The sequence below is a fragment of the Arthrobacter sp. Dra40 genome (assembly GCF_059091905.1).
The window spans coordinates 1-55593 of sequence record NZ_JBNHHB010000020.1 but is presented as its reverse complement, the minus strand read 5'-3'; the positions used below and the strand labels follow the sequence as shown (position 1 = coordinate 55593).

The 55593-nt window shown below is 66.3% G+C and carries 56 protein-coding genes and 2 pseudogenes (1 of these 58 only partly in view); 33 read left to right on the top strand and 25 right to left on the bottom strand.

What is annotated here, in order from left to right; all coding sequences use genetic code 11:
- From uvrB to AC5RWT_RS11735, 3 genes are all read left to right on the top strand, one after another.
- A protein-coding gene (gene uvrB, locus AC5RWT_RS11745; RefSeq protein WP_494043891.1) for an excinuclease ABC subunit UvrB crosses the window boundary here: on the top strand, window positions 1-1187 show its 3' portion. Its footprint begins 910 nt before the window's first position; the window shows 1187 of its 2097 coding nt (coding positions 911-2097); its start codon lies off the left edge, out of view; it ends in the stop codon at window positions 1185-1187.
- Window positions 1188-1462: 275 nt separating this feature from the next.
- Entirely contained in the window at window positions 1463-2479 is a 1017-nt protein-coding gene (locus AC5RWT_RS11740) for a TerC family protein (RefSeq protein ID WP_494080382.1), read from the top strand.
- Between the two features lie 39 nt (window positions 2480-2518).
- Window positions 2519-3835, top strand: coding sequence for an MFS transporter (locus AC5RWT_RS11735; RefSeq protein WP_494043889.1), 1317 nt, complete (start codon window positions 2519-2521; stop codon window positions 3833-3835).
- On the opposite strand, the gene AC5RWT_RS11730 is transcribed toward AC5RWT_RS11735, so the two are convergent.
- Genes AC5RWT_RS11730 through AC5RWT_RS11720 form a run of 3 tightly spaced genes read right to left on the bottom strand, consistent with a single transcriptional unit; the run spans window position 3832 to window position 6086 of the window.
- Window positions 3832-5088 (bottom strand): alpha/beta fold hydrolase, encoded by a 1257-nt coding sequence (locus AC5RWT_RS11730; RefSeq protein ID WP_494080381.1) that lies wholly within the window; start codon window positions 5086-5088, stop codon window positions 3832-3834. The genes AC5RWT_RS11735 and AC5RWT_RS11730 overlap by 4 nt on opposite strands.
- A 44-nt stretch (window positions 5089-5132) precedes the next feature.
- Entirely contained in the window at window positions 5133-5624 is a 492-nt protein-coding gene (locus AC5RWT_RS11725) for a GNAT family N-acetyltransferase (protein WP_494080369.1), read from the bottom strand.
- Between the two features lie 9 nt (window positions 5625-5633).
- The gene (locus AC5RWT_RS11720; RefSeq protein WP_494080385.1) at window positions 5634-6086 is read right to left on the bottom strand and encodes a hypothetical protein; all 453 of its coding nucleotides are present in this window, start codon (window positions 6084-6086) and stop codon (window positions 5634-5636) included.
- Between AC5RWT_RS11720 and AC5RWT_RS11715 the strand changes: the two are divergent.
- Window positions 6060-6728: pseudogene (locus tag AC5RWT_RS11715) on the top strand (ATP-binding protein); the annotation flags it as partial. The gene AC5RWT_RS11720 and the pseudogene AC5RWT_RS11715 overlap by 27 nt on opposite strands.
- A 115-nt stretch (window positions 6729-6843) precedes the next feature.
- A complete protein-coding gene (locus AC5RWT_RS11710) occupies window positions 6844-7167 on the top strand; it encodes a hypothetical protein (protein ID WP_494080384.1) in 324 nt (107 codons plus the stop codon).
- 19 nt (window positions 7168-7186) lie between these two features.
- Here AC5RWT_RS11710 and AC5RWT_RS11705 read toward each other — a convergent pair whose 3' ends face one another.
- Both AC5RWT_RS11705 and AC5RWT_RS11700 read right to left on the bottom strand, forming a co-directional pair.
- Window positions 7187-8365 (bottom strand): zinc-dependent alcohol dehydrogenase, encoded by a 1179-nt coding sequence (locus tag AC5RWT_RS11705; RefSeq protein ID WP_494043886.1) that lies wholly within the window; start codon window positions 8363-8365, stop codon window positions 7187-7189.
- Between the two features lie 181 nt (window positions 8366-8546).
- Window positions 8547-11099, bottom strand: coding sequence for a DEAD/DEAH box helicase (locus AC5RWT_RS11700; protein WP_494080368.1), 2553 nt, complete (start codon window positions 11097-11099; stop codon window positions 8547-8549).
- Between the two features lie 78 nt (window positions 11100-11177).
- Between AC5RWT_RS11700 and AC5RWT_RS11695 the strand changes: the two genes are divergently transcribed.
- Window positions 11178-11954 (top strand): trans-aconitate 2-methyltransferase, encoded by a 777-nt coding sequence (locus AC5RWT_RS11695; protein ID WP_494080367.1) that lies wholly within the window; start codon window positions 11178-11180, stop codon window positions 11952-11954.
- Window positions 11955-12028: 74 nt separating this feature from the next.
- Here AC5RWT_RS11695 and AC5RWT_RS11690 read toward each other — a convergent pair whose 3' ends face one another.
- The gene (locus tag AC5RWT_RS11690) at window positions 12029-12925 is read right to left on the bottom strand and encodes a glucose 1-dehydrogenase (RefSeq protein WP_494080366.1); all 897 of its coding nucleotides are present in this window, start codon (window positions 12923-12925) and stop codon (window positions 12029-12031) included.
- Between the two features lie 388 nt (window positions 12926-13313).
- Window positions 13314-14129: a hypothetical protein gene (locus tag AC5RWT_RS11685; RefSeq protein ID WP_494080365.1), complete on the bottom strand. Its 816-nt coding sequence runs from the start codon at window positions 14127-14129 to the stop codon at window positions 13314-13316.
- 56 nt (window positions 14130-14185) lie between these two features.
- Between AC5RWT_RS11685 and AC5RWT_RS11680 the strand changes: the two genes are divergently transcribed.
- Window positions 14186-14635 carry a hypothetical protein gene (locus AC5RWT_RS11680; RefSeq protein ID WP_494080364.1) on the top strand — a complete coding sequence of 150 codons (450 nt, stop codon included), beginning with the start codon at window positions 14186-14188 and terminating at the stop codon, window positions 14633-14635.
- Between the two features lie 100 nt (window positions 14636-14735).
- Here the strand turns inward: AC5RWT_RS11680 and AC5RWT_RS11675 are convergent, their stop codons facing one another.
- Entirely contained in the window at window positions 14736-15167 is a 432-nt protein-coding gene (locus AC5RWT_RS11675; protein ID WP_494080363.1) for a hypothetical protein, read from the bottom strand.
- 64 nt (window positions 15168-15231) lie between these two features.
- Here AC5RWT_RS11675 and AC5RWT_RS11670 point away from each other — a divergent pair, with 64 nt between their 5' ends.
- The gene (locus tag AC5RWT_RS11670; RefSeq protein ID WP_494080362.1) at window positions 15232-15603 is read left to right on the top strand and encodes a hypothetical protein; all 372 of its coding nucleotides are present in this window, start codon (window positions 15232-15234) and stop codon (window positions 15601-15603) included.
- 610 nt (window positions 15604-16213) lie between these two features.
- Here the strand turns inward: AC5RWT_RS11670 and AC5RWT_RS11665 are convergent.
- The 8 genes from AC5RWT_RS11665 to AC5RWT_RS11630 all read right to left on the bottom strand — a co-directional run bounded on the left by AC5RWT_RS11665 (window position 16214) and on the right by AC5RWT_RS11630 (window position 19738).
- Window positions 16214-16981 carry a hypothetical protein gene (locus AC5RWT_RS11665; RefSeq protein ID WP_494080361.1) on the bottom strand — a complete coding sequence of 256 codons (768 nt, stop codon included), beginning with the start codon at window positions 16979-16981 and terminating at the stop codon, window positions 16214-16216.
- A 28-nt stretch (window positions 16982-17009) separates the two neighbouring features.
- A complete protein-coding gene (locus AC5RWT_RS11660) occupies window positions 17010-17228 on the bottom strand; it encodes a hypothetical protein (RefSeq protein WP_494080360.1) in 219 nt (72 codons plus the stop codon).
- Complete coding sequence (locus AC5RWT_RS11655) at window positions 17218-17439, bottom strand: hypothetical protein (RefSeq protein WP_494080359.1); 222 nt, start codon at window positions 17437-17439, stop codon at window positions 17218-17220. Before AC5RWT_RS11655 ends, AC5RWT_RS11660 begins: the two co-directional genes overlap by 11 nt.
- Window positions 17436-18029 (bottom strand): hypothetical protein, encoded by a 594-nt coding sequence (locus tag AC5RWT_RS11650; RefSeq protein ID WP_494080358.1) that lies wholly within the window; start codon window positions 18027-18029, stop codon window positions 17436-17438. Before AC5RWT_RS11650 ends, AC5RWT_RS11655 begins: the two co-directional genes overlap by 4 nt.
- Window positions 18026-18244 carry a hypothetical protein gene (locus AC5RWT_RS11645; RefSeq protein WP_494080357.1) on the bottom strand — a complete coding sequence of 73 codons (219 nt, stop codon included), beginning with the start codon at window positions 18242-18244 and terminating at the stop codon, window positions 18026-18028. The genes AC5RWT_RS11650 and AC5RWT_RS11645 overlap by 4 nt, the downstream gene beginning before the upstream one ends.
- Window positions 18241-18381, bottom strand: a complete 141-nt coding sequence (locus tag AC5RWT_RS11640) for a hypothetical protein (protein WP_494080356.1) — start codon at window positions 18379-18381, stop codon at window positions 18241-18243. Before AC5RWT_RS11640 ends, AC5RWT_RS11645 begins: the two co-directional genes overlap by 4 nt.
- Before the next feature lie 24 nt (window positions 18382-18405).
- On the bottom strand, window positions 18406-19440 hold the full coding sequence (locus tag AC5RWT_RS11635; RefSeq protein ID WP_494080355.1) for a hypothetical protein: 1035 nt from the start codon (window positions 19438-19440) through the stop codon (window positions 18406-18408).
- Window positions 19441-19504: 64 nt separating this feature from the next.
- Complete coding sequence (locus AC5RWT_RS11630) at window positions 19505-19738, bottom strand: FmdB family zinc ribbon protein (RefSeq protein ID WP_494080354.1); 234 nt, start codon at window positions 19736-19738, stop codon at window positions 19505-19507.
- Between the two features lie 816 nt (window positions 19739-20554).
- Here AC5RWT_RS11630 and AC5RWT_RS11625 point away from each other — a divergent pair.
- Window positions 20555-21004, top strand: a complete 450-nt coding sequence (locus AC5RWT_RS11625; RefSeq protein WP_494080353.1) for a hypothetical protein — start codon at window positions 20555-20557, stop codon at window positions 21002-21004.
- A gap of 200 nt (window positions 21005-21204) precedes the next feature.
- Here AC5RWT_RS11625 and AC5RWT_RS11620 read toward each other — a convergent pair whose 3' ends face one another.
- Together AC5RWT_RS11620 and AC5RWT_RS11615 are read right to left on the bottom strand one after the other, a co-directional pair.
- On the bottom strand, window positions 21205-21447 hold the full coding sequence (locus AC5RWT_RS11620; protein WP_494080352.1) for a hypothetical protein: 243 nt from the start codon (window positions 21445-21447) through the stop codon (window positions 21205-21207).
- A 400-nt stretch (window positions 21448-21847) separates the two neighbouring features.
- Window positions 21848-23329, bottom strand: a complete 1482-nt coding sequence (locus AC5RWT_RS11615; protein WP_494080351.1) for a recombinase family protein — start codon at window positions 23327-23329, stop codon at window positions 21848-21850.
- 34 nt (window positions 23330-23363) lie between these two features.
- Here AC5RWT_RS11615 and AC5RWT_RS11610 point away from each other — a divergent pair.
- The 7 genes and pseudogenes from AC5RWT_RS11610 to AC5RWT_RS11580 all read left to right on the top strand — a co-directional run.
- A pseudogene (locus tag AC5RWT_RS11610) lies at window positions 23364-23990 on the top strand (PIG-L deacetylase family protein); the annotation flags it as partial.
- 120 nt (window positions 23991-24110) lie between these two features.
- Window positions 24111-24329, top strand: coding sequence for a CsbD family protein (locus AC5RWT_RS11605; RefSeq protein WP_494080350.1), 219 nt, complete (start codon window positions 24111-24113; stop codon window positions 24327-24329).
- 226 nt (window positions 24330-24555) lie between these two features.
- On the top strand, window positions 24556-24969 hold the full coding sequence (locus tag AC5RWT_RS11600; RefSeq protein WP_494043880.1) for a CBS domain-containing protein: 414 nt from the start codon (window positions 24556-24558) through the stop codon (window positions 24967-24969).
- A 14-nt stretch (window positions 24970-24983) separates the two neighbouring features.
- Entirely contained in the window at window positions 24984-25190 is a 207-nt protein-coding gene (locus AC5RWT_RS11595; protein ID WP_494043879.1) for a hypothetical protein, read from the top strand.
- A 285-nt stretch (window positions 25191-25475) separates the two neighbouring features.
- Window positions 25476-25727, top strand: a complete 252-nt coding sequence (locus AC5RWT_RS11590; protein WP_494080349.1) for a hypothetical protein — start codon at window positions 25476-25478, stop codon at window positions 25725-25727.
- 395 nt (window positions 25728-26122) lie between these two features.
- Entirely contained in the window at window positions 26123-26566 is a 444-nt protein-coding gene (locus AC5RWT_RS11585; RefSeq protein WP_494080348.1) for a hypothetical protein, read from the top strand.
- A complete protein-coding gene (locus AC5RWT_RS11580) occupies window positions 26530-27540 on the top strand; it encodes a DNA topoisomerase IB (RefSeq protein ID WP_494080380.1) in 1011 nt (336 codons plus the stop codon). The genes AC5RWT_RS11585 and AC5RWT_RS11580 overlap by 37 nt, the downstream gene beginning before the upstream one ends.
- Window positions 27541-27620: 80 nt before the next feature.
- Here AC5RWT_RS11580 and AC5RWT_RS11575 read toward each other — a convergent pair whose 3' ends face one another.
- On the bottom strand, window positions 27621-28265 hold the full coding sequence (locus tag AC5RWT_RS11575; protein WP_494080347.1) for an MBL fold metallo-hydrolase: 645 nt from the start codon (window positions 28263-28265) through the stop codon (window positions 27621-27623).
- A gap of 106 nt (window positions 28266-28371) precedes the next feature.
- Between AC5RWT_RS11575 and AC5RWT_RS11570 the strand changes: the two genes are divergently transcribed.
- The 14 genes from AC5RWT_RS11570 (at window position 28372) to AC5RWT_RS11505 (ending at window position 43425) form a co-directional block, all read left to right on the top strand.
- Window positions 28372-28755 carry a GntR family transcriptional regulator gene (locus AC5RWT_RS11570; protein WP_494043874.1) on the top strand — a complete coding sequence of 128 codons (384 nt, stop codon included), beginning with the start codon at window positions 28372-28374 and terminating at the stop codon, window positions 28753-28755.
- A gap of 284 nt (window positions 28756-29039) precedes the next feature.
- Window positions 29040-31886 (top strand): excinuclease ABC subunit UvrA, encoded by a 2847-nt coding sequence (gene uvrA, locus AC5RWT_RS11565; protein WP_494080346.1) that lies wholly within the window; start codon window positions 29040-29042, stop codon window positions 31884-31886.
- A gap of 74 nt (window positions 31887-31960) precedes the next feature.
- Window positions 31961-32677, top strand: coding sequence for an HAD hydrolase-like protein (locus AC5RWT_RS11560; RefSeq protein WP_494080345.1), 717 nt, complete (start codon window positions 31961-31963; stop codon window positions 32675-32677).
- Window positions 32674-33339 (top strand): lysophospholipid acyltransferase family protein, encoded by a 666-nt coding sequence (locus tag AC5RWT_RS11555; protein WP_494080344.1) that lies wholly within the window; start codon window positions 32674-32676, stop codon window positions 33337-33339. The genes AC5RWT_RS11560 and AC5RWT_RS11555 overlap by 4 nt, the downstream gene beginning before the upstream one ends.
- A gap of 49 nt (window positions 33340-33388) precedes the next feature.
- Window positions 33389-35497, top strand: coding sequence for an excinuclease ABC subunit UvrC (gene uvrC, locus AC5RWT_RS11550; RefSeq protein WP_494080343.1), 2109 nt, complete (start codon window positions 33389-33391; stop codon window positions 35495-35497).
- 52 nt (window positions 35498-35549) lie between these two features.
- Window positions 35550-36449, top strand: coding sequence for an RNase adapter RapZ (rapZ, locus tag AC5RWT_RS11545; protein WP_494044193.1), 900 nt, complete (start codon window positions 35550-35552; stop codon window positions 36447-36449).
- Window positions 36449-37489: a gluconeogenesis factor YvcK family protein gene (locus tag AC5RWT_RS11540; RefSeq protein ID WP_494043869.1), complete on the top strand. Its 1041-nt coding sequence runs from the start codon at window positions 36449-36451 to the stop codon at window positions 37487-37489. Before rapZ ends, AC5RWT_RS11540 begins: the two co-directional genes overlap by 1 nt.
- 15 nt (window positions 37490-37504) lie before the next feature.
- On the top strand, window positions 37505-38485 hold the full coding sequence (gene whiA / locus AC5RWT_RS11535; protein WP_136785264.1) for a DNA-binding protein WhiA: 981 nt from the start codon (window positions 37505-37507) through the stop codon (window positions 38483-38485).
- Window positions 38486-38626: 141 nt separating this feature from the next.
- Window positions 38627-39256, top strand: coding sequence for a superoxide dismutase (locus AC5RWT_RS11530; protein ID WP_494080342.1), 630 nt, complete (start codon window positions 38627-38629; stop codon window positions 39254-39256).
- A gap of 85 nt (window positions 39257-39341) precedes the next feature.
- Window positions 39342-40352 carry a type I glyceraldehyde-3-phosphate dehydrogenase gene (gene gap / locus AC5RWT_RS11525; RefSeq protein ID WP_494080341.1) on the top strand — a complete coding sequence of 337 codons (1011 nt, stop codon included), beginning with the start codon at window positions 39342-39344 and terminating at the stop codon, window positions 40350-40352.
- A gap of 35 nt (window positions 40353-40387) precedes the next feature.
- Window positions 40388-41626 carry a phosphoglycerate kinase gene (locus AC5RWT_RS11520; RefSeq protein WP_494080340.1) on the top strand — a complete coding sequence of 413 codons (1239 nt, stop codon included), beginning with the start codon at window positions 40388-40390 and terminating at the stop codon, window positions 41624-41626.
- Between the two features lie 108 nt (window positions 41627-41734).
- Window positions 41735-42550, top strand: a complete 816-nt coding sequence (gene tpiA / locus AC5RWT_RS11515; RefSeq protein WP_494080339.1) for a triose-phosphate isomerase — start codon at window positions 41735-41737, stop codon at window positions 42548-42550.
- 46 nt (window positions 42551-42596) lie between these two features.
- Window positions 42597-42848, top strand: coding sequence for a preprotein translocase subunit SecG (secG, locus tag AC5RWT_RS11510; protein WP_127515609.1), 252 nt, complete (start codon window positions 42597-42599; stop codon window positions 42846-42848).
- 154 nt (window positions 42849-43002) lie between these two features.
- On the top strand, window positions 43003-43425 hold the full coding sequence (locus AC5RWT_RS11505; RefSeq protein WP_494080338.1) for an RNA polymerase-binding protein RbpA: 423 nt from the start codon (window positions 43003-43005) through the stop codon (window positions 43423-43425).
- Between the two features lie 91 nt (window positions 43426-43516).
- Here the strand turns inward: AC5RWT_RS11505 and pgl are convergent, their stop codons facing one another.
- Genes pgl through tkt form a run of 6 tightly spaced genes read right to left on the bottom strand, consistent with a single transcriptional unit; the run spans window position 43517 to window position 51645 of the window.
- Window positions 43517-44308, bottom strand: a complete 792-nt coding sequence (gene pgl / locus AC5RWT_RS11500; RefSeq protein ID WP_494080337.1) for a 6-phosphogluconolactonase — start codon at window positions 44306-44308, stop codon at window positions 43517-43519.
- On the bottom strand, window positions 44298-45239 hold the full coding sequence (locus AC5RWT_RS11495) for a glucose-6-phosphate dehydrogenase assembly protein OpcA (protein ID WP_494080336.1): 942 nt from the start codon (window positions 45237-45239) through the stop codon (window positions 44298-44300). The genes pgl and AC5RWT_RS11495 overlap by 11 nt, the downstream gene beginning before the upstream one ends.
- A complete protein-coding gene (gene zwf / locus AC5RWT_RS11490; protein ID WP_494080335.1) occupies window positions 45236-46795 on the bottom strand; it encodes a glucose-6-phosphate dehydrogenase in 1560 nt (519 codons plus the stop codon). The genes AC5RWT_RS11495 and zwf overlap by 4 nt, the downstream gene beginning before the upstream one ends.
- A 2-nt stretch (window positions 46796-46797) precedes the next feature.
- Window positions 46798-48408, bottom strand: a complete 1611-nt coding sequence (locus tag AC5RWT_RS11485; RefSeq protein WP_494080334.1) for a phosphoglucose isomerase-related protein — start codon at window positions 48406-48408, stop codon at window positions 46798-46800.
- A complete protein-coding gene (tal, locus tag AC5RWT_RS11480; RefSeq protein ID WP_494043859.1) occupies window positions 48405-49529 on the bottom strand; it encodes a transaldolase in 1125 nt (374 codons plus the stop codon). Before tal ends, AC5RWT_RS11485 begins: the two co-directional genes overlap by 4 nt.
- Window positions 49530-49539: 10 nt before the next feature.
- Window positions 49540-51645: a transketolase gene (gene tkt, locus AC5RWT_RS11475; protein ID WP_494044192.1), complete on the bottom strand. Its 2106-nt coding sequence runs from the start codon at window positions 51643-51645 to the stop codon at window positions 49540-49542.
- A gap of 390 nt (window positions 51646-52035) precedes the next feature.
- On the opposite strand from tkt, the gene AC5RWT_RS11470 reads away from it, so the two are divergent.
- The 3 genes from AC5RWT_RS11470 to AC5RWT_RS11460 all read left to right on the top strand — a co-directional run.
- Window positions 52036-52989 carry a heme o synthase gene (locus tag AC5RWT_RS11470; protein WP_494080379.1) on the top strand — a complete coding sequence of 318 codons (954 nt, stop codon included), beginning with the start codon at window positions 52036-52038 and terminating at the stop codon, window positions 52987-52989.
- A gap of 211 nt (window positions 52990-53200) precedes the next feature.
- Window positions 53201-54139, top strand: coding sequence for a dihydrodipicolinate synthase family protein (locus AC5RWT_RS11465; RefSeq protein ID WP_494080333.1), 939 nt, complete (start codon window positions 53201-53203; stop codon window positions 54137-54139).
- Window positions 54140-54515: 376 nt separating this feature from the next.
- The coding region (locus tag AC5RWT_RS11460; RefSeq protein ID WP_494080332.1) for a DUF222 domain-containing protein at window positions 54516-55593 on the top strand (1078 nt) is incomplete at its 3' end.

Sequence of the window (55593 nt, the reverse complement as noted above, 5' to 3'; positions counted from 1 at the left end):
TGATGCAGCAGATGGGGTTCTGCAACGGCATCGAGAACTACTCGCGGCATATCGACGGCCGCGGTCCGGGCACGGCGCCGCACTGCCTGCTGGATTACTTCCCGGACGATTTCCTGCTGGTGATCGACGAATCGCACGTCACCGTGCCGCAGATCGGCGCGATGTACGAAGGCGACATGTCCCGCAAACGCAACCTGGTGGACTACGGTTTTCGCCTGCCGTCCGCGATGGACAACCGGCCGCTGAAGTGGGACGAGTTCCTGGAACGGATCGGGCAGACGGTCTATCTTTCGGCAACGCCGGGCAAGTACGAGCTGTCCAAGTCCGACGGCTATGTCCAGCAGATCATCCGGCCCACGGGCCTGGTGGATCCCGAGGTGATCGTCAAGCCGACCAAGGGCCAGATCGACGACCTGCTGGGCGAGATCAACGCGCGGGTGGAGCGGAACGAACGGGTCCTGGTCACCACGCTGACCAAGCGGATGGCCGAGGACCTGACCGACTACCTCAACGAGCACGGCGTGAAGGTCCAGTACCTGCACTCCGACGTGGACACGCTGCGCCGCGTGGAACTGCTGCGTGAACTGCGGATGGGCACCTTCGACGTCCTGGTGGGCATCAACCTGCTGCGCGAGGGACTGGACCTGCCCGAGGTCTCGCTGGTGGCTATCCTGGATGCGGACAAGGAAGGCTTCCTGCGCAGCAGCACCTCGCTGATCCAGACCATCGGCCGTGCCGCCCGCAACGTCTCCGGCCAGGTGCACATGTACGCGGACAAGATCACGGATTCGATGGCCAACGCGATCGAGGAAACCAACCGACGCCGTGACATCCAGGTGGCCCACAACAAGAAGCACGGCGTGGACCCGCAGCCGCTGCGCAAGCGGATCGCGGACATCACCGACCAGCTGGCCCGCGAGGACGCCGACACACAGCAGTTGCTGAAGGACTTCGACTACGGCAAGGGCAAGCGAGGGATTTCCGCCGCCGTGTCGAAGGACAAGATCCGCCGTGACGGGCTGGCCGCGGCGCCGGCCGAGGACCTGGGCGAGCTGATCGCGCAGATGACCGAGCAGATGCACGCCGCCGCGGCGGAACTGCAGTTCGAGCTGGCCGCCCGGCTGCGTGACGAGGTCGCCGACCTGAAGAAGGACCTGCGGCAGATGCGCGCCGCCGGCCACGCCTGAGGCTGCATCGCCTGCCTGGGCAGACCGAGTGGTGAGGAGGACGACGGCGGTGCGCACCGCCGTCGTCATCCTGCCTTGCGCTACACTTGACCGAGCGTAGGGGAGTATCCCGAACACTGTGAACGTCAACACGCGGGGCATCGATGCCCCGCCGGGCGCAGTGGCCTGGCCGATCAGGGCAGGCGGAGAGACTTGCGGCGAACACTCGCACCCGCGCACCGCACGCGCGCGGCATCTTCTGTGAAAGGCAAGGTTCCGTGTCGGACCAATTATCCATGCCCTTTGAGATCATCTCGTTTGTGGTCCTGGGCATCATCCTGCTGTTTGACCTTCTCTACGTGGTCAAGCGGCCGCACGAACCGTCCATGAAGGAAGCCGGACTGTGGGTGGGCTTCTACGTCACCCTGGCCCTGATCTTCGCCGGCATGCTGTTCTGGCAAGCCGGTCCGGACTACGGCCAAGAGTTCGTCGCGGGCTGGATCACCGAGTACAGCCTCAGCGTGGACAACCTGTTCGTCTTCATCATCATCATGGCCAGGTTCTCCGTGCCGCGGAAGTACCAGCAGGAGGTGCTGATGTTCGGCATCATCATTGCGCTGATCCTTCGCGGTATCTTCATCCTGCTGGGTGCCACCGTGATTGCCCACTTCAGCTGGGTCTTCTACATCTTTGGCGCCTTCCTGCTCTGGACCGCTTGGAAGCAGGCCACCGACTCCGGTGAAGACGAGGAAGAAGGGTCCGAGTCCGGGCTGGTGGCCCGGATGACCAAGAAGCTGCCGGTCAGCGAGCACTACGACGGCAACAAGCTGCGGACCACGGTGGACGGCAAGCGCGTGTTCACCCCGATGGTCATGGTCTTCATCACCATCGGCATGACCGACCTATTGTTCGCGGTGGACTCCATCCCGGCGATCTTTGGTTTGACCCAGAGCGCCTTCATCGTGTTCACCGCAAACATCTTCGCGCTGATGGGCCTGCGCCAGCTCTACTTCCTGCTCGGCGGGCTGATGGACCGACTGGTCTACCTGAAGCACGGCCTGTCCGTGATCCTGGCCTTCATCGGCGTGAAGCTGATCTTCCACGCCCTGCACGAGAACGAGCTCCCGTTCATCAATGGCGGCCAGCACATCGAGTGGATCCCGGAGATCAGCACCGGCTTGTCGTTGGCCGTGATCATCGGCACCCTGGTGGTCGCCACGGTCGCCAGCCTGCTCAGCCCGGCCGGGCGCCAGGCCGCCATCGACGCGCGGCTGGCGAAGGACGCAGAACGGGCCAAGTCCGAAACCGAGTAACACCCGCCTTACCGGTTGACCGTCGACTAGGCTCGGCGTGTGAACGAACAAAGCAACGCGGCGCTGAACGCAGACCCTCGCACGAGGGCCGTCCAGCGCCGCGTTGTCGTTTCCCTGTCCCTGGCGCAGCTGTTCAGCGGCCTGGGCCATGGCGCGGGGCTGGCCATCGGCTCACTGCTCGCGGTGGAGCTCTCCGGAAGCGAGGCGCTGGCGGGAACGTCCACCATGGCGATTTCGCTGGCCGCCGCGCTGGCCGCCCTGCCGTTGGCCGGTGCCGCCGCCCGTTCAGGACGCCGACACGCGCTGGTCACGGGCCTGCTGCTGGCCCTGCTGGGGTCGGCGCTGATGGCATTGGCACCGGTCACCGGGTCCTTTACGGTGCTGCTGGCCGGCTCGGCCCTGCTGGGGGTCGGAAACGCAGCCAACCTTCAGGCACGCTTTGCCGCGGTGGACCTTGCCGTGCCCCAGCACCGGGGACGGGACCTGGCCTTCGTCGTCTGGTCCATCACCGTGGGGGCCGTCGCGGGGCCGAACCTGATTCGGCCGGGCGCCGAGCTGGGCGCTGCGCTCGGGCTGCCGGAATCGTCCGGCCCCTTCCTGTTCTCGATGGCCGGCATGGCCATCGGCGCCATCCTGCTGCTGGTAGGGCTGCGGCCCGACCCGCTGCGCTATGCACGCTCCCGCGGCACAGGCACCGACGAAACTCTGCCGGTCAATCGCCGCGGAACGCTGCGCACCGGCATGGCCGCGGTACGCCAGCATCCGATGGCAATGCTCGGGCTGGCCGCCGTGGTGGGCGCGCACCTGGTGATGGTGGCGGTCATGTCCATGACGCCGGTTCACCTGCAAGCGCTGGACCATGCGGGCGGACATCAACACAGCCAGACCGACACGTTCGCGATCATCGGCTTCACCATTTCACTGCACATGGCCGGAATGTATGCGCTCTCGCCGCTGATGGGCTGGCTGACCGACCGCCTCGGTCGAACCCGAACCATCATCGTCGGACAGCTGATGCTGCTCGCCGCCGCCGCACTAGCCGGCGTGGGGCAGCAGGACACCTGGCTGGTGGGGGCCGGACTGACGTTGCTGGGCCTGGGCTGGTCTGCCTCGGTGATCGCCGGATCCACCCTGTTGGCCGAGTCGGTCCCGGAGTCGGGACGCGTTCCCGCCCAAGGCTTGTCCGACACCCTGATGGGAGCGGCCGGGGCATTGGGCGCCGCGTTCTCCGGACCGGTGCTGGCCGCTCTGGGGTTCGCGGGCCTGAACGCGGCCGCTGCGGTCGTCGCCGTGGTCCTGCTGGCTGCCGCCGCCACTGCCCGGCCGCGGGGTGTCCGCGCGGGAGCCGCCGGCTAGTTCCGAACCATGCCGAGCAGCCGGGCGAAGATGGCTTCGCCGTCGTCGGCAATCCCGTCATGATGGAACTGGTCGGTTTCCCAGACCTGGAGCCCGTTGACCTGGGCGGCCGTCTCCAGCGACAGTCCGCGCTCCACGTAGATGTCGTCGCGGTACACGGCCGCTGCCACCGGGACGGTGTTCCCGGCCAGCCGGCCGCGGTCATAGAGGGCGGGCCAGTCGGACTTGGCGGCCAGCAGCTCGGCGACCTCGCGGAGCGGGACCAGGGCCGGATCCTGATCGAAGTACCAGGGGTAGATCATCTCGCCGGTCAGCAGCGGCTCGGCCGCCTTCGGGGCAAACTGCGGAAAGTCCTGGAGGACGCGCCACGCCGCCCAGTTGGTGGCTTCGCCCTGGGCATAGATCGACTCGTGCATCAGCGCATACAGCGGGTTGGCGGCCCGGCTGACCAGCGTGGCCACCTGTTCCACGAAGGAATCGGAGAGCCGTTGGCCGGATGGAGTCTGGACGAAGGCGTCTTCCAGCAGGTAGTGCAGCGCATCAACCCGGGTATTGCCGCCGAGGAACTGCCCGGCCATCTGGAAGCGGCCGGTGGTCAGCCGCTCGCCGGAGGGCAGGTACTCGGGCACTTCGTCCAGATGCCGTGCCACGGCGGTGACCCGCTCACGGTCCTGCGGGTAGCGGTCGAAGTACTCCCGGTTGCGTGCCTCCACCCGGGGAAAAGTGGCCCGGTAGACCCGGTCTGCACCTCCCGCCAGGGGAGCCAGGCCGCCGGTGATCAAGACTTCCTGCAGCCCCTCCGGGGCGAGCGACACGTAGGTCAGGGAGCAGAAACCGCCGTAGCTTTGGCCGAAGATGCTCCACGGCCCGCTCCCGAGCTGCCGCCGGATCAGTTCGGCGTCCCGCACAATGGAGTCCGCCCGGAAATGCGCGAGGAACTCCGCCTGCTCCGGGGCGCCACCGCGCAGCGGCAAGGTCTGCCGGTTTACCGGAGCGGACAGGCCGGTGCCCCGCTGGTCCAGCATCAGGATCCGGAAGGACTTGGCCGCTTCTTTCATCCAGCCGCCCAGCGAAGTCGCCCGGTTGCCGCGGCCGCCGGGCCCGCCCTGCAGGAACAGCAGCCAGGGCAGCCGGGAGGCGGAGTCGTCGTCGTGCTCCAAGGATGAATATTCGCGGGCGAAGACCTCCAGCGTTTCGCCCCCGGGATCGGCATGGTCCAGCGGAACCGTGAACAAATGCTCCGTTGTCCGCATCCCGCGGAAACGGTACGCGCCGGCCACCCGGTGCGGCTGCCCTGTCACAGGGACACCCGTTCCACCGCCCCGAAGGCGGACAGGGCATCGCCGGTCAGCCGGAACGTTGACCATTCCTCCTGCGGGCGGGCACCCAGGCTGCGGTAGAAATCGATGGACGGGCTGTTCCAGTTCAGCACCGACCACTCCACCCGGGCGTAGCCTGAGGCCACCGCGTGGCTGGCCAAGGTCTGGAGCAGGGCCTTGCCGTAGCCGCGGCCGCGGGCCTCCGGCCGCACGTAGAGGTCCTCCAGGTAGATGCCGTGGACGCCCTCCCAGGTGGAAAAATTACGGAACCAAAGCGCGAAACCCTGCACGCCGCCGTCGTCTTCGGCAACGTGCGCGAACACCGACGGCTGGGCCGAGAACAGCGCGTCACGCAGCTGGTCCGGTGTGGTCTTGACCGCGTCCGGTTCCTTTTCATAGACCGCGAGGTCGCGGATCAGTTCGAGTATGACGGGGACATCGGCTTCTTCGGCAGGGCGGATCATCGACATGTTCAGAGCCTATCGTCCGGAAGCAGGCCGCGTTGGTAGGGTCGGTCCATGGACGGGACGTTGGGGAAATTCGTTGACGACTTCGCTGCGCTGGTGGCACTTGCCCAACAGGCACAGCAATCGACGGCCCGCGGGGACAACCTCCTGGACCGACTGGGCACGTACCTGGAAACCGACGTCCGTGACCTGCCGACCGTCGTGGAGGAGATCCCGGCCCATCGATTGGCGGACGCCGACATCATCCTGGCGGCCTTCGCTGGCGACGACCCGGAGAGCGGGCTGATCGGAATCGGTGGCGGCGATCAACGCCACCACATGTCGCTGAGCGACATCCTGCAGCACGCTTCGCAGTACGGAGGCTTCCCGGTAGGACAGCCGGACTACACCAACCTGGCCGTCGGACCCGCGCAGCAACGGCAGGCGCTGGCCCTCGGCATGCGCCTGTTCCGCCGCAACGGCCACCCGCTGGCGGTGCTGATTCGGGCGGCAAATCCTCGCTTCGGACAAGCCTCAGCAATGCTCGAAGTCCTGTCTCCCGAGCCGGACGCGGTGGCCGAGTTCCTGACCGCGTTCCGGGAGCGAATGCGCACCCAGAGCGTGCTGAAGGGACAGGTGGTTTCGTTCACCATGCTGGATTTCGGCGCCACCGGTGCCGGCGTGACCTTCCACGAGCGCCCGCAGGTGGAAGCAGGCGACGTGATCCTAGCCCCCGGTGTCTTGGCACGGATAGCCCGGCATGTAGTGGAGATGACCGAGGCGCGCGGAAACCTGCGCAGGCTGGGCCAGCACCTCAAGCGGGGCGTCTTGCTGTACGGCCCGCCGGGCACCGGTAAGACACATACCGTCCGCCACCTGCTCACCCGCAGCGAGGGCACGACGGCGATCCTGCTCTCCGGCGGCTCCCTCGCCTTCATCGCCGAGGCGGCAAGGATGGCCCGCGCGCTGCAGCCGTCCATCGTGGTGCTGGAAGACTGCGACCTGATTGCCGAAGACCGCAGCTTTGGCCACGGGCCGCAGCCACTGCTGTTCGAAGTCCTGGACGCGATGGACGGGCTCGACGACGACGCCGACGTTGCCTTCGTGCTGACCACCAACCGGGTGGAAGCGCTGGAGCACGCGCTCGCTCAGCGGCCCGGTCGGGTGGACCTGGCGGTGGAGATTCCGCGGCCGAACGCCGAGCAACGCGGCCCTGATCCGGCTCTACGCGCGAGGCCTTGCCTTGGGAGCCGAAGCCGTGGCGCAGGCCGCAGAACGAACCGCCGGCACCACCGCGTCGTTCGCCCGCGAGCTGGTGCGCCGGACGGTGGTGGCCGCGGCCGCGAGAGGCAGCGAACCCGGGGAAGCGGACTTGTTGGCAGCTGTCGACGAACTGATGGCCGACGGCGAAGCCCTCACCCGCAGCCTGCTGGGCAGCGATGGCGATGCCCGGGGACCGGGCGGGCCCCCGCCGCGGATGCATGCCCCAGGGCCGACAACAGCGGCCGGTTCCAGCGGCTACTTCGCCTACGCCAGCGAGCTGCAACTGGACCCGGACGAATCCTAGGCGCCAGCTGCCGGGGCCGTTACGGCTTGAGCACCACCTTGATACAGCCGTCGTCCTTCTTCTGGAACTTCTCGTACATCGCCGGGGCGTCGCTGAGCGCGGCGGTGTGCGTGACCAGGTCGCCGATTCCCAGCGGATCGGCCGAATCGGCGGCCAGCGGCACCAGGTCGTCGATCCACCGGCGGACGTTGCACTGTCCCATCCGCAGCGTGATCTGTTTGTCGAAGAGCGTGAGCATCGGCATGGGGTCGGCCTGGCCCGCGTAGACCCCGGAGAGCGAGATGGTGCCACCGCGGGCAACGGCGTCGATCGCCGTGTGCAGTACGGACAGCCGGTCCAAGCCTGCCGTCGACATCAACTTCTTGGCGACGGCGTCGGGCAGCAGGCCGACGGCGAACTGCGCCGTGGCCGCTGCCGGCGCCCCGTGCGCTTCCATTCCGACCGCGTCAACCACCGATTCGGGACCGCGGCCCTGGGTTGCGTCACGCAGTTCGGCGGCGACCGTCGAGCCCCAGGTCAGTGTCTCGATGCCGTGCCGGCGGGCCATTTCCAGCCGCTCGGGGATGAGGTCGATACCGATCACGCGGTGGCCCAGCTGCCGGCCGATGCGGGCGGCAAACTGGCCGACCGGGCCCAAGCCGAAGACGGCCAGCGTGCCTCCGTCCGGGATGTTGGCATAGTCCACTGCCTGCCACGCGGTGGGCAGGATGTCCGAGAGGAACAGGTACTGTTCATCCGGCGCCTGACTGTCCTCGATCTTGATGGGACCGTAGTCCGCATGCGGGACACGCAGGAACTCTGCCTGGCCGCCCGGAACAGAACCATAAAGCTCCGTATAGCCAAACAGCGCCGCGCCCGAACCCTTGTCCCTGACCTGCGTGGTTTCGCACTGCGACTGCAGGCCGCGGCTGCACATATGGCAGCGCCCGCAGGCGATATTGAAGGGGACCACCACCCGGTCGCCGGGCTTAAGGCCCGGCACCGCGCTTCCGGTCTCCTCGACAATGCCCATCGGTTCGTGGCCCAAAACGTCGCCCGGGGCGAGGAACGGGCCAAACAGCTCGTAGAGGTGCAGGTCGGAGCCGCAGATGGCGGTGGAAGTGACCCTGATGATGGCGTCGGTGGGTTCCTGCAGGACCGGGTCCGGTACCTCCTCCACGCTGAGCTTCCGCTTGCCTTGCCAGGTCAGTGCTTTCATCAGGGGGTGCTCCCGTCGTTTCCGGCAAGTGTGCTTATCACCCTAAGGAGGGCCGTGAGGGCCCGCAAGGGGCGGAGCGGCGCCGGGCCCCCGCGGCGGGCGGTGAATCCACGGGACGCCCGGAAGCGGTCAGGAAGCGGACCCGCTCCCGGCCCGCTCCCGGCCCGCGCCCCAGCACGGCTCAGGCGCCGCCGACGGGGCCGACGTCGAGAATCCGGACCGCCGCGGAACCGGTTTCGTTGCTGGCGGCCAGGTCCACTTCTGCGCTGATGCCCCAGTCCCGGTTGCCGGCCGGGTCGTCGAAGATCTGCCGCAGTTTCCAGACTGCCTGCTGCTCCTCGATGATCAGCAGCGCCGGCCCGCGTGCGTCGGGCCCGATGCCGATGTCGTCGTATCCCTCGAAGTAGGCGTCCATCGCGTCGGCCCAACGGTCCGCGTCCCAGCCCGCCTCGGCATCCAGGGCGCCAAGCTCTTCTTCCTGCTCGTCGGCAAAAAGCTCTACCCGCCGGAACAGTTCGTTCCGCACCATCACGCGGAAGGCCCTGATATTGTCGGTCAGCTTCGGCGGCTCCTTGGTGAGCACCGATTCGGCCGCGTGTTCGGCGGCCAGATCGGCTGCACCCTTGCCGGCGGCCAGTTCTTCCCATTCGTCCAGCAGGCTGGAGTCCACCTGGCGCACCAGTTCGCCAAGCCACGCAATAATGTCCGCCAGGTCCTCGCGCAGCGCGTCGGCCGGCACCGTCTGGCGCAGGGCCTTGTACCCGTCGGTCAAGTAGCGGAGAACAATGCCTTCGCTCCGGGCCAGTCCGTAGAACTGGACAAATTCAGCAAAGTTCATCGCCCGTTCGTACATGTCCCGGATGACCGATTTCGGCGCGAGTTCGAAATCGCCCAGCCACGGGGCTCCGTGCCGGTAGGTCTCGAAGGCGGCCTCAAGCAACTCGGCCAGCGGCCGCGGATAGGTGACTTCGTCCAGCAACGCCATCCGCTGGTCGTACTCGATTCCGTCCGCCTTCATGGCGGCCACCGCTTCGCCGCGGGCCTTCTTTTCCTGGGCCGAGAGGATTTGCCGCGGTTTCTCCAGCGTGGCCTCGATGACCGACACCACGTCCAGGGCGTAGCTGCCACCCTCGGGGTCCAGCAGGTCCAGGCTGGCCACGGCGAACGGAGAAAGCGGCTGGTTCAAGGCGAAGTTCGGCTGCAGGTCTACCTTCAGCCGGACAAGGTGCCCGTTCTCATCCGGGGCGTCCAGCCGTTCCACCAGACCGGAAACCACCAGTTCCCGGTAGATGCCCAGTGCCTTCCGGATCAGCTTCAGCTGCGAGGCGCGCGTTTCGTGGTTGTGGGTCAGCAGCCGCTTGGCGGCGGCGAACGGGTCCCCGGGGCGCTCCAGAACGTTCAGCAGCATCGCATGGCTGATCGTGAAGCTGGAGGTCAGCGGCTCAGGGTCGCTCTCCACCAGCTTGTGGAAGGTCGGCTCGCCCCAACTCACAAAGCCGGTCGGCGGCTTCTTCTTCACCACCTGGCGCAGCTTTTTCTGGTCGTCGCCAAACTTCGCCACGGCCTTGGCCATCGCCTTGGTGTTCTCCACCACGTGTTCCGGCGCCTGCACGACGACGGTGCCTGCTGTGTCGTACCCGGCCCGCCCTGCGCGTCCGGCGATCTGGTGGAATTCGCGGGCATTGAGCAGGCGGGTGCGCACGCCGTCGTACTTGCTCAAGGCAGTGAGCAGCACGGTGCGGATGGGCACATTGATGCCCACGCCCAAGGTGTCCGTCCCGCAGATGACCTTCAGCAGTCCGGCCTGGGCCAGTTGTTCCACCAGCCGGCGGTACTTGGGCAGCATGCCCGCGTGGTGGACGCCGATGCCGTGCCGGACCAGTCGGTTCAGCGTCTTACCGAAGCCGGCCGCGAAGCGGAAGCCGGAAATCAGCTCGGCAATCCGGTCCTTCTCCTCGCGGGAACAGACGTTGATGCTCATCAGGTTCTGCGCGCGCTCGATCGCCTCAAGTTGGCTGAAGTGCACCACGTAGACCGGAACCTGCTTGGTGGACAGGAGTTCTTCCAGCGATTCCTGCACGCTGGTCTGCACGTAGTAGTAGTGCAGCGGAATCGGCCGCTCCGCGGAACTCACGGTGACCGTGGTCCTGTCGGTGAGCTCGGTGAGTTCCTTCTCGAACCGGGTGACGTCGCCCAGCGTGGCGGACATCAGCAGGAACTGCGCCTGGGGCAGTTCGAGCAGCGGCACCTGCCACGCCCAGCCGCGCTGCGGATCGGAGTAGTAGTGGAACTCGTCCATGATCACCGTGCCGAGGTCCGCCGCGGAGCCTTCGCGCAGCGCGATGTTGGCCAGGATTTCGGCGGTGCAGCAGATGATCGGAGCATCCTGGTTCACTGCCGAGTCGCCGGTGACCATGCCGACGTTCTCCGGTCCGAAAATGTCGCACAAGGCGAAGAACTTTTCCGACACCAGCGCCTTGATCGGGGCCGTGTAGTAGCTGACGGACCCGGTGGACATGGCGTGGAAGTGGGCGGCGATCGCCACCATCGACTTTCCGGACCCGGTGGGGGTGGCCAGGATGACGTTGTTGCCGGTGACCAGCTCCATGACGGCTTCGTCCTGGGCGGGGTAGAGCGACATGCCGCGGGATTCGACCCACTCGGTGAACCAGGTGTAGACGTCGTCGGGATCTGAGGCAGTGCCGGTGTCCGGCAGGAGTTGAAGAAGATTCATGTTCCCTCCAGCTTAGGCGCTGCGCCGCGGGACTACGCGGGCACCGGTTGGCATCACCCGTGGCGTAACCTACTGCCCATGCACTGGGACCCGCACAAGTACGTGGAGTACGCCGACTACCGGAACCGTCCGTTCTTCGACCTGACCGGCCGGATCGCCGCCACCAATCCCGCCGTGGTGGTTGACCTGGGCTGCGGCCCCGGCGGTCTGACCGCCGCGCTCGCCGAACGCTGGCCCGATGCCAAGGTCATAGGGGTGGATTCCTCGGCCGAGATGATCCGCCAAGCCAAGCAGCGGAACAACTCGGCCAACGCGGAGTTTGTGTCCGGGGATATCCGTGACTGGACACCGCCGGACGGGCTGGATGTGTTGGTCTCCAACGCCGCACTCCAGTGGGTGCCAGGACATCAGGACCTGATGCGCGCGTGGCTGCGGGCCATGAAGCCCGGCGCATGGCTGGCCGTCCAGGTGCCCGGGAACTTTGCGGCACCATCGCATGCGCTCATGCGGGCGCTGGCCGGCTCGCCTCACTGGCACCGTCGGCTGGACGGAGTGCTCCGGCATGAGGACGCCGTGTCCGAACCGCGGGACTACCTGGAGCTGCTGTTGGACGAAGGCTGTGAGGCCGACGTCTGGGAGAGCACCTACCAGCAATTGCTGCACGGCCCGGATCCGGTACTGGAATGGGTCCGGGGCACCGGGCTGCGTCCGGTCCTGGCGGCCTTGCCGGCCGCCGAGGCGGCCAAGTTCGAATCCGAGTACGCCACGCTGCTGCGCGATGCCTACCCGGAATCCGAACATGGCACCGTCTTCGGCTTCCGCAGGATTTTCGCCGTGGGGCGCAAGCTCGGCTGAGACTTACTGGCTCCAGGGTTCCTCCTGCACAGCCCCTTCCATGCCGCGGTTGGCGGCCGGGGGGCTGGCCCAGGTCAGGGTGTGGGGGTCCCGCCGTTGACGTTCAGAGTCTCGCCGGAAACGTAGCTGGATTCCGGTGAGGCCAGGTAGACGTAGGCCGGAGCCAGTTCAGTGGGTTGCCCTGCGCGGCCCAACGGCACGTTCTTGCCGAACTCGGGCAGCTTGTCCTTGGGCTGGCCTTCGCTGACCTGCAGCGGAGTCCAGAACGGCCCGGGGGCCACCGCATTGACCCTGATGCCCCGGCTGGCCAACTGCTGGGCCAGGCCCTTGGTGAAGTTGTTGATGGCGGCCTTGGTGGCGGCGTAGTCCAGCAGGAACGGCGACGGGTTGTAGGCCTGGACCGACGTGGTGTTGATGATCGTCGAACCGGGCTGCATGTGCGGCACCGCCGCCTTGGTAATCCAGAAGATGGCGAAGATGTTCGTGCGGAAGGTGTCCTCGAACTGCTCGTCGCTGATGTCTTCGATCTTTTCGACGGCGATCTGCCGCCCGGCATTGTTGACCAGGATGTCCAGGCCGCCCAGTTGTTCGACCGCCTTGGCTACCAGGTCCCGAGACGCCGCGGCGTCCGAAATGTCGCCCGGCAGCAGCACCGCTTTCCGTCCGTCTTTCTCGATCACGGACGCGATGTGCTGGGCGTCGGATTCCTCCGCCGGCAGATAGGAGAGGGCGACGTCCGCGCCTTCCCGGGCGAAGCCGATGGCAACGGCTGCACCGATGCCGGAGTCGGCTCCGGTGATGAGGGCCTTGCGGCCGGTCAGCCTGCCGGTGCCGCGGTATGACTCTTCGCCGCGGTCGGTCTTCGGTTCCAATTCCTTGTCCAGCCCCGGCTCCGGCTGGCTCTGCTTCGGCGGAGAGATGCTGGGGTAGCGGTCAACGGGATTCTGGAACGTGTACTGATCGGACGTCATGTGTGGCTCCTTCCGGCGGCCGGTTCCGGAGACACCCGGCAGCAATGGCTGCGCTGAAGCGGAACGGGTGAGGTCCGGACGGCCAATATGGTCAGTATGCTGATCGTGATGCCACCCTACGCCGTCGGGCATTGGCCGCATAGCCCGGCAAGCGCAGCCGGACCGCGCGCCGGCTGGACCGTAGCAACCAGGAAAGGGCGCCGCCATGGATTCGGATGACCTGAAACCCTTGCCGGGGGATTGGCTCCGGGCGCTGGTCCTGATGGCACATCCTGATGAGGCCGACTCAACTAAAAGACACGTGATGATGCGGCTGAACGCCGCCTCGCGTGGGCTAATCCTTACCGGGCTACTCCAGGTGGGCTAATCCGTACCGCCCCGGGGCTAATCAACGGGGCTGAACGGCAGGTACAGCAGTCTCCAACAGTTTGGCGTATCCGAGGTAGAAGTGGGACAGCCCTATCAATGCGCCGTGAAATTGGAACTCATGGAAAGCCCCTAACACCGGATCTTGAAACAAGGCGGCATGATCTGAGCGTCGATCTCCCCAGTGGATGTACTCGCCATAGTTGAACAGGGAGATTAGCTGGACAGGGGTATGTTGCCGCTTGACTTCGACCAACTCGGGAGGCGCCCCTCGGGTTTTGTACATTTTGGATTGTGCGAGGTCCGACAAATCGAATTGAAGGAGTTTCGCGCGGACGGCGCTCCATCGCTTGAATTGCTCCGTCCGTCTCCCGGCGTGCTCGTCGGCGGCGGACCGAGCGTTTTTGCCTAGAATGCTTCGGACCACGTTGAAGCTTCCCGGTTCATTTTGATCCGAGTGGATCTGGCGGAATAGCACGCTAAATCCGCGCAGTGCTTCCTTGGGCGGGTTGTCGACTTCCACGGTCGCCTCTTGGCCCTGCGTTTGGGAGACGGAAATTCCGCCTTTATGGCTCAGCAGGGTATACGTCGCCAATTCTTCACACGTATGGACGTACCGGCTCACGGCGGCGACGTCTTGGTCGCTCAGTGGGTGGGGCAGCGGTGGAAACGAGGAGGGGTCCGGCAGAGCGAATACGTATTGCAGCTTGCTCCATTGGAAATGGAAGGCGCTGGGATCGGCCGCGAGTTCGACGTAGGGAGGATCGTAGCGAAGTCTGGCTTCCTCCATGATCTGGAGGTCGTGCTCGTCATATTCGTACATCTGATGGTCTGCCACGTCGCCATCGTATCGGGCTGAAATTCAATCCATTCAAAGGAGGATACGGTCTAAACATGACGCAAGAGGAGATCGCCCTATGGGTCCAGATTGGGGCTGTCCTTGCCGCAGTCGGCGCCGCAGTCGTTGCTCTCGTGGTGTCGGCGTTAGATCGACGTAGCGCCCAGAAGATCGCCGAGGAAGATCGCAGGGCGGCGCTGGAGCATGGGCAATTGTTGTATGAGCAAGAGGTGTTGCTCCGGCTCCTCCAGAATCTCCGGCAGGGCGGGTCGAGCGATAAGCAGAAGTCGCGGGATATGGCCGCGGAGGCAGGGGCGATTATTGGGGCTATTGGCCCAGAGCGGTTGCCGCGTAACTGGTCTGCGGTCGATAGGACCGAGGATGAGCTCCGGGAATTTCTGGCCGACGAGAATAATGAGGAATGGCGGAGGCAGGCTGTCGAGGCTCAGCTTGCCCTGAATGAAGTCACAGCGACTATCCGAGGCAAGATTGCGCGACGCACCTAGCAAAGGCAGTACGCCTCGCGTTGAGGGCATAGAAACGCGGAAAGCCCCCGCTGATTGACTTCAGCGGGGGCTTTTGCCTAGGCGACCGAACAGGCGAGCGTCAAGCTACCGGCTCGTCGTTGTCGTCTAGTTCGATTCGGCAGAGGCGGCATTTCGTGCCGCTATTGGGGCCGCGTGCGTGACCGGGGCACTCGTCCGGCTCCCACGCGGGGGCGGCGTTCTTCATGTTTTCGTGTACTTCCATGGCCATGGCCAACATCTTGGTTTCCATAATCAGATAGCCATCGGTTGTGCGCTCCCATAGGCCAGCGGCCACAAGTTCAGCGGCTGTAAGAGTAGATTCTGCCGTTATGTTGTTGAGGTAGTCGTCCGAGACGAAACCAAGAGAGCCGTCGCGGATACTATTCATCATTCCGAAACTGTGAAGCTGGAAAGCGGCGCGAGAGACTACGTGGTCCTCTTGTTCTTCATTGCCGGTGCCCTCAAGGCGCAAGAACTGCGTATGGTCGTCGTCTTCGAAGTCTTTTGACATGGGGCCAGCCTACTTGCCGAGGCGGACACGGAAAGGGCATTAGCGTCAGCTCAGGATGAGGCCCATGGATGAATCGGGCTACGCCGGTGTAACCGAGCAGCTTTATTGGGACGTCGAGGAACAGCGCCAAGCGATAGAAAGGCAACTCCTCTTTGTCCTGCGGCTGTGGCATGACCGAAACGAGAACTATGCCCGCGTGGCGGAGGCGGTGCGTATATCGACGGTGGATCTGCAAAAGCTGGCTCGACAGATCAAAGATGCCGAGGATCGGAAGGACTCCCTACGTTCTCTCGGCAGGATCTTTTCTGTGATTTCGTTCCACAACGAATACGCCCCTTACGTTGCGGGTTCCGGCGGCCAGAGGCCGGGGCAGATTCGCCACAAAATTGAATCTGTCACGGCGGGCGGCCTCCCGGGCCAAGGAAAGCGCCGCTAATCAGCTACCTCTTACCAGTGGGCCTTGAACAGGTCCGGCAGATATGACGGCGGCCGGACCTGCGGCGGGCGTCGGGCCGGAATTTGCGCGCCGGGAGGAGGCGGCGGCAGGCCCTACACTCGGCGGCGACGAGGACGCCTTCGGCGTAGTGCTGGACGAGGACGCGGTCGGAAACACGATCGTGAAAAGTTACGGTCTCAGGCATAGAGAGCTCCTTACGGGTGAGGGCTAGAGGATGATTGCGCGAGCATTGCTCGGGCACCGACGGCGGGCTTGTTTGGCTCGCTCGGCGCGTTGGGCGGCTTGGCAGGACAGGCACAGGAGCCGACGGCCGCCGGGCGCCGAGGGGCGCGGGACGAGATCGTCGGCGTGCTTCAAGGTGTCGCAGCGGGCGCAGTGTCCGGCGATCATTTGCCAGCCGTGAAACACTCGTGCGTGTCCTCGGCGGGCTTTGGCGCCGGTAGTGATCGGCTTGACGGTCAGGGGCGAATTTACTCGCATGGCAGGGCCTCCGGGCGTGTACACGGCGTGTCATGTAAACGGCCAGGGGTTGAGGAAAGCCCCGGCCCGGCGGCATGCCGGGGCTCTCCTCGGTTAGCGGGCTAGTGGCCTAAAAGTTGCCCCAGCCACGGCGCGCAGTACGCCGGAAAGCGGCGGCTTGGGCCTCCTCGCGCTCCTTGCGCCGGGCGGCGTCGAGCTTGTCCTCCTCGGCCCGGGTTGGCATCCAAGGCTCGGCGCCGTTGCGGATGCTGTTGAGGAACGCCTCCAGCGACGCCGGGCCACGGAGGTACTCGGCGGCCTTGTCGCGGTGCTTGAACTGGAGGTTTGCGCCGATATGGCAAGGGACGTTCGCAAGCAACTTGTGGGCCTTGCGGATCTCGTCCAGGGCGAGCGGCGCCGTTGCCAGCTTGGAGGCCAACTCATGCTGTCCGGCGCGAATCAAAGAGTCGACGGTCGCGCCAGCGGGGACGGTCTCGGCGATCTCTTCCAGCTTGGCGAGCGCCGGGGCGAAGAGCGCCTCACGGACGATAACGACGATTTCGTCGCCGACGTGGGCGGCCGAGGTGACGAGATCCCGCACAACGCGGAGAGCCGCCTCGCGGAGGACGTCGTCCTTGGTATCGACAAACGCCAGCGCGCTAATCGTCTTATCAGGGTTCTTGCTGGACAGGACGGCGTTGACGGCCTCGGCCTCAAGCTTGGCGCGGTCGAGGCCCGCCCGCTCGCTGGTGATGTGGCGGGCGTCAGCCAGCAGAGCGGCGACTTCCGGTGGGAGTTGGATGCCCTCGCGGTCGAGCTTGTCGAGCGCCCCGGCATACCGGCGAGTATCCATGTCGAGCTGGTGGAGGTTGGAGAGGTTCAGGGTGTTAGCGGTCATTTGTGGGGCTTCCTTTCGGGGCGTGGGATTAGTTGAGGGTGGGGAGGCCGAGACGGGAAAGCTCGACGTTGAGGCTTGCTGTCTGGCTTTCAACCTCGGCGCGGGTCTCCGGGAGGTCGAACGCCGCAAGGCTGGCGATATGGTCGGCTCGCCTCACGACGTCGGCGTACTGGGCCGGGTCGATATTTGAGGCGTCGGCCATTGCGGCGAGTTGGGCGCCGAACGGACCGTAGGGGCTAGAGGGCATTGGGTTTCCTTTCGATGGGTTCGCCGTCGACGTTTAGGCCGATGGTTGCGAGGATCTGGAGGGCTTGACGACGCCAGATCGCCGCGTGCCACTCGTCGACGCCGGGGTCGGCGGCCATATCGAGGGCATCGGCGGCGGCCTTGAGTAATGGGTATTGCTCCGGCGTCGTGTACCGGGCGCCGTTGCTGAGGAGTTTGCCGCCGGACGTCATGGCCTCCGGGCCTCCTTGAGCTTGGCGTCGATCGGCGAGAGCTCGGCCCGCTCGCGCTTGGCGCGGTTGGCGCGCTTGCGGGCGGCCTTGTCGCGGTCGCGGTGGGAGACGCAGTAGGTGAGCCGGGCCCGGGTTCCGGCGGAGGTCGGGACGAGACGGTCACAGTCTGAGTCGCCGCAAGGCACTACGTAGCGGCCGGGGACGGACCAGGACTTGCCGGTCGTAGGTTCGGCGGGCGAGACGGCGGCCTCTGCCTTGGCCCTATCCACTATTTCCGACTTGGCCAGCACCGGCGCGGCGCCGATCAGCCGCGCGCGTTCGGAGGCGAGGGCGATCGGAAAATAGCGGTCCTTGGTCGGGTCGTAGTTGGCGATCAGTCCGGCGTGCAAGTGCTCGCGCCGCTTGGTCTGTCCCATGATTTGCCATTGCGGGCGGGTATACGGGGCGCGGAGTTTCGCCGGAGGGAAGTCGTCGGCCGTCGGCATGGTTACGAACCGTGCCAGGGGCCCGCTCAGGTGCTTGTCGGCGAGCTTCACGGCTCGGGCGGTGGCTACGCGGAGGTAAACGTCGTCGATAGGTTCAGCGGTCAATTGGTCTCCTTGGCGGGGGCGTGGGCGGACTTGGCGACGGCGAGCTCGGCCTCTAGCCGGGCGGCCTTGGCCTTGAAGTAGGCGAAGTTGTGGCCGAGGTAGTAGACGTTTTCCCTCAGGTGGGCGACGGTTTCGTCGGCGGTGAGTGGATAATCGAGGCTCGGCGTGAAGTCGGCGGCGTAACGGTACCGCCGGAGGGAGAGCGGCAGGCTCAACGGGGGCTCCTTTCAAGAGTCGAGACGCGGCGCCTTATAGCGGCGAGGAGGACGCCGAGGTCGAGGAGATTGGTCTCGATCTCGTCGGCGTCGCGGGTCGGACAGTAAGCGGGGCGCGTCAAGGGCTGGGCGGTCATAAGGGCTCCTAGGGGCGGGGCGGGTTAGGCCCGGCGCCTTGCGGCGCGGGCGGTGGCGAGGTCGACGACTGCGCCGTCGGTGCCGGTGGCTTTGCGGTAGGTTTCGCGGGCGCGGTCGCGCATGGCTTCCAGCTCGGCGAGGCGCGCGGTAACGCTCAAAAGGCGTTCGCCAGCGTCGGCGGCCCGTTCATAGGCGGCGGCGAGCTCGTTAGCGTCGTCAACGGTCATTTCGTCGGTCTCCTCGGTCGGTTCGGGTATTACGTACTGGAGCGCCGAGCCGTGGGCGCCTCGGCGGCGGGCGCCGAGGAGTTGATCGGCGACCTCGTAGAAGATCTTTCGGCGCGGGATACGCGGGCGTTCCGGGTATCCGTCCTCCTCGGCGATCTCCTCCCATGACTCGCCGGGCGGGACGTCCTCGTATTCGCCGATGGCCTCCTCGATCACCTCGACGGCGACGTCGTAGAGCTCGGCGGCAACAACGCGGGAGCCGGGGGCGGGCGTCTCGTCGCCGCCGTCCCAGCCGGTGAGGTAGTTCTCAACCCACCAGCGCGCCGAGGAGATCTCGGCCTCGCGCTCGCGCTTGCGTTGGGCGGCCTTGCGTTCGGCGGCGGTCATGGCTGGCGGACGCTCGGCATGGGCTTTCGGAGGCTTGTATGCGGGTACCAGTGTGCGGAGCTTGGCGACGGCGTCGCGCAAGTACCGGCGGACTGTTGAGTCCTCGGCATGTAGGGCCAGGAATCTAACGTCTCGGTAAGGACGCCCGGCTTGGCCGGTGCTGAGCTCGGGCAGGGCGGCGAGCTCGGCGCGGATCTCGTCAACGAGCGCCTCGACCGCGAGCCCGGCGGGCTCGTCGTCAGAGCCCAACGGACGCCGGAGGAGCGTGCCGCCGGACTTGAATATCTCGGCCTTGCTCTGGAGGAGGGGCAGGACGTAGACCTCGGCTAAACGCCGAGGCGAGGGGGCCTCGATCCAGAGGCCGGAGTCCAGCTTGTGAGTAAAAGACTTGTCGGTAGCGTCGCCGTCGCGTAGGCGGCGGAGTGCGGTAATTGGGTCTGTCATTGGTAGCGATCGGATCTTTCAGACAGGGCGCCGGGGGCAGATGGCGCCGGGACGTGCAAACGAGTTAGCCGAGGAGTCGGACAGCTTGGCGCCGCAGATCCTCGACGACGGCCGGGTCGGCGCCGGAGGCGAGAGCCTCGGTCATGCGTGCCAATAGGTCATGCGCGGCGACCTTGCGCTCATCGGTGCGCTGGCGGTGGGCAGCGGCGCGGCAACGACCGGAGCAATGTCGGGCGTCGTCGCGTATGGCCTCAAATTCTCGGCCGCAGACTTGGCAAGCAAACGTGTAAGTGTTCACGCGGGCGCTCCTTTCTCGGCGTCGTTGCGTGCGATTGAATGGCAAATAAAAAGCAGGCGAGGGCGGGAGCCCGCCGAACGAGGAGTAACCGCCATAGTTTGCTTTTCTCGATCGGCGGGCGGCCCTTGCGCCCCAAAGGAGCCCATACTGAGCTCGCCATGGTGTCGCCGACTGGATCGGCGCCTCCGGGCAGTGCCCGGGAGGTCTTATGCCGCGCTTGGGGTCGCTACCCTCTCTCGTTGCCCAGACGAGAGCCCGGCGCGCGGCAAAGTCTTTGTGTAATAGGAGGTGGCCAGCGATGCCGGATCTGCTCACGGTGGGGCCACGTTTTTGCGCTGCGGCAATTTGGGCGCGGCGGGGCTAACCCTCTAAAACCTCATAGATACAGGTGCGGCACCTTGCACTTCGCTGCGATTCTCGGAGAAGTGTTACCAGGTCGGCCGATGGGCCCTTGGTAGGGGACGGACGGCGGTTGCGCCGGGGTTGCCGGGCGGTTGCCAAGCACGAGGACGCCGAGTAGAGGCGGCCGGTGGGCGGGGTTGCCAGCGCCGGAACGACGCCGGTAGGGGGTGAGGGTGGCGCAAACCGGTCACGAGTGACTGAACTGCCTATATCTCTATTACCCCTCAAGAGAGAGAGTTCTCGAAGCGGGAATAGGAGAAGTGAAGATTCAGTACCTCGTGACCACTTTGCGCCACCCAAGCCCCCGCTATCGGCGCCGCTCCGGCGTCCCGCCGCTACCCGCCTCCGGCGGTCGGCCTCCAACGGCGCCACGACGTCGCTGAGACCATGGCTGCTATCTGTAGACTGGCGTGCATGAAAAAGTTGGGGAAACCATTTATCATCACGGCCGTTGCCCTTGCGCTGGCTGGCTGCTCAGTGGGAGCACAAGAGCCAGCATCGGCGGACACGGCCACCGCAGCGGACACGGCCACCGCAGCGGCCACGGCCACCGCAGCGGTCACGGCGACCGCCCCGCCAGAGCCGGAGATCGCCGAGGGATTTCAATTCACCGGCGACAAGTATGCGGACATGGCAAGCACCGGATTTATCCCCAAGGACTACTCAATGGACGAGCTTTTTGCGAACCTCGCCGAATCGGTATGCGACTCCAGCCTGACGGAGAAGCTCCTCTTCGAGACAAAGTTTGAGCGGGACGTCCGCAACGACTCCAGGGCATATGGGCAGGATCCGCTGCGCGTCGTAGCGCACTATGAATGTCCGGAGCGCGCGGAGCTGGTAGAGGACGTCCTCGCCCACAACTAGAGCTTCGTCATGTTCCCATGGGCGGCTCGGCTTAGGCGCGTCCCGTGTCAGAGAACGTCAGACCAAGTACAGCGGGCTCTGAGCCATAGGGAATGTCAAAGCGCAAAAAAATGCGCACAAAAAGGCGCCTAAGCCGGGGAAGCTCGCGTGGGGTGCCCCCGGGGGGCTACACCCCCCACACGTTCTTTGTAGGCTCTAAATTAGATGGGAAAGCGGGCTTGGAGGACGGCCACCAGACCGTCGCTCAGTTCAGCCTCTGAGCCCTCAAGACCTTCTACAAACTCGACACCGGCCCCCTCGGGAGTCAGTCTTGCGTCGATGCCGAGGCCGGTGCACAGCGCGAGGAGCCGCCGCGCGAAATCATCTGGGGCAAGCTTTGGACCAGGAACGCGCGGCACACGGACCTCAATGGTCTGAACTGTTCCGGGCTCGACGTGTGTCATGGCTGAGAACCTAGCACGCGAATGTGTCCGCTAAATGCTGAGCGGTATGACTGGACCGCGCTGCTACTGTGCCGCAATTTGTCGCTCGCTCGATCCGGTGCGTGCCAGTGTGGCGGCATACCCGGCGGAGCAGCAGTGCCGGTACAGGGCGGCGGCAGCGGTGCGGTAGGCAGGACCAGCGATGGCGCCCCCGATGCTGGCAGGCAGGCCCGGGCCTCGAATAAGCCGAGGGCAGGGCGTCGGTGCGGCGCCCGGGCCGCCAAAGTTAGCGCCCCGGAGACGCCTCTAGGGGGCCAGGGAGAGTCGTGGCATTCAGGAGGCGAGGAGGCCCCGCAGAGCGCCGCAAGAGACCCCCGGTGTTCTGCCTCGGGGGCCTTGCTGGGTCGTGTGGTGCGAGTGCCTATGCGGCGGCGTCCCAGCGCCACGGAATGACGAGGCGCGAGGGCTCAAAACCCTTACGGCCACGATTCGCCGACGGGAGGAGTTCGATAGGTCCGGCGAGGGCCTCCCGAAGTAGCGCGCGGCGCTGAGCGGTCGTGGTCTCCTCGTCGTCGTCGGTGTCGTGCCATACCTCGGCGTAGGTGCGGCCCGTCGGGATCTCGACGACCTCGGCGACGGCGGGGGCGGCCTCCAACTCCTCGCGGGTGGCGCGGAGCGCGGTGAGCCGCTCCACGAGGGCTGGGACATCGGCGCCGGGCTCAGTCATGGCCTTAGCGGTTTCGGCGAGGGCCTCCTCGACGGCGGCCCGCGCGGCGAGGTCGCGGACCTCCTCGCGCCGGAGGACGACCTCCAGCTTCCCGACGACGGCGAGGAACTCCTCGACGACGGCCTCCTCAACGGCGTCGGCGTTCACGGAGAGCCAGCTGTCACAACGGCCTTGCTTCGAGGAGCATGAATAGCGCGCTACGCGCTCGCCGTTGCGGTCCTTATCGCCCTGCCCGGCGCGCATGGGGCGTTTACACGACGAGCAGACGAGGACGCCGGAGAGGAGTCGGGCCGCCCGGACACGGCGCGGTCGGCCAGCGGCGGCCCCGGTAAAGGGCGGGTACAGGGCTCGGAGGCGCGCGGAGTCCTCCGGCGTAATCAGCGCGGGCCAGACGGAGATGGGGAGGCCGCGCTCGTCACGGAGGAGCTCGCCACGGTGCTTGACGCGGCCGAGGATCGCGTCGCCGGTCAGGAGGACGCGGAGTGAGCCCGGCGTCCAGGCGTTGCCGCGCGTTGTGCGGGCCCCGGCATCATTCAAGGCATTCACAGCACCGTAAAGGCTACCGCCGCCGAGGACGTACTCGACGGCCGTGCGGACGTGGGCGGCGGCCTCCGGGTCCACCTCCAACACGCGGCCTTGACCGTCGGGCGCCGGAGCGGGCCGGTAGCCAAAGGGCAAGTTTCCGCCCGCATACTTTTGCGAGCTCACGAGATAGTTACGGGCGTTGCGGACGCGGGCGGCAGTGTTCAGGCGCTCTTGCTTCGCTTGTCCGGCGTAGAGGCTGGCGATCGTCTCCCACATAGCAACGTCACTACGGAGGCCGTCAGTGGCCACAAAGAGCGCCGGGCGGCCGGGCGTCGATGCCTCGCGAGCGTCTAGGGCCTCGACGATCGCGAGGACGTCGCGGAGACCACGACGGCCGAAGCGGTCGAGCTTCCACACGGCGAGCACGTCGGCGGCGTCCTCGCGAAGCATGGCGAGGGCGCGGTTAGCCTTGTCTCGCTCCTTGCCGCCGGAGACGCCGTCGTCGGTGAGCACCTGAACGACGTCCCAGCCCTCGCGGCGCGCGAGATCGCGGAGATCGCGCTCTTGGCGGACGATAGAGGTCGACTCTTCCGTCGTAACGGAGAGGCGGAGGTACAGGACGGCGCGGAGCGGGCGGCGTGGAGTGGTCATGTGTTTATTGTAGAACTCCGGTGATCCCGAGTACGGGATTGCGGCGGCTGTTGCCGAATGGACCGCACAGGGCAAGGACGTCGCGTACGTCTTGGCGACCAGGGGAGAGGCTGGCATTGCCGGGCTGCCTCCCCGGGAGGCCGGACCGCTGCGCGAACAGGAGCAGCGGGCCGCCTGCCGGGCGGTGGGGGTCACGGAGGTGTCGTTCCTCGATTATCCGGATGGCCGGCTGGAGGAAACCCTCCAACTGCGCCGCGATCTTGCCCGCGAGATCAGGACCTTTCGACCGGAGGTCGTGGTGACACTGAACCACCGGGATACATGGGGCCGGGGGGCGTGGAATTCGCAGGATCATCAGGTCATGGGCCGGTCGGTCCTCAACGCGGTGGCGGATGCCGGCAACGAATGGATCTTTCCGGAGTTGGCGGCACAGGGTCATCGGGCGCACACCGTTTCGTGGACAGCGGTCGCCTCCACGCAACCCACGCATTATCTCGACGTCGGACACCGTGCGTTGGACTGTGCGCTGCGCTCGCTGTCAGCACACCGCCGCTATCTAGAGGCGCTCAGCGATCGGCCCGTGGAGGAGCAGGCGGCCGAACAGCTCGCGCTGGTGACCGGCGGCCGGCCCCGTATCAGCTTCGAGTTGTTCGGGCTGTAGCCGGGACAACGAGGTTTCTTGCATCAACTCGCGGCAAAAGGTCAGCAAGCTTTCTACTTGGCGTAAGGCGAGGTAGTCTGGCTGCATCTGTTGAAATCCTGAACCGAAAGAGGTGTTGTCATGGGTATGGGCGACAAGTTCGATGCTGCGAAAGACAAGGTCACGGGCAAGGCAAACGAAGCCGTCGGCGAAGCGACCGATGATAAGTCGCGGGAGATGAAGGGCAAGGCTCAGCAGGTTCAGGGCGAGGCCAAGGACAAGCTGGCCGACGCCAAGGCCCATCTGAACGAGGACGCCGACCGGGCCACCGATGACACCGAAGGTGGCGGCAGGCGCTAAGCGTTTTTGCCAACTCGGAAGCCTCCGTGGACCGCTGGTTCACGGAGGCTTCCGGCGTAAGGGCATGATTCCTGGCACCGACAGTCGCGGGGCAGCCTATGGCTCTTCAATTTCGCCGCAGCCTGTGGTAATCCTACGTAACCTTATAAACCTGCCTGTGCGTTCATCGCTGCTTGCAGGGCGGTGCACGCGAAGCGGCTCGAACAATCTGAAGGGACTGATGTCCGTGACTACCGCAAGGGAAATCATGACCGGTGGCGTTGAATGCATCGGAGAGAACGAGACGCTGGAGTTGGCTGCCCAAAAGATGAAAGACCTGGACGTCGGGTCGCTCCCCATCTGCGGTGAGGACAACCGACTCAAGGGCATGGTCACCGACCGCGACATTGTGATCAAGGTCCTGGCCGGCGGCCAGGATCCGCGCGAGGTGAAGGCCGGCGAGTTGGGCCAGGGCAAGCCTGTGACAATAGGCGCCGATGACAGCATCGAAGAAGCCATCAAGACCATGCAGAGCCACCAGGTGCGCCGGCTGCCGGTCATCGACGGGCACGAACTGGTCGGAATACTCAGCCAGGCCGATGTGGCCCGGAACTATCCCGAGGACCGCGTGGGTGAACTTGTCGAGTTCATTTCCTACTGACCGGGGCGGCCATCATGGCGGAGCAGTTGCCCGATGGGTATGCCAGATACATGGCCGGGCTGGAGCAGAGCCAGGCGGACGCCATTCTCCCTGTGCTGAGGCAATCGGCCGCGGACGGTGAGCGTGGCGTACTGGTGAGGTTCCTTCCCAACGAAGTTCAGGCCATGGCGTCCGAGGACGTCCCGTTTGGAACCATCCGGGAAGAACGGTACGACGAATAGGGCCCGGCCAGAGTCGGGTGAGTAAAGCCCGGGATGCCTGCAGCATCCCGGGCTCTAGCCTGTCACGATCCCGAGGGGCAAAAGATGGTGCCGCGATGTTTCGGGATTCATTGCCGCAGGGGGGAAGCGCTTGTAAGCTCACTGCAGTGGAGCGGAATCGGCTCCCGGGTCTACCTGGAGGCAGCGCATGGACGGGTCAACTGCCGGTCGGTCAGAAGTGGCACTTTTAGGTTCGGGGGGAACCTAATGCGGCATCGGCACCTGCCTCCCGCGGACGACTTCCCAGTGGAGTTGGCTCTCCTTGGCGACCCGGAACTGCTGGCGTTGTACGGCAGGGCCATGCGGCAATTGGAGCGGGAGAGCATCCAATTCGGGGCGGCGGACCCGGAGACCGAGTTCCGCCTTGAGGAGCTGCGCGTCGAGTTGGACCGGCGGGACAGCAGGGATGCGCTGAGGGCCAGCAAGCGTCGAATCCGCGGGCTTTACGGCGGAATCGGAAGCGAGCCGCCGGACTCACTGTACGACGGCGAGATCTAGGCGCGGTCCACGGGCCCCTGTTGGCCGCTGTGGCGGGCGCAGTGCGCGCAACAGAACATGTGCGCACACGGGCGCCATGGCGTGGATGGCGCACTCAAAGCTGTCGAAGGTTCCGGATTGGCCGCCCAAGGTGACTTGTCGTAGTCGTTGCCGCACGTGTCGCAGACCGCCATCGTTTGCTCCCGGGTTCGGTTGCCCGCCGCGCACGGTGTGCGGTGTACGGCAAGCAGATTTACTGAGGCTTCTGATGGATTCAAGCTACCCGGGCTCGGGGCGGGCGTAAACCATTCCCTTGATGCGGGCAACCCCGCCTGCGGCGCGCTCCAAGAGGCTTGGGTATAGTTATAGACAGTAGCCTTACCAATAATGATGTTGAATCGAAGGGGCAGACGATCATGATCGCCAACGACAGTTCACGTGCCCATGCCGGCGAGCACAATTTCGGGGAATCCGGGGGCGGGTTACGGGACCCTTGGTGCTCCGCCTGCAACAGCGACGAGTATCTGGTATTCGACGCTGTCACGCTGCTTCCGCCGGGGCCGGGCGCTCCCGCGCTGCCGCGGTGGGACGTTAGCTACTGGTGCAGCCACTGCGACGGCTATTACGGACATCAGACCTTCAAGGTGCCCGCCTCGGAAACAGGGACTGTGGGGATCGATTTCGGCGCCGACGGCTACATGCACTGCGGAGAACCCATGCAGCCGGTGGAACGAGTCGATCAAGCGATCCTCGACCCTGTCGATGCAGGTTCGCCGGAGACCGGCCCGCTGCCGACGGTGCGCGTGAACGTTGAAATTCTGCGCTGCCGCTGCGGCTTCAAGATGGAGGTACCCATCTGAGGCTACGACGGAGCAACATCCGTGCTCCCGGTATATCGCGCCGGAGGCACGGGACCGGATTCTCCTACCGCCACCCCGATGGTTCGAAGCTTACCGGCGACGAACTCCGCAGGGTCAAGGCGCTGGCGGTTCCGCCGGCATGGTCCGACGTTTGGATCTCGCCGGCGGCGAACGGCCATATCCAGGCTGCGGGAACGGACGACGCCGGGCGGCGGCAATACATCTACCATCCCCGTTGGCGCGAAATCAGGGACCGGGAGAAGTTTGACCGTGCGCTGGCCTTCGGCCGTACCCTGACCGCTGCACGGCGGAAGGTGACGTTGCTGCTCCGGTCGGGGGACACCACCCGGGAGGTGGCCTGCGCCGCGGCGTTCCGCTTGCTGGACAGCGCGTCATTGCGGATCGGCTCCGACGTCTATGCCGAGGACAACGGATCCTACGGGGTGACCACCTTGCTGGTCCGCCATGTCCAGGTGCACGAGGACACCATCAGGCTGGATTTTCCGGGCAAGAGCGGACTGCAGTGGGACGTCGAAGTGAAGGATCCGGACCTTGCCGCCTGGCTTGGCATGGCCAGAGGGAAGAACGCGGACGATCCGGCCATTGGCTACCGCGGCGCCGACGGTAGCTGGTCCGGGCTGGCCGCTCCCGAGCTGAACGAGTTCATTCACGGGCTCTGCGGGCCGGATTTCAGCGCCAAAGACTTCCGGACGTGGCAAGGGACCGTCGCCGCCGCCGTTGAACTGGCTCGCTATAACGGCAAGCCCGGCCTCACGGCGCGGCGCAAAGCGGTGGTGGCCGCCATCAAGGCCGTGGCGGAGCGGCTTGGCAACACGCCCGCCGTTGCGCGCTCATCGTATGTGGATCCGCGGCTGGTCGACCGCTTTATGGACGGGCAGGTTCCGGACGCCGTCACCTATTCCGCGGCCGAGCGCACCCTGCCGTCTTTCCTCGGCAACGGGGATCAGAAATAGCGCGCGGCGCTAGAATGAGAGAGCCCCGGCAGGCGGGATTCCCCCCAACGTCCACGTCTGCCGGGGTTGTTGACCCCTGCCTACCAGCCGCGGGATTTCCACTCGTCCAGATGGGGCCGCTCCGCGCCAAGCGTTGTTCCTTTGCCGTGTCCGGGATGGATCACGGTGTCGTCGGGCAGGTAGCCGAACAACCGGTCGTGGACGTCGTTGAAAAGGGAAGCAAAGCGCTCCGGATCCTTCTGTGTATTGCCCACGCCGCCGGGAAACAGCGAGTCGCCGGTAAACACGTGCGCGGGGCCGTCCGGAGCACGGTAGAGCAGTGCCACCGAGCCGGGGGTGTGCCCTCGCAGCTTGATGGTTTCCAGCGAGAATCCATCGAACCGGCTGACGTCCTGATGCTCGAGCGAAACATCGGTGGCCACCTCGATGGCAGGAATATCCTCCGCGCCGGCGGCTGTTTTGGCCCCGGTGGCGGCTACCGCGTCCGCCAAGGCGCGGACATGGTCCCAGTGGCTGTGCGTGGTGATAATCAGCGCGAGCTGAGCGGGCCCGGCCGCATCCGCGGCCCCCTCGCGCAGGAGCTGCTGGATGGCCGGAAAGTCGTCGGCAGCATCAATCAGTACCTGGGTGCCGGACTTTTTGGCCGTGAGCAGATAAACGTTGTTGTCCATTTCGGAGACCGAAATGCCGCGGATAGTGACTGCAGGATCTTCGTGTAGCAACATGCGTTCCAGCCTACCGACAGTCGACCCGGGCGGCTCCGGATGTCATTCTGGTTGTAGCAGTGGACAGGCCGGTTGTTGGGGACACGACGAGGAGCGGGCGCGGGCGATGGAAGCGAGTGGTTTTGACTGGCGGATGAACCGCGACAGCGCCGTGCCGCTGTTCGAGCAACTGAGGCTGCGGATCATTGAAGCGGCCGATGCCGGGGAGTTGCCGGTGGGCACCAAGCTGCCGCCCGTCCGGCGGCTGGCCGATCATTTGGGTGTGGTGCCGAATACGGTGGCCCGCGCCTACCGGGAGCTGGAAACCGCCGGCCGCGTGGAGACGCACGGCCGGGCCGGTACGGTGGTCAGCGCCGGCGCGGGCAAGGCCCGGCAACAACTGGGCGACGCCGCCGAAGCATTCGCGCTGGCGGTACACGCCCAGGGAATCGGCACCAAGGAGGCCCTCGCCGCGGCCAAGGCCGCGATGGAACGCCACGGCATCAAGTAGTGCTGTATCAGGTAGCCCGGTAACACCTGGCCGCTCAAGCAAGGAGACCCGGGCCCCGCCGAGGCGGCCCAAGAACGTTGCCGAGCTGCGCCGTCGTGCTGTGCGGTGGTGCCAAGCGGCGGCAAATGCGGACAGTGGTTGTCCGCAAAGCCGCCCGCCGTGACCGATGTAATACAAGTTCGAACGAATTTTCGATTAGAGTAGATACCGTGCTAAAAGCGAGTGAAACGTCCGTCCCGGCGACCGATTCGGAGTCCGCCACCCCCGTTTCCCACCCCGCGGATATGTCACGTTTGGTCGTCAAGGGCGCCCGTGAGCATAACCTCCAGAACGTCAGCGTGGATCTGCCCCGCGACTCCATGATCGTTTTTACCGGGCTGTCCGGCTCCGGAAAGTCGTCCTTGGCTTTCGACACGATCTTTGCCGAGGGCCAGCGCCGGTACGTGGAGTCGCTGTCCTCCTACGCGCGCATGTTCCTGGGGCAGGTGGACAAGCCGGATGTCGATTTCATCGAGGGACTGTCGCCTGCGGTGTCGATCGACCAGAAATCCACCAGCCGGAACCCGCGCTCCACCGTCGGCACCATCACGGAGATTTACGACTACCTGCGCCTGCTGTGGGCCCGGGTGGGCCGGCCCTTCTGTCCGCAGTGTGGTGAGCCTGTGGAGAAGCAGACGCCGCAACAGATTGTGGATCAGCTGCAGGAGCTGCCCGATGGGACGCGCTTCCAGGTCTTGGCACCGGTGGTGCGCGGCCGCAAGGGCGAGTTCGTCGACCTGTTCAAGGAACTGAGTGCCAAAGGTTTCTCCCGCGCCAAGGTGGACGGCAAGCAGGTGCAGCTGTCCGAACCGCCGAAGCTGGGCAAGCAGTACAAACACACCATCGAGGTGGTGGTGGACCGGCTGGTGGCCAAAGACGGTATCCACCAGCGCCTGACGGACTCGGTGGAGACAGCCCTGGCGCTGGCGGAAGGCCGGGTGCTGGCCGACTTCGTGGACGTCGACGAGGACGACCCGGACCGTACGCGCGCCTTCTCCGAACACTTGGCGTGCCCGAACGAGCACCCGCTGGCCATCGACGAGATCGAACCGCGCTCGTTCTCGTTCAACAATCCGTTTGGCGCCTGCCCCGCCTGCACCGGCATTGGCAGCAAGCTCGAAGTCGACGTTGACTTGGTGGTCCCGGATCCGGACCGGAGCCTGGCCGACGGTGCCATCGCCCCCTGGTCGCTCGGCAAGGCCACCCAGGAGTACTGGACCCGTCTGCTCGAAGGTCTCTCGCACGAGCTCGGATTCTCCATGGACGAGCCGTGGAAGAACCTGCCGAAGAAGGTCCGCGACGCCGTGCTGCTCGGCAAGGACTTCAAAGTGGTGGTGCAGTACCGCAACCGCTTCGGCCGGGAGCGCAAATACTCCACCGGCTTCGAAGGCGCCTTCCAGTACATCCACCGCAAGCATGAGGAAACCGAGTCCGAAATGGCCCGGGACCGCTACAAGGAGTACATGCGGGAAGTGCCGTGCCCGGAGTGCAACGGCGCACGGCTGAATCCTGCCTCGCTGTCCGTGCTGATCAACGGCAAGTCCATTGCGGACGTTTCCGCCCTGCCGCTGCGCGAGGCCAGCTCCTTCCTGGACGGCTTGGACCTGACGGCCCGCGAGGCCCAGATCGGCCACCAGGTGCTCATCGAGATCCAGGCGCGGCTGCGCTTCCTGCTGGATGTGGGCCTGGAGTATCTGAACCTGGAGCGGGCGGCCGGCACGTTGTCCGGCGGCGAGGCACAGCGCATCCGGCTGGCCACCCAGATCGGTTCCGGCCTGGTCGGCGTCCTCTACGTGCTGGACGAGCCTTCGATCGGTCTGCATCAGCGGGACAACCGGCGGCTGATCGAGACCTTGACTCGGTTGCGCGATCTGGGGAACACCCTGATTGTGGTTGAGCACGACGAGGACACCATCGCCGAGGCCGACTGGATTGTGGACATCGGACCGGGTGCCGGTGAACACGGCGGCGAAGTGGTCCATTCCGGATCCCTGCAGGAACTGCTGGAGAACACCCGTTCCATCACCGGCGACTACTTGTCCGGCCGCCGCCGGATTGAGCTTCCCGCCAAGCGCCGGAAGGTGGACAAGAAGCGCCAGTTGAAGGTGGTCGGTGCGCGCGAGAACAACCTCCGCGGCATCGATGCGCAGTTCCCGCTCGGCGTCTTCACCGCGGTCACCGGGGTCAGCGGCTCCGGCAAGTCGACGCTGGTCAACGACATCCTCTACAAGGTGCTGGCGAACAAGCTCAACGGGGCCAAGCACGTGGCCGGCCGGCACACCAGGGTGGAAGGGCTGGACCAGCTGGACAAGGTCATCCACGTGGACCAGAGCCCGATCGGCCGCACCCCCCGCTCCAATCCGGCCACCTATACGGGTGTCTTCGACAACATCCGGAAACTGTTCGCCGAGACCAACGAGGCCAAGCTTCGCGGCTACCTGCCCGGCAGGTTCTCCTTCAACGTGAAGGGCGGCCGCTGCGAAGCATGCTCGGGCGACGGCACGCTGAAGATCGAGATGAACTTCCTGCCGGACGTCTACGTACCGTGCGAGGTCTGCCACGGCGCGCGCTACAACCGGGAGACGCTGGAGGTCCACTACAAGGGCAAGACCATTGCCGAGGTGCTGGACATGCCGATCGAGGAGGCAGCGGACTTCTTCGCCGCGTTCACCCCGATTGCCCGCCACCTGCGGACCTTGGTGGACGTCGGGCTGGGCTATGTCCGGCTGGGCCAGCCCGCCACCACGCTGTCCGGCGGCGAGGCACAGCGCGTCAAGCTCGCCAGTGAACTGCAGCGGCGCTCGAACGGGCGCAGCGTCTATGTGCTGGACGAACCGACCACCGGGCTGCATTTCGAGGACATACGCAAGTTGCTGCAGGTGCTGCAGGGCTTGGTGGACAAGGGCAACACGGTGATCACCATCGAGCACAACCTGGACGTGATCAAGAGTGCCGACTGGGTAGTGGACATGGGTCCCGAAGGGGGCTCTGGCGGCGGTCAGATCATTGCCAGCGGCACACCCGAGCAGGTTGCGGCAGTCGATGGGAGCCATACCGGCCGGTTCCTGGCGGAGGCAATCGTTAACCAGTGAGCCGCGACGGGATGACATATTCCGCCGCAGGAATGGGTTCCGGCCGATCCGCGGATCTGTGGGAAAATGCCCGGGTGACTCATTTGCCTGCGCTGGTCTTGTTCGACCTAGACGGAACCCTAGTTGACCCCGCGGGCGCAATCACCAGTGGAATCGCCGGCGCTTTGGAGGCCGCCGGACTGCCGGTTCCACCGGAGGACATGCTGGGGACGTTGGTGGGGCCGCCGCTCGGCGATTCGTTGCGCGGCGCGGGCGTGCCGGAGGACAGGCTCGGCGAAGTGATCGCACTGTACCGCGCGGGCTACCGTGCGCACGGGATGGCGGCAAGCCGCGTGTACCCCGGCATCGCCGAATTGCTGGAGCGGCTGCTGACAGCGGGGATGACGTTGGCTGTTGCCACGCAGAAACCGACCGGCATCGCCCGCGACCTCCTCCGCCTGAAGGGCCTGGACACTTTTTTCGGGGGCATCCACGGAGCCGAGGGCGACGACCCGGCACCGCACGATCCGGGACTGGGCAAGGTGCCGATCCTGCAGGCAGCGCTGGAGGCCGCGGACGAGTTCGGTCCGGTGATGATGGTCGGCGACCGGCTTTACGACATGGCTGCTGCGCGCCATCTGGGCATTCCGGGCATCGGGGTCAGTTGGGGATTCGCCGCCGACGGCGAGCTGGAAGCCGCCGGTGCTTCCGCCGTCGTGCGTTCCGTGCCGGAACTCGAAGCCGTCATTGGACGGCTGGCGGTTGCGCAACCGGAGACTGCCTCGGCCGGGGGACCGGGACCGGCCGCATGAAAACCTTCGAAGTGACCCGTGCCTCGTTCCGGGCCGCCTTGCGTGGCAGCTGCCGGCCCACCATAGAAGGCATCGACAACTTTCCGGACGCCGGCCCGGTGATTGTCGCCCCGAACCACCTGTCGTTTTTGGACAGCATCATCATCCAGGCCATGATGCCGCGGAAGGTCGCCTTCTTTGCCAAGGCCGAGTACTTCACCGCGAGGGGGCCCAAGGGCGCCGCCATGCGCTGGTTCTTCAGCGGCGTGGGCTCAATCCCGGTGGAACGGGGCGAGCAGGCGGCCAGCGTGGCAGCGCTGCAGAGCGCGGTGGACGTGTTGGGGCGCAACGAGGCCTTTGGGATCTATCCTGAAGGAACACGGTCCCGTGACGGCAAGCTCTACCGCGGGCGAACCGGTGTGGGATGGCTGGCCCTGACCACTGGAGCGCCGGTGCTGCCGGTAGGGCTGATCGGCACCGAACAGCTTCAGCCCGCCGGGAAGATGTTGGTCCGGCCGAAACACTTCACCGTCCGGATCGGCCAACCGCTGTACTTCGAGCGGACCGGGCGGGGGCACTCGCTGCCGGCGCGCCGTTCCGCGACGGACCAGATCATGGACGCGATCGCGGACCTGACGGGCCAGGACCGCTCACACAGCTATAACAAGACGCCGTCGGACTGACCGGCCGGGCGGCAGATCAGGACTGAGATGACGAAGGGAGTGACCGACGATGGCTGATCCGGCGTCCTACCGTCCGCGGACGGGGGAGATCCCGACCAATCCCGGCGTCTATCGCTTCCGGGACGAGCACGGCCGGGTCATCTACGTGGGCAAGGCGAAGAACCTGCGGTCGAGGCTCAACAACTACTTCGCCAGTCCCAAGAACCTGCTGCCCAAGACCTATGCGATGGTGCATACGGCGGCCTCGGTGGAGTGGACCATCGTGGGCAGCGAACTGGAAGCCATCCAGCTCGAGTACACGTGGATCAAAGAGTTCACGCCGCGATTCAACATCATGTTCCGGGACGACAAGTCCTACCCCTACCTGGCCGTGACCATGGGGGAGAAGTTCCCGCGCGTCCAGGTGATGCGCGGTGAGCGGCGCAAGGGCGTCAAGTACTTCGGCCCGTACTATCCGGCCAAGGCAATCCGCGAGACCGTGGACACGCTGCTGCGGGTTTTCCCGGTGCGTAGCTGCAGCACCGGCGTGTTCAACCGCGCCCAGCGCACCGGCCGGCCGTGCCTGCTGGGCTACATCGACAAGTGCTCGGCGCCCTGTGTGGGCCGGATCTCGCCGGAGGACCACAAGGCGCTGGCAGCCGAGTTTTGTGCGTTCATGGGCGGGGAGGCCGACCGGTTCATCCGTGCGCTGGAAAAGAAGATGGCGGCGGCGGTGGCGGAACTCGACTACGAGGCGGCGGCCCGGCACCGCGACGATATCGCCGCGCTGCGGCGCGTCTTCGAACGCAATGCCGTGGTGCTCAGCGAAGACACCGACGCCGACGTGTTCGCGCTGGCGCAGGACGAGCTGGAGGCGGCAGTTCAGGTGTTCCACGTGCGCGGCGGCCGGATCCGCGGCCAGCGGGGCTGGGTGGTGGAAAAGGTCGAGGACCAGAGCACCGCCGACTTGGCCGAGCACCTGCTGCAGCAGGTGTACGGCGACGCCGACGGGCCGGACAGGATCCCCCGCCAGGTGATGCTGCCGCAGGAGCCGGAGAACGCCGCCGAGCTGCAGGCCTGGCTGAGCACTTTGCGCGGCAGCAAGGTGCAGATCCACGTGCCGAAACGCGGCGACAAGGCTGCCTTGATCTCCACCGTCCGGGAGAACGCCGAACAGGCCCTGGCGCTGCACAAGAGCCGGCGGGCCGGCGACATCACCACGCGCTCTGCGGGCCTGCAGCAGCTGCAGGAGGCGTTGGATCTTCCGGTCGCGCTGCTGCGGATCGAATGCTATGACATCTCCCATGTGCAAGGCACCAACGTGGTCGCCTCCATGGTGGTGGTGGAAGACGGGCTGCCGAAGAAATCCGATTACCGCCGCTTCGCGATCACCGGCGAGGCCGCCCGCGACGACACTTCGGCCATGTACGACGTCATCAGCCGGCGGTTCCGGAACTACCTGGTTGATCAGGGGCGCCTGGCCGCTCCTGCTGCCGCCAACGGAGCTGACGGAGCCGCTGCGGAGCAGCAGGCGCAGCCTCCCACGGACGGCGGGGACACCGCCGTCGTGCTGGAAGCGACAGCGCTGGAAGCGACGGTGCCGGGAGAGGGCGTGCCGAAAGAAACCGTGCCGCAAGAAACCGTGCTGGAAGAGACCTTGACGCCGGCGCCGAAGACCAAGTTCGCCTACCCGCCCAATCTGGTGGTGGTCGACGGCGGGCCGCCGCAGGTTGCCGCGGCCTCCCGCGCGCTGGCCGATCTCGGCATCAGCGACGTGTTCGTGGTGGGCCTGGCCAAGCGGCTGGAAGAGGTGTGGCTGCCCGGCGACGATTTCCCGGTGATCCTGCCGCGCACGTCCGAGGGGCTGTTCCTGCTGCAGCGCATCCGGGACGAGGCCCACCGCTTCGCGATCGCCTACCATCGGCAGAAGCGCGGCAAAGCCATGACCGTCTCCGTGCTGGACGGCGTGCAGGGACTGGGGCCGGCCAAGCGGAAGGCGCTGCTGAAACATTTTGGCTCGGCGAAGAAGCTGAAGGCGGCGAGCGTCGAAGAACTGCAGCAGGTACCGGGCATCGGCCCCGCGATGGCGGCGTCGCTGAAGCGGCAGCTGGCGCCCGGGGCCGCGGACGAGGGCGCGCCGGCAGTGAACATGGCAACCGGCGAAATCATCGAATCTTAGTTAGGCTAGAGCTGGAATCGAGGGGTGTGTGGTCGGGATGGATGGTATGACGATGACGGTGGACGAGGATTTGACGCCGGAGAAACCGGTGGAATCCGAACTCCTCGTGGTCACCGGCATGTCGGGAGCCGGCCGTACCACGGCAGCCCATGCGCTGGAAGACCACGGCTGGTACGTGGTGGATAACCTGCCGCCGCAAATGCTCGGCACGCTGGCCGAACTGGTGTCGCGGATGCCGCAGTCGCTGCCCAAGCTGGCCGTCGTGGTGGACGTGCGCAGCCAGAGCCTTTTCCGCGACATCCGCGAGGCGCTGCATGCCCTGGCCGCCAGCGGGATCCACTACCGGATGCTCTTCCTGGACGCCTCGGACGACGTTCTGGTCCGCCGCTTCGAACAGGGCCGGCGGCCGCACCCGCTGCAGGGCGATGGCCGCATTTCCGACGGCATCACCGCCGAACGTGAGCTGCTGAGCAGCCTGAAGGACTCGGCCGACCTGGTGGTGGAGACCACCGAGATGAACGTGCACGCCCTCGCCACGGCGATCACGGAACTCTTCACTGACTCCGGCCCCATCGTGCTGCGCATGAACGTGATCAGCTTCGGCTTCAAGTACGGGCTGCCGGTGGACGCCAACTTCGTCGCCGACGTCCGCTTCATTCCGAACCCGCACTGGGTTCCCGCGCTGCGCCCTTACACCGGGCTCGACGAGAAGGTCCGTGACTACGTGCTGGTGGATTCCGGCGCCGAAGAGTTTGTCAACCGCTACGTGGATGCGCTGGAGCCGGTGCTGGAGGGCTACCGCCGGGAAAACAAGCACTATGGCACCATCGCCATCGGATGTACCGGCGGTAAGCACCGGTCGGTCGCGGTGGCCGAGGAAATCGGCAAGCGGTTGGCCCAGTTGCCCAGTGTCAAGGTGACCGTCCAGCACCGGGACCTGGGGCGCGAATAGTGGCAATCCTGACCGGACCGTTGCCGCTGGTTCCGGTCCCGGGTACCTCCCGCAGCCGGACCGGGAAGGGCGGGGCGCCGCCGTCCGTCGTCGCGTTGGGCGGCGGGCACGGGCTGTCCGCCTCGCTGGGCGCGCTGCGCCTGCTGACCACCGAGCTCACCGCCATTGTCACGGTGGCCGACGACGGCGGATCCTCCGGCCGCTTGCGCGAGGAGTTCGGCGTGCTCCCGCCCGGGGACCTGCGGATGGCACTGGCCGCCCTGTGCGACGACACCGACTGGGGCCGGACCTGGCGCGACGTGATGCAGCATCGCTTCAAGTCGTCCCCGGGGTCCGAGCAGTCGCTGGACAACCATGCCCTGGGCAACTTGCTGATTGTCACGTTGTGGGAGCTGCTGGGGGACCCCGTGGCGGGCCTCAAATGGGCCGGCGCCCTGCTGGGAGCACGCGGCGAGGTACTGCCGATGGCCACCGTGCCGCTGACCATCGAGGGCGACGTGCTGGTGGAGGGCGAGGACGGGCGCTTGCGGAGCGCGCTGATCTCCGGCCAGTCCCGGCTCGCCGCGGCCGGACGGAACAGCCACGTCAATGACGTTCGCCTGCTGCCCGACGACGCCCCGGCCTGCGTCGAAGCGCTCAACGCCGTCGAACTTGCCGACTGGGTGATCCTGGGTCCCGGGTCCTGGTATACCTCCGTGCTGCCGCATCTGATGCTCAAGGAGATGCGCGAGGCGCTGTGCAACACCCCGGCGCGGCGGTGCCTGACCATGAACCTCTCGGTGGATACCAAGGAAACGTCAGGCATGACGGCGGCGGACCACCTGGCGGCGGTGAAGCGCTGCGCTCCCGACATGCGTTTCGATGTGGTGCTGGCCGATCCGCGGGTGATCGAAAACAGGGAGCGGTTCGAGGAAGCCGCCGGAGAACTCGGTGCGCGCGTGGTCTTCGGTAGAGTAGGAAGCTCAGGCGGACGCCCCGTACACGATCCGTTGAGACTGGCGAGTGCCTACCACGACATTTTCGGGGACAGCAAGGATTAGGTAAGGACAAGGTGCATGGCGCTGACCGCAGCAGTCAAGGATGAGCTTGCTCGCCTCGACATCAAGAAGTCCCAGGTCCGGAAGGCGGAGGTCTCCGCGACGCTCCGGTTCGCCGGCGGACTTCACATCATTTCCGGCCGCATTGTTATTGAGGCGGAAGTTGATCTGGCTGCGACGGCCCGGCGGCTGCGTACCGCCATCTCGGAAGTCTATGGCCACAGCGGCGACATCATCGTGGTCTCCGGCGGCGCCCTGCGCCGCGGGAACCGCTACGTGGTGCGCGTCGTCAGGGACGGAGAGTCCCTGGCCCGGCAAACCGGCCTGCTGGACGGCCGAGGCCGTCCGGTCCGCGGGCTGCCGTCCGTGGTGGTCAACGGTTCGGCGGCCGACGCCGAGGCGGTGTGGCGCGGCGCCTTCCTGGCGCACGGATCGCTGACCGAGCCGGGCCGTTCGTCCGCGCTGGAAGTCACTTGCCCCGGTCCGGAAGCGGCGCTGGCACTGGTTGGCGCGGCCCGCCGTTTGGGCATCGCAGCCAAGGCACGCGAGGTCAGGGGCGTGGACCGGGTGGTGATCCGGGACGGTGACAGCATTGCCGCGCTCTTGACCCGGATGGGCGCCCATGATGCGCTGATGGTGTGGGAAGAACGGCGGATGCGGAAGGAAGTGCGGGCCACCGCAAACCGGCTGGCCAATTTCGACGACGCCAACCTGCGGCGCTCGGCGCAGGCCGCGGTGGCGGCGGGTGCGCGCGTCGAACGGGCGCTGGAGATCCTCGGTGAAGATGTGCCCGAGCACTTGCGCTACGCCGGCGAACTGCGGGTGGCGCATAAGCAAGCCTCGCTGGACGAACTCGGCCGTTTGGCGGATCCGGCGATGACCAAGGACGCCATCGCGGGCCGGATCCGGCGGCTGCTTGCCATGGCCGATAAACGGGCGGCAGAGTTGCGGATACCTGGGACCGAGGCCAATGTGACCCCGGAGATGCTGGACGACTAGATACAGATTGGGCAGCCTGCCGGTCACGCCGGCGGCAACGGTCAACGAAGACCGGTTTCAGAGCTACCGGACGGAAACCTCCGTCCGGTTGGACAATCCGACCCAGCCGCGGACCGCGGCCGGGAGATGACGGAGGAAACCATGAGCACATACGAACTGCCCGAGCTCGATTATGATTACGCAGCCCTGGAGCCGCACATCTCGGCCCGGATCATGGAGCTGCACCACTCCAAGCACCACGCCACCTACGTGGCCGGCGCGAACACCGCGCTGGAGCAGCTGGCCGAGGCCCGCTCCAAGGGTGAATTCGGCAACGTGCCGAAGCTGTCCAAGGACCTGGCCTTCCACCTCGGCGGCCATACCAACCACTCGATCTTCTGGAAGAACCTCTCCCCGGAAGGCGGCGACAAGCCCACCGGCGAACTCGCTTCCGCGATCGATGAGTACTTCGGGTCCTTCGATGCGTTCCGCGGCCACTTCGGCGCCGCGGCGCTGAGCCTGCAGGGCTCGGGCTGGGCCGTGCTGGCCTACGAACCGCTGGGCGGCAACCTGGTCATCGAGCAGCTCTACGACCAGCAGGGCAACATCCCGGTGGGCACCATCCCGCTGCTGATGCTGGACATGTGGGAGCACGCCTTCTACCTGGACTACGTCAACGTCAAGGCCGACTACGTCAAGGCGTTTTGGAACATCGTCAACTGGGCCGACGTCGCCGCCCGCTTCGACGCCGCCCGGACCGGCGCTTCCGCGCTGATCACCCCGGCCAAGTAAGGCCGCACATATAAGGCACCGGCCGGGTGCGGATCACAAGGAAACCCCGCACCCGGTCATCATCTCCTCCAGGAGGTAGAGGCACATGAGTACTCGAGTTGGTATCAACGGATTCGGCCGGATCGGCCGCAGCTACTTCCGCGCAGCTTTGGCCAAGAAGGCGGATCTGGAAATCGTGGCCATCAATGACTTGACCGACGCGGAAACGCTGGCCCACTTGCTCAAATACGACAGCGTGCTGGGCATCCTGCCGGAATCGGTAGAGGTGGACGCCGGCAACCTCATTGTCGGCGGCCGGAAGGTGCGCGTCCTGTCCGAGAAGGACCCGGCGGCCCTGCCGTGGGGCGATCTCGACGTGGACATCGTGATCGAATCCACCGGCCGGTTCAACAAGAGCGGGGGCGCCCGCAAACACATGGAGGCCGGCGCCAAGAAGGTCCTGGTCTCCGCGCCCGCCAAGGACGAGGACATTACCATCGTGATGGGCGTCAATGACGGTGAGTACGACGCCGATGCGCACCACCTGATTTCGAACGCCTCCTGCACCACCAACTGCCTGGCACCGCTGGCCAAGGTGCTGCACGAGAAGTTCGGCATCGAGTACGGGCTCATGACCACCATCCACGCCTACACCGCCGACCAGAACCTGCAGGACGGCCCGCACCGGGACCTGCGGCGGGCCAGGGCGGCGGCCATTAACCTGGTGCCAACGTCGACCGGCGCGGCGAAGGCCATCGGCCGGGTGCTTCCGGAGCTGCAGGGTAAGTTGGACGGCTTCGCGGTCCGGGTGCCGGTGCCCACCGGGTCCATGACGGACCTGACCGCCACCCTGTCCCGCGAAGCGACGGTGGAGGAGGTCAACGACGCGTTCAAGGAGGCCGCCGCGGACCCGCACTGGGCCGGCATTCTCAGCTATACGGAGGACCCCATCGTGTCGTCCGATATCGTCACAGACCCGGCGTCTTCGATCTTCGACTCGGGACTGACTAAGGTTATGGGTAACCAGGTGAAAGTTGTTGGCTGGTACGACAACGAGTGGGGCTACTCCAACCGCCTGTTGGATCTGACTGTCCTGATCGCATCAAAGCTGTCCTAGGTACGGCACCACCCGTCCTCCGCACGAAGGTAGAAATGACTGCACATTCTCTCGATGAACTGCTGGCCGCCGGAGTCCGCGGACGCCACGTGTTGGTCCGCTCGGACCTGAACGTCCCGTTGGAGGGCGAATCGCCGGACCTGAAGGTGTCCGACGACGGACGCATCCGCGCCTCGCTGCCGGTCATCACCAAGCTGGCGGAGGCCGGGGCCCGGGTGATCGTGACGGCTCACCTCGGCCGGCCCAAGGGCGCGCCCGAGGAGAAGTTCTCGCTGCGCCCCGCGGTCGCCCGGCTGAAGGAGCTGGCTGCTGTCACGGTCAAGTTCGCCGAGGACACGGTGGGTCCGGCGGCCCGGGAGGCAGCGGCCGGGCTGCAGGACGGCGAAGTGCTGGTGCTGGAGAACGTACGCTTCGATCCGCGCGAAACCAGCAAGGACGACGCTGAGCGTGCAGCTTTTGCCGCCGAACTCGCCGCCCTCACCGGTGGCGACGGGGCGTACGTGGACGATGCGTTCGGGGCCGTGCACCGCAAACATGCTTCGGTGTTCGACATCGCCCGCCTGCTCCCGGCCTACCAGGGCGACCTGGTGCGGACTGAACTCCAGGTGCTGAACCGTCTCACCGAAGCCCCCCAGCGACCGTATGTGGTGGTGCTGGGCGGCTCCAAGGTCTCGGACAAACTGGCTGTGATCGAGAACCTGCTGGGCAAGGCCGACTACCTGCTGGTCGGCGGCGGAATGGTCTTCACCTTCCTCGCCGCCCAAGGATATAAGGTCGGTGCCAGCCTGCTGGAAAAGGACCAGCTGGACACGGTGCGCGGCTATCTCGCCCGTGCCAAGGAACTGGGATGCACCTTCATCTTGCCGACGGACATCGTGGTCGCGGAGAAGTTCGCCGCCGACGCGGCGTGGGAAGTGGTGCCCGCGGACAACATCGAATCGGCATCGTTCGGCGCCGCTGGCATTGGGCTGGACATCGGTCCGGAGTCGGCCGAAGCCTTCGCCCACCAGATCCATTCGGCAAATACGGTCTTCTGGAACGGGCCGATGGGCGTGTTCGAATTTGATGCCTTCGCCAACGGGACCCGCACCGTTGCCAAGGCGCTCACCGGCAGCGACGGCTTTACCGTGGTCGGCGGCGGCGATTCCGCCGCTGCGGTACGCACCCTGGGCTTCGATGACGACGCTTTTGGCCATATTTCCACCGGCGGCGGTGCCAGCCTCGAGTACCTCGAAGGCAAGGAACTGCCCGGCCTGGCCGCACTGGACCGCTGACGGCAGCCGGATCCCTCGCCGCTAGGCGAGGATGGTTCCGGTATTGCCCAAGCCACAGCGCGGCCCGGCCGCGCGAAACGACGCCCAGCACCACAGATGGAGACCGCAGTGACCACTTCGACCAACGGCAAGTTCGACCGCAAACCGCTGATCGCCGGCAACTGGAAGATGAACATGGACCACGTCCAGGGCATCACGCTGCTGCAGAAATTGGCCTGGACGCTCAGCGATGCCCGGCATGACTACAGCCGGGTGGAGGTCGCCGTCTTCCCTCCGTTCACGGATCTGCGCGGCGTACAGACGCTCGTCAACGGCGACGACCTGAAGCTCGTTTACGGCGCACAGGACCTCTCGCCGCATGACTCGGGCGCGTACACCGGGGACATCTCCGGGCAGTTCCTGGCCAAGCTGGGCTGCAGGTATGTGCTGGTGGGCCATTCCGAGCGGCGGGAAATCCACGGTGAGGACGACGCCCTGCTGAATGAGAAGCTGAAGGCGGCCTACCGGCACAAGCTAACCCCCATTCTGTGCGTCGGCGAGGGCCTTGGCGTGCGCCAGGCGGGCAACCACGTGGAGCACACGCTCAGCCAATTGCGTGCCGACGTGGCCGGCCTCGATGCCGAGCAGGCGGCCAGGTTGGTCATCGCTTACGAACCGGTCTGGGCGATCGGTACGGGGGAGGTGGCCGGTCCTGAAGACGCTCAGGAGATGTGCGCCGCCATCCGCGCCGAGATGGCCGTGCTCTTCGACGAGAGCGTGGCAGCCGGCGTCCGCCTGCTCTACGGCGGGTCCGTGAAGGCGGGCAACGCTGCCGCAATCCTGAATGAGCGCGACGTCGACGGCGTGTTGGTTGGCGGGGCCAGCCTGGATGCGGGCGAATTTGCTAATATTGTCAGGTTCGAACACCATCTGCTGACAAAGTGATGTCTGCCCGCCACTGGGATATCCCGACAGCTGACGAAAGGCCACTGTGGAAGCTCTGAAGATCACTCTGCAAATCCTGCTCGGCATCACCAGCCTGCTGCTGACCCTGCTCATCCTGCTCCACAAGGGGCGCGGCGGCGGCATGTCCGACATGTTCGGCGGTGGCATGACCACCAGCCTGGGATCGTCCGGCGTCGCAGAGCGGAACCTCAACCGGTTCACGGTGGTTCTGGGACTGGTCTGGGGCACCGTCATCGTGGCGCTCGGCCTCATGATGCGTTTCAGCGCGGAATCCTAAGCGGCTTTTCTTCCCGCCCCGCCGCTTTCCGGACCGGTTTCGGCTTAGCCGGAATTCCGAGAGACTTTGCCCAACCCCCTTAACCCTGCGCTGTTCCCACCGTAGACTGGTGCCCGATGCAGGGGGCATCCTTTCTGGTAATCGGGGGCAAAACATGGTTGATCCGTCGAATTCCTTCCGGGCCGTCCGGGTCGGTTCCGAAACGGGCGCCGGGCTTGCCGGTTGGCAAGCCGTGACGGGCCGGACGGTGGTGCCGGTCACCAAAGTCCCGGTCACCTACTGGTGCCCGAAGGGACACCAGACCACACCGGTTTTCGCCAATCTCAGCGAAGCCGACATCCCCACATCGTGGGATTGCCCGCACTGCGGCCAGACGGCCGCCAGGGAGCCCGGCGGGAGCGGTACCGAGGCACGCAGCAGCGACGAGCCCTACAAAAGCCATCTGGAGTACGCCAAGGAACGGCGCAGCCCGGACGAGGCCGAGGCCGTGGTGGAACAGGCGCTGGAGAAGTTGCGGCGGCGACGGCGGGAAGCACTTCGTCGGGCCGAGTCAGCCCGCCAGCGCCAGAGCGACTAGAGGCCCGCACCGGGCCATCTTCGACACGTCGACGGCACACCGTCGACGGTCGCGGTCGACGGTCGTGCCGGCCGACGGCAGAATCAGGCTCCTAATCGTCGCCGTTGTCGGCCGGGGAGAGCAACGCCTCCGGCAGCTTGGACGCCGCGTCTTGATCCAGCAGCCATACGGTGCGCTTGCGTCCGCGTGCGCCGGCAGCAGGAACCTGCACCGGGCTGGCACCGGCCAGGGCAAGCCCCACCGCGCCGGCCTTGTCACTGCCGCCCACCACCAGCCACACCTCGTCCGCGGAATTGATCGCGGGGAGCGTGAGGGACACGCGCTCCGGCGGCGGTTTCGGCGCATCGGTTTCGCCAACCGCGGAGCGGTCTTCCGTACGGATACCGGCCATTTCGGGAAACAGCGAGGCAATGTGTGCGTCAGGGCCGACGCCGAGCAGCAGCACATCAAACTTCGGCACCGGGCCACTCGTTCCCTCATCGGCCGCAGCCTGTCGGAGGGCTGCGGAGTACGCGACGGCGGCCGCCTCCGGGTCGGCGTATTCGCCGGCGGCGCCGAATGGGTGCACTCGGGCTGGATCCAGGGGGAGCCCGTCCAGCAGCGCTTCGCGCGCCTGCCGCTCGTTGCGGTCCGGGCTGTCCTTCGCGACGAAGCGTTCGTCGCCCCACCAGACATTCACCTTCGACCAGTCGAAGCCGGCGGGGAGTCCAACCGCGGCGACCGCCTTCAGTGTGTTGATACCCAAGCTGCCGCCGGTGAGTACCACGGTGGCTTCGCCGCGTTCGGACTGGACGGCTGCCAGCCGCTCGACCAGCCGCTGGGCGGTCGCACCCGCTAGGGCGGCGAGGTCCGTATGGACTACGACATGTGGTTCAGCGTTCACTGCGGCGCACGCTCCTCAAATTGGTCCGGGGCAATCCATCGATCAACACTTCACCGAACACCTCGTCCGGGTCGAGCCGGCGAAGCTCTTCGGCCAGGCATTCTTCCAGCGGCCGGCGCGGCAGCGAGATCCGTTGGACCGGCTGGCCCGGCATCAGCAGCTCGGCCACGCTGGGACCGGGACGCAGGATGCGGATCTCGCCGGTGGTCCGCGAGATTCGCACGCCCCTGATGCCGGTGCCCGCGAGGTCCTCCACGATGGTCACCGGCGCGTTCAGGGCCAGCGTCAGCCACGCCGCCAGCAGGACGGTGCTGGGGGAGTCGGATGCCCCCTCCACCGCAACGGCCGTCACCGGCGCCGGCTCCACTTGGTCAAAGACTGCGGCCAGCTGGACACGCCAGCTGGTCAGCCGCGTCCAGGCCAGATCCGTATCGCCCGCGGTGTAGGTGTCGCGCAGGCTGAACAGCGCCTGCTGCGGGTCGGTCTCATTGCCGGAATCCGTAATGCGGCGGTGGGCGATTCGACCGATCGACGTGCGCGAGGCATCCTGGGGCATGCCGTGCGGCCACCAGGCCACGATCGGGGCATCGGGCAGCAGCAGGGCGGCCACCAGGGACTCGCTTTCGGCAGCCAGCTGGCCGTAACCGTACAGCACGATGACCTCGGCTGCTCCGGCGTCGCCGCCGACCCGGATTTGGGCATCGAGGCGGGTGTTCTGCTCCGACCCTGCATCCACCAGCGCAATGATCCGGCAGGGATGTTCGCGGCTGGCGGCATTGGCAGCGAGGATGGCCTCCTCCTCATGGCCCAGCGAGGTCACCACCACCAGGGTGAGCACGCGACCCAGTGCCACAACGCCGCCCTGCTCGCGCATGGCCACGATCTCTTTCGAGACCTTCGACGTGGTGGTGTCTTTCAGGTCCTTGATCACGGCCTTCTCCAAGTGCGTCCGTCGCGGGCCAGCAGTTCATCGGCCGACGCCGGTCCCCAGCTGCCGGGGGAGTACGGCTCCGGCCGGGTCCGGCTCTCGGCCCAATATTCCTCGAACGGGTCCAGGATCTTCCACGAGAGCTCGACTTCCTGGTGCCGCGGGAACAGCGGCGGCTCACCGAGCAGTACGTCCAGGATCAGCCGCTCGTAGGCCTCGGGACTCGACTCGGTAAACGCATGCCCGTAGCCGAAGTCCATCGTGACGTCGCGGACTTCCGTTTGGGTCCCGGGCACCTTGGAACCGAAGCGGATGGTGACCCCTTCGTCCGGCTGTACCCGGATCACCACCGCGTTTTGGCCGAAGTCATCCTCACTGTGGTTCGGGAACAGCAGGTTCGGGGCCCGCTTGAATACGACGGCGATCTCTGTCACCCGTCGGCCCAGTCGCTTGCCGGCGCGCAGGTAGAACGGAACACCGGACCAACGCCGGGTGTGAATGTCCAGTCGCAGCGCAGCATAGGTCTCGGTGACCGAATCGGGATTGAAGCCTTCTTCCTCCAGATAGCCGGCGACCTTTTCACCGCCCTGCCAGCCGCCGGTGTACTGCCCCCGGGCCGAGTGGGTCGAGAGATCCTTGGGGAGCTTGACGGCGGCCAGCACTTTTTCCTTTTCCGCCCGCAGGTCCTCCGCATTGAAGGAGATCGGTTCCTCCATGGCGGTCAAGGCCAGCAGTTGGAGCAGGTGGTTCTGGATGACGTCGCGAGCCGCGCCGACGCCGTCGTAATAGCCCGCACGGCCGCCAATGCCGATGTCTTCCGCCATGGTGATCTGCACATGGTCCACATAGTTGGCGTTCCAGAGCGGTTCAAACAGTTGATTGGCAAAGCGAAGCGCCAGCAGGTTCTGGACGGTCTCCTTGCCCAAATAGTGGTCGATCCGGAATACCGCGTCCGGCGGGAAAACCGATTCAACGATATTGTTCAGCTCGCGTGCGGACTGCAGATCATGGCCGAAGGGCTTCTCGATGACCACCCGACGCCACGGCGTGCCGGGGTCGTCTTCGGTGGCCTGAGCGAGGCCGTGCGAGGAGAGCATCTGGCACACCTGCTCGAAGGCCTTGGGCGGGATCGAGAGGTAAAAAGCGTGGTTTCCCTGGGTCCCGCGTTGTTCATCGAGCTCCTTCAACGTGGCCCCCAACTGCTCGAAGGCCTCGTCGTCGTCGAACGCTCCTTCGACAAACCGGATGCCGGCAGCCAGATGCGTCCAGATGTCCTCGCGGAACGGGGTCCGGGCGTGCTGCTGCACGGACTCCTTCACCTGGGCCGCAAATTCGGCGTCGTCCCACGGCCGACGGGCAAAGCCGACCAGCGCGAAGCTGGGCGGCAGCAGTCCGCGGTTGGCCAGGTCATAAACCGCCGGCATCAGCTTCTTCCGCGCAAGGTCTCCGGTAACACCGAACAGCACCAGGGAACACGGGCCGGCAATGCGGTCAAGCCGGCGGTCGCGTGGGTCCCGCAGCGGGTTGGCCGGACGGCGGGGTGGAGTGGAGGGCGCCATGACTACTTTCCGGCGAGTTGAGAGACGGCGTCGATCACCTGGCGCAAACCCGCCCCACGGTCAGCCAGATGAAGGCGCAGGACAGGTCGGCCGGCGTCGCGCAGGACGTTGGCGTCGCCGGCTGCCTGGGCGGCAATGAGTTCGCCGAAGCTGAACGGGCGACCCGGGATGGGGATGTCCGCGGCTGCTTCGCCGGTCAGTTGCAGGTAGACGCCGGTGGCCGGTCCACCCTTGTGGAACTGGCCGGTGGAGTGCAGGAAGCGCGGTCCCCAGCCGAACGTCACTGGACGGCCGCTGGCTTCGGCCAGCAGGGGACGGATCCGTTCCAGTTCGGCTTGGCCGAAGCGGTCCAGATAGGCCTGCACGCTGACATAGCCGTCCGGCCCCAGTTTGCCCAGCAGGTCCCGGAGCGCGTCCTCCAGCGAGCTGCCCATGGCCAGTCCGCTGCCGCGTACCTGGACGGCACCGTCGGTGAAGTCGGGAAGCATGGCCTCCGGGCGCTCTTCCAGCAGTCCGCGCGCGGCGGCCTTGGCGGCCTCCACATCCGGCTGGTCGAAGGGGTTGATGCCCAGCAGGCGGCCGGCCACTGCCGTGGCGTACTCCCAGAGCAGCAGCTGGCTGCCCAGGCTGCCGCCGACGGCCACCTCATCAGCGCCGAGGGTCACCTCGTGATCGGGCGAGACCAGCCGGACGACCAACACATCGGCGGCTTTGGAAACTGCCTCGGGATCACCGGAGTTGACCACCACCGGCAGCAGGCCGGTGCCCAGCTTGCCGGTGGACTCGGCAATCAGCTGTTCGGCCCAGTCGCCGAAGCCCACAATGCCGGAGCCTTCGTCGACAATGGCCACCTTGTTGCGCAGCGGCTCGGTGCCGGCCAACGCCGCACCCAGTGCCAGGGCCATGTTGTCGGCGGAGTCCTCGGAGAGCACTTCGGCGGCCTCTTCGGCGTCGTCCAGCAGTCTTTCAATGTCCACACCGGCCAGCCCGGAAGGAACCAGCCCGAAAGCGGTCAGCGCGGAGTAGCGCCCGCCGACGTCGGGATCGGCGTTGAACACCGCCCGGTAGCCGGCGTCCCGGGACGCCTGATCCAGCGGTGACCCGGGATCGGTGACCACGATGATCCGCGAAGCGGCGTCCAGGCCGGCGTCGGAAAATGCCTGTTCGAAGGCCCGGCGCTGCGAATCTGTTTCCAGCGTGGAACCGGATTTGGACGCCACGATGATCGCGGTGTCAGCAAGCCGCTCCGCCAGCGCGGCAGCCACCTGCTGCGGATCCGTGCTGTCCAGCACGGTCAGCTCCACCCCGGCGGTGTTGGCGATGACTTCGGGTGCGAGCGAGGATCCGCCCATCCCGGCCAGCACGAACCGGGTCACGCCTTCGGCGGCAAGCTCCCTGCGGAGCTCAAGAATGTCCGCCACCAACGGCCGGGAGAGCGCCGCGGCGTCCACCCAACCGAGGCGGATTGCGGCCTCCGCTTCTGCCTCCGGGCCCCACAGGGTATTGTCCTGGGCGGCAATCCGGGACGCGACCCGATCCTCGACCAAGGTGTCGATGTGCCGGCGGACAGCGGCCAGCGCAGCTCCCGATGCTTCGAAGGCCAGCGAGCTCATGCCTTCGGAGCCCCCGGCGCCGAGTCCAGGGCGTTCTGGACGGTCTCCCGCAGCTGCTGCCAGCTGGTAACGAACTTCTCCAGGCCCTCGTCCTCGAGCAGTTCGACCACTTCGTTATAGGAAATGCCGACCTTGGCGATCTGGTCCAGCACCTTGTTGGCTTCCTGGTAGCTGCCGGTGACCCGGTCGCCCTCGATCTTGCCGTGGTCGGCGACGGCTTCCAGCGTTTTCTCCGGCATGGTGTTGACCACGTTGTTGGCCACCAGTTCGGTGACGTACAGAGTGTCCGGGTAGTCCGGGTTCTTCACCCCGGTGGAAGCCCACAGGGGCCGCTGCGGCCGGGCACCCGACGCGGCCAAAACCTGCCAGCGTTCGGTGGCGAACTGCTCTTCGTAGATCTGGTACGCCAGCTGTGCATTCGCGACGCCGGCCTTGCCCTTCAGCGCGGTGGCTTCCTCGGTGCCGATCGCGTCCAGGCGCTTGTCGATCTCGCTGTCCACCCGGGACACGAAGAAGGAGGCCACCGAGTGAAGGCTGGCGAGGTCCTTGCCGTTCTCCTTGGCCTGCTCCAGCCCCAGCATGAACGCGTTGATCACTTCGCGGTAGCGCTGCAGCGAGAAGATCAGTGTGACGTTGACGCTGATGCCGGCCGCGAGGGTCTCGGTGATCGCTTCCAGGCCTTCGGTGGTGGCCGGAATCTTGATGAACGCGTTCGTCCGGCCCACGGCCTTTTGCAGGTGCTTGGCCTCGGCGACGGTGCCGCGGGTGTCGCGGGCCAGCCGCGGGTCCACCTCGATCGACACGCGGCCGTCCACGCCGTCGGTGTCCGTGGCGAGTGCGGAGAACAGGTCGCAGGCTTCGGCCACGTCGGCCGTGGTGATCGCGAAGACCGCCGTGTCCACGTCGGCGCCATCGGCGGCCAGTTGGTTCACCTGTGCCTCGTAACTGCGGCCGTCCTGCAGTGCCGAGGCGAAGATGGACGGGTTGGTGGTGACGCCGACGACGTTCATCTCGTCGATCAGGGCCTTTAGGGTCCCGGAACTGATCCGTTCACGGGAGAGATCGTCGAGCCAGATGGAGACACCGGCATCGGAGAGAGCCTGGGTATTCGGGTTGGACATCGCGTCCTCCTTAGGAGTTGTTGATCTGTGCGAGCGAGTCGCGGGCGGCTTCGACAACAGCCTCGGCCGTGATGCCGAATTCGCGGAACAGGGTCTTGTAGTCGGCGGAGGCCCCGTAGTGCTCCAGGGACACGCTGCGGCCGGCATCGCCGACCAAGCCGTCCCAGCACTGCGCGATGCCTGCTTCCACCGAGACCCGGGCCTTGATGCCGGCGGGAAGCACCGATTCGCGGTAGGCGGGGTCCTGGCGGGCGAACCACTCGAGGCAGGGCACGGAAACCACGCGGGTGGCAATACCCTCCGCCTGCAGCGTTTCGCGCGCCTGGACGGCCAGCTGCACTTCGGAGCCGGTGGCCAGCAGGATCACCTGCGGGGTGGCGTCCGTGCCGCCGGACTGCGCTTCGGCCAAGACATACGCGCCCTTGGCCACGTTGTCGGCGGAGGCGAAGCCGGCTTCTCCGCGGTCGTAGACCGGCAGGTTCTGCCGGGTGAGCACAATGCCGGCCGGGTTGCTGTGGTTCTCCAGCATCGCCTTCCACGCCTGCGCCACTTCGTTGGCATCGGCAGGGCGGACGACGTCGAGGCCCGGGATGGCGCGCAGGCTCGCCAGCTGCTCCACCGGCTGGTGGGTGGGTCCGTCTTCACCGAGGCCGATGGAATCGTGTGTCCAGACGTAGATGGAGGGAACGCCCATCAGCGCGCCCAGCCGGATGGCCGGCCGCTGGTAGTCGCTGAAGATCAGGAACGTTCCGGAGAAGGCCCTGGTGTTGGAGCTGAGCACAATGCCGTTGACGATGGACGCGGCCGCGTGCTCACGAATGCCGAAGTGCAGCACCCGTCCGTACGGGCCGCCGGACCACATCTCGGTCTGCCGCGACTCCGGAACAAAGGACGGAGCGCCTTCGATCGTGGTGTTGTTAGATTCTGCCAAGTCGGCCGAGCCGCCCCACAGCTCCGGGAGCACCGGACCGATGGCGTTGAGCACCTTGCCGGAAGCAGCGCGGGTGGACACGTCCTTGCCGGCGGGGAACTCGGGCAGCGCCTGCTCCCAGCCCTTCGGCAGCTCGGATGCCTGGACACGGTCCAGCAGTGCGGCGTTTTCCGGGTTGGCTTCCCGCCACGCCTCGTAGCCGGTCTCCCAGTCCGCCCGGGCCTGCTTGCCGCGTGCGGCAACCTGGCGCGCGTGGTCCAACACGTCCTGCTCCACGGCGAACTGCTGCTCGGGATCGAAGCCGAGCACTTCCTTGACGGCGGCGACTTCCTCGGCCCCCAGCGCGGAGCCGTGGATCTTTCCGGTGTTCTGCTTCTTCGGGGCCGGCCAACCAATGATGGTGCGCAGCGAGATGATCGACGGCCGGGACGTTTCGGCCTTCGCGGCCTTCAACGCCTCGAACAGGGCCGGAATGTCTTCGGCGTACTCACCGGTCTTGGTCCAGTCCACGCGCTGGGTGTGCCAGCCGTACGCTTCGTAGCGCTTGAGCACGTCCTCGGTGAAGGCAATGTCGGTGTCGTCTTCGATGGAAATCTTGTTGTCGTCATAGAGCACCACCAGATTGCCCAGTTCCTGGTGGCCGGCCAGCGACGAGGCCTCCGAGGTGACGCCTTCCTGCAGGTCGCCGTCGGATGCGATCACCCAGACCGTGTGGTCGAAGGGGCTCTCGCCGGCGGCAGCATCGGCGTCGTACATGCCGCGCGTGCGGCGCTGCGCATAGGCGAAGCCGACGGCGGAGGCGAGGCCTTGGCCCAGCGGGCCGGTGGTGATTTCCACGCCGGCGGTGTGCTTGTACTCCGGGTGGCCCGGGGTGAGCGAACCCCAGGTCCGCAGCGCCTTCAGATCCTCGAGTTCCAGGCCGTAGCCGGAGAGGAACAGCTGGATGTACAGCGTCAGCGAGGTGTGGCCGGGGGAGAGGACAAAGCGGTCGCGGCCCACCCACTCCGGGTCCGTCGGGTCGTGCCGCATGAACTGCTGGAAGATCAAGTAGGCGGCCGGCGCCAGGCTCATGGCCGTTCCGGGGTGGCCGTTGCCGACCTTCTCCACGGCATCGGCGGCGAGAACGCGCACCGTGTCCACCGCCCGCTGGTCCAGCGATGTCCACGACAATTCCTGATCTTGCATATGTGGCACCGGTGGGGCCCTTTCTGATCGACGTGGCAGCACCGACGGTCCGGAAAAGGCGCCCGCAACCGCGGACCCGCGGACCATTCGCCGTTGATACTGCCGTGAGCATTGTTGCGCCACATCCCGGCGGACTGGCGCTCGATCCCCACTCTATCCGTTGAGCCTGCAATGCGCAGGACGCTTTACGGTGCGTGCAGTCACACAGGCGCCCATTGTTTTGGTGTTGGTCGACTTGTTTTGGTGTTGGTCGACGCGGCCACCGCGTGGGTCGGTTTCTACGACAGATAGAAGGAGTATGATGTAGGTGCACCTTGACCCGCCCTAAGCGGCCGGGCGTTTTCGTGTGTCAGACGGACTCCAGCAGAACTGAGTGGTTTTTCCTTGAATATGCAGACCGTGCCGGACCAGGCGTTGGCCGTTCCGGCCAAGCCCGGCTTTTCGCGCAAGGCCAAAGCGTACATAGCGCTCACAAAGCCTCGTGTCATGGAACTCCTGCTGGTCACCACCCTGCCCACCATGATCTTCGCCCACGGCGGCTTCCCCGATCTTTGGCTGATGGCCGCCACGATGATCGGTGGCGCGCTGGCCGCCGGCTCCGCTGGCTCCTTCAACTGCTACATCGACCGGGACATGGACAAGCTCATGCACCGGACGGAGAACCGGCCCCTGGTGACCGGCGAACTCACTCCTCGCGAGGCTCTGGTGTTCTCCTGGGTGCTGGGTGTCGTGGCCGTAGCGCTGCTCTGGGTCGGGGCGAATCCGCTGGCCGGCCTGCTGGGCATCGGCGCGATCTTCTTCTACGTGGTCATCTACACGCTGATCCTCAAGCGCCGGACCTCGCAGAACATTGTCTGGGGCGGCGCTGCCGGATGCTTCCCGGTGCTGATTGCCTGGGCCGCAGTGACCAACACGGTGGCTTGGCCCGCCGTGATCCTGTTCATGGTCATCTTCCTGTGGACACCGCCGCACTACTGGCCGCTGTCCATGAAGTACAGCGACGACTACAACGCCGCCAACGTCCCGATGCTTGGCGCCATCGCCAGCGCGCGCCAGGTATCCGTGCAGGTTGTTCTGTACGCCTGGGCCACGCTGGTCTGCTCCCTGCTGCTGGCACCGGTCGGCGGCGCCGGCTGGGTGTACACCATCGTGGCGCTGCTCAGCGGCGGCTATTTTGTGTACGAATCGCACCGCCTGTACTCGCTGGCCAAGCGCGGAACCGAAACCCCCGCCGCCACGAACAAGAGCGCCATGCGGGTGTTCCACGGTTCCATCAGCTACCTGACGGTGCTGTTCCTGGCCCTAGCCGTAGACCCCTTCATCGGCGGCCCCGTCTTCGGCTGACCGCCGCCTTCTTCGCGACGGCGTTGGCTGCCGCCCGTCAACCACTCCCTTGTTTTGCGAACCCCTTGTTTTGCGAACCCCTTGGTTGCCTCCGGCCAGCTCGGACGGGTTTCGCAGGGCCTGTTGGTACCCCTCGCTAGCTGGATCTGGTTTCGCCGCGCCGGCGTCCCCCTGTGTCCAGGCGCCTCCCGCGCTGACCTAAGATAGCGGCATGAATCCCTTCCGCGGTCTCATTGCCTATCCGGTGACTCCCTTTCACGACGACGGCACCGTCAACTTTCCGGAGTTGGGCCGCCATGTGTCCGCGGTGGCCGCGTCACCCGTCGACGCAATCACCGTGCTGGGCAGTTCCGGAAACTTCGCCTATCTGGACCGCGCGGAGCGCAGGAACGTCATGACAGCGGCCGTGGAAGCGGCCAAGGCGGCGCGCCCCGGACTGCCGGTGTGTGCCGGCGTGAGCGCGGTGGGCACCCGGGAACTCCTGCAAAACATCGACGACGCCGCTGCCGCGGGTGTCGATGGGCTGCTCGTTTCCACAGTCTCCTACTATCCGCTGACGGACGAAGAGGTTGCAGCCCAATGCGTTGCGGCTGCACGGCAGTCGGCGCTCCCTGTGTGCCTGTATAGCAATCCCCGCACCACTCAGTTCAGCTTTAGCTTGGAGTTGGTGGCAGAACTGGCCGCTGAGCCGAACATTGTGGCAGTGAAGGAATCCGCGGCGGACGCGGACGTATTCCAAGCACGTTATGAACAGCTTCGCCGCGTACTGCCGGCGGAAGCGAGCGACTTCAGCCATGGCATGAGCGGAGACGCGCTGATCGCCGACGCCGGTTTTGCCGCCGACGCCTGGCATGGCGGACCGATCGCCGTCCTGCCGGCACACTACCGCTTGCTTCGCGATGCCCTGGAGGCCGGCGACGAGGAAGCGACGGCCGCGGCGCGCGCGGTGCTCGCCCCGTTGATGGGCTACTTCGGGACGCTGAGGCCGCTTAGCAACCTGTATGGCTTGGCCAGGGCAGCGGGCATCGACGCTGGCGACCCGCGCCTGCCGTTGCAACCGCTTCCCGGAAGCAGTCTTCGCGAACTGGCCCGACTGCTCGAAGGTATCGAGGCGTTCCGACCGGCCGAACGAGCAATGACGGGGGAGTAGCGCCCTCCAGGCTGGGCCAGCGGGGTCCACTGCGCGACCGCCGAGCAGGCAGACCCCTGTGTAGCCCCGCCGCGGCTCTGAGCCCGCCCCAATCTGCCCGCCCCACGGCCGTAGCGCCGCTACGCCCTCGACCCACCTGCGTTGTTGCGCAAGCCTGGCCCACCTCCTGTCACGCCACCACGGGCCTCCTGTCGCCCGGGGCACCTCCTTTCACACCACCGCGGGCCCTCCGCCACCACCGTAGAGTGGCCACGAGCCGAGGCGCCGGTCGAGGTGGCCGGGGCGCTCCATGGCGGTTTGGTCTCTGGCGGCTACCCCTGGGAGGCGCCACTGGGCACCTTCCCAAATTGTCGTACCCGGCTGGTTGAGTGGGGTTATGGATGGGATGGCAGAGCGGGAGCCGGTCGCTGGGGAGGGCCGGCTGTTGCCTACGCAGGAGGAGCGTGAGGCGGCGATCGCTCAGATTCTGGCCGGGATGAAACCGGCCCGGAAGGAACCGGTCCCGGTGCCGGAGCGGTGGCCGGAGCCGGTGTTCGAGCCGGGCCCGGACCCGTACGCGGGCCTGGAGATCCCGCCGGCCTCGGAGGAGGAGCTTGACCAGGGGAACCGGGCGTACCGGGAGGACTTCGCGGTTTGGGACCTGGACGACGAGACCGACCGGCCGCCGGGGGTGGGTGCGGTTCCGGCGGAGTTCGCGGAGCTGGCGAACCTGCCGGAGGGGTGCTGGCTGCCGGAGGGTTTGTTTGAGTCGAAAGCGAACGCGGACTATTATGCCGAACGCCTCGAAACGCTGGTGGCGGGTGCGGAGCCGGCGGTGCTGCTGGCTGTGCTGACGGGTTCGGCAACCGGCGGGTTGGGGTATCAGGAGACGGTGGAGCATCTGGCCGCGGTGCACCGGGTGAGGTGTTGGCTGGATGGCCGGGAGGTGGCGCTGGAGGAGCAGCTGGGTCGGAGGGCGCTGGCGCAGTTGCCGCCGCCGGGGCCTGGGTGCACCACGTTGCGGCAGCGGCAGTTGCTGGCTGCCACGTCCGCGGCCGAGGAGCTGGGCTGCCTGCTCGGCCTGCCCGAACAGCAGGCCCGCGCCCGGATGGACCAGGCCGCGGACCTGCACCGGTTGTTCCCCGCCACGCTGGCGGCGATGGGCGCCGGGGAGCTGGACCGGGAGCAGGCCGCGGTCATTGTCGTCCAGGGCCGGTCGTTGCCGGAGGAGGCGGCGGCCGGGTTTGAACAGGCCTTGTTGGGCCGGGTGAAGGGGAGGTCGCTGCGGTCTTTGCGGGACATGGCGCGGCGGCTGCGCGAGCGCATGCACCCGGAAACCATCACCGGCCGCCGCCGCACCGCGGAGCAGCGGCGGAACGTGGGCGTGGAGCCGGCGCCGGACGGGATGGCGTGGCTGAACGCGTATCTGCCGGCCGAGCAGGCCGCCGCGATCGATGACCGGCTCACCCGCGCCG

What these genes read in the sequence shown, in the direction of transcription:
- tkt (WP_494044192.1), bottom strand. Translation starts at nt 51,645, where the DNA reads ATGCAAGATCAGGAATTGTCGTGGACATCGCTGGACCAGCGGGCGGTG.
- AC5RWT_RS11520 (WP_494080340.1), top strand. Translation starts at nt 40,388, where the DNA reads ATGACTGCACATTCTCTCGATGAACTGCTGGCCGCCGGAGTCCGCGGA.
- AC5RWT_RS11605 (WP_494080350.1), top strand. Translation starts at nt 24,111, where the DNA reads ATGGGTATGGGCGACAAGTTCGATGCTGCGAAAGACAAGGTCACGGGC.
- AC5RWT_RS11740 (WP_494080382.1), top strand. Translation starts at nt 1,463, where the DNA reads ATGCCCTTTGAGATCATCTCGTTTGTGGTCCTGGGCATCATCCTGCTG.
- AC5RWT_RS11625 (WP_494080353.1), top strand. Translation starts at nt 20,555, where the DNA reads ATGAAAAAGTTGGGGAAACCATTTATCATCACGGCCGTTGCCCTTGCG.
- AC5RWT_RS11485 (WP_494080334.1), bottom strand. Translation starts at nt 48,408, where the DNA reads ATGAGCTCGCTGGCCTTCGAAGCATCGGGAGCTGCGCTGGCCGCTGTC.
- AC5RWT_RS11665 (WP_494080361.1), bottom strand. Translation starts at nt 16,981, where the DNA reads ATGACCGCTAACACCCTGAACCTCTCCAACCTCCACCAGCTCGACATG.
- AC5RWT_RS11635 (WP_494080355.1), bottom strand. Translation starts at nt 19,440, where the DNA reads ATGACAGACCCAATTACCGCACTCCGCCGCCTACGCGACGGCGACGCT.
- AC5RWT_RS11725 (WP_494080369.1), bottom strand. Translation starts at nt 5,624, where the DNA reads ATGTCGATGATCCGCCCTGCCGAAGAAGCCGATGTCCCCGTCATACTC.
- AC5RWT_RS11570 (WP_494043874.1), top strand. Translation starts at nt 28,372, where the DNA reads ATGGAAGCGAGTGGTTTTGACTGGCGGATGAACCGCGACAGCGCCGTG.
- AC5RWT_RS11705 (WP_494043886.1), bottom strand. Translation starts at nt 8,365, where the DNA reads ATGAAAGCACTGACCTGGCAAGGCAAGCGGAAGCTCAGCGTGGAGGAG.
- AC5RWT_RS11555 (WP_494080344.1), top strand. Translation starts at nt 32,674, where the DNA reads ATGAAAACCTTCGAAGTGACCCGTGCCTCGTTCCGGGCCGCCTTGCGT.
- rapZ (WP_494044193.1), top strand. Translation starts at nt 35,550, where the DNA reads ATGACGGTGGACGAGGATTTGACGCCGGAGAAACCGGTGGAATCCGAA.
- gap (WP_494080341.1), top strand. Translation starts at nt 39,342, where the DNA reads ATGAGTACTCGAGTTGGTATCAACGGATTCGGCCGGATCGGCCGCAGC.
- AC5RWT_RS11670 (WP_494080362.1), top strand. Translation starts at nt 15,232, where the DNA reads ATGGATGAATCGGGCTACGCCGGTGTAACCGAGCAGCTTTATTGGGAC.
- AC5RWT_RS11465 (WP_494080333.1), top strand. Translation starts at nt 53,201, where the DNA reads ATGAATCCCTTCCGCGGTCTCATTGCCTATCCGGTGACTCCCTTTCAC.
- AC5RWT_RS11675 (WP_494080363.1), bottom strand. Translation starts at nt 15,167, where the DNA reads ATGTCAAAAGACTTCGAAGACGACGACCATACGCAGTTCTTGCGCCTT.
- AC5RWT_RS11585 (WP_494080348.1), top strand. Translation starts at nt 26,123, where the DNA reads ATGATCGCCAACGACAGTTCACGTGCCCATGCCGGCGAGCACAATTTC.
- AC5RWT_RS11695 (WP_494080367.1), top strand. Translation starts at nt 11,178, where the DNA reads ATGCACTGGGACCCGCACAAGTACGTGGAGTACGCCGACTACCGGAAC.
- AC5RWT_RS11660 (WP_494080360.1), bottom strand. Translation starts at nt 17,228, where the DNA reads ATGCCCTCTAGCCCCTACGGTCCGTTCGGCGCCCAACTCGCCGCAATG.
- AC5RWT_RS11690 (WP_494080366.1), bottom strand. Translation starts at nt 12,925, where the DNA reads ATGACGTCCGATCAGTACACGTTCCAGAATCCCGTTGACCGCTACCCC.
- AC5RWT_RS11730 (WP_494080381.1), bottom strand. Translation starts at nt 5,088, where the DNA reads ATGCGGACAACGGAGCATTTGTTCACGGTTCCGCTGGACCATGCCGAT.
- AC5RWT_RS11680 (WP_494080364.1), top strand. Translation starts at nt 14,186, where the DNA reads ATGACGCAAGAGGAGATCGCCCTATGGGTCCAGATTGGGGCTGTCCTT.
- whiA (WP_136785264.1), top strand. Translation starts at nt 37,505, where the DNA reads ATGGCGCTGACCGCAGCAGTCAAGGATGAGCTTGCTCGCCTCGACATC.
- zwf (WP_494080335.1), bottom strand. Translation starts at nt 46,795, where the DNA reads ATGGCGCCCTCCACTCCACCCCGCCGTCCGGCCAACCCGCTGCGGGAC.
- AC5RWT_RS11575 (WP_494080347.1), bottom strand. Translation starts at nt 28,265, where the DNA reads ATGTTGCTACACGAAGATCCTGCAGTCACTATCCGCGGCATTTCGGTC.
- uvrA (WP_494080346.1), top strand. Translation starts at nt 29,040, where the DNA reads ATGTCACGTTTGGTCGTCAAGGGCGCCCGTGAGCATAACCTCCAGAAC.
- AC5RWT_RS11595 (WP_494043879.1), top strand. Translation starts at nt 24,984, where the DNA reads ATGGCGGAGCAGTTGCCCGATGGGTATGCCAGATACATGGCCGGGCTG.
- AC5RWT_RS11470 (WP_494080379.1), top strand. Translation starts at nt 52,036, where the DNA reads ATGCAGACCGTGCCGGACCAGGCGTTGGCCGTTCCGGCCAAGCCCGGC.
- AC5RWT_RS11655 (WP_494080359.1), bottom strand. Translation starts at nt 17,439, where the DNA reads ATGACGTCCGGCGGCAAACTCCTCAGCAACGGCGCCCGGTACACGACG.
- AC5RWT_RS11640 (WP_494080356.1), bottom strand. Translation starts at nt 18,381, where the DNA reads ATGACCGCCCAGCCCTTGACGCGCCCCGCTTACTGTCCGACCCGCGAC.
- uvrC (WP_494080343.1), top strand. Translation starts at nt 33,389, where the DNA reads ATGGCTGATCCGGCGTCCTACCGTCCGCGGACGGGGGAGATCCCGACC.
- AC5RWT_RS11700 (WP_494080368.1), bottom strand. Translation starts at nt 11,099, where the DNA reads ATGAATCTTCTTCAACTCCTGCCGGACACCGGCACTGCCTCAGATCCC.
- AC5RWT_RS11620 (WP_494080352.1), bottom strand. Translation starts at nt 21,447, where the DNA reads ATGACACACGTCGAGCCCGGAACAGTTCAGACCATTGAGGTCCGTGTG.
- AC5RWT_RS11505 (WP_494080338.1), top strand. Translation starts at nt 43,003, where the DNA reads ATGGTTGATCCGTCGAATTCCTTCCGGGCCGTCCGGGTCGGTTCCGAA.
- AC5RWT_RS11615 (WP_494080351.1), bottom strand. Translation starts at nt 23,329, where the DNA reads ATGACCACTCCACGCCGCCCGCTCCGCGCCGTCCTGTACCTCCGCCTC.
- AC5RWT_RS11530 (WP_494080342.1), top strand. Translation starts at nt 38,627, where the DNA reads ATGAGCACATACGAACTGCCCGAGCTCGATTATGATTACGCAGCCCTG.
- tal (WP_494043859.1), bottom strand. Translation starts at nt 49,529, where the DNA reads ATGTCCAACCCGAATACCCAGGCTCTCTCCGATGCCGGTGTCTCCATC.